Origin of the sequence: Halobacteriovorax sp. RZ-2 (assembly GCF_043196685.1) — a bacterium.
Lineage (GTDB): Bacteria > Bdellovibrionota > Bacteriovoracia > Bacteriovoracales > Bacteriovoracaceae > Halobacteriovorax_A.
On the sequence record NZ_JBEBMR010000004.1, the window covers coordinates 114883 to 172553 of the forward strand.

The 57671-nt window shown below is 35.5% G+C and carries 61 protein-coding genes, 1 tRNA gene and 1 other RNA gene (2 of these 63 only partly in view); 19 read left to right on the forward strand and 44 right to left on the reverse strand.

The window, feature by feature from the left end; translation table 11 throughout:
- Positions 1-147, forward strand: the 3' end of a protein-coding gene (locus ABMA78_RS14865; RefSeq protein ID WP_392861186.1) for a Smr/MutS family protein. The gene continues 2184 nt to the left of window position 1, outside the view; only the last 147 of its 2331 coding nucleotides appear in the window; its start codon lies off the left edge, out of view; it ends in the stop codon at positions 145-147.
- Here ABMA78_RS14865 and lepB read toward each other — a convergent pair.
- From lepB to ABMA78_RS14890, 5 genes are all read right to left on the reverse strand, one after another.
- Positions 131-856, reverse strand: coding sequence for a signal peptidase I (gene lepB / locus ABMA78_RS14870; RefSeq protein WP_392861188.1), 726 nt, complete (start codon positions 854-856; stop codon positions 131-133). The genes ABMA78_RS14865 and lepB overlap by 17 nt on opposite strands.
- Positions 853-2064, reverse strand: a complete 1212-nt coding sequence (locus ABMA78_RS14875; RefSeq protein WP_392861190.1) for a penicillin-binding transpeptidase domain-containing protein — start codon at positions 2062-2064, stop codon at positions 853-855. Before ABMA78_RS14875 ends, lepB begins: the two co-directional genes overlap by 4 nt.
- Before the next feature lie 4 nt (positions 2065-2068).
- The gene (locus ABMA78_RS14880; RefSeq protein WP_392861191.1) at positions 2069-2671 is read right to left on the reverse strand and encodes an SAM-dependent methyltransferase; all 603 of its coding nucleotides are present in this window, start codon (positions 2669-2671) and stop codon (positions 2069-2071) included.
- A 454-nt stretch (positions 2672-3125) separates the two neighbouring features.
- The gene (locus tag ABMA78_RS14885) at positions 3126-3287 is read right to left on the reverse strand and encodes a hypothetical protein (protein ID WP_392861192.1); all 162 of its coding nucleotides are present in this window, start codon (positions 3285-3287) and stop codon (positions 3126-3128) included.
- Between the two features lie 138 nt (positions 3288-3425).
- On the reverse strand, positions 3426-4937 hold the full coding sequence (locus tag ABMA78_RS14890) for a hypothetical protein (protein WP_392861194.1): 1512 nt from the start codon (positions 4935-4937) through the stop codon (positions 3426-3428).
- A gap of 255 nt (positions 4938-5192) precedes the next feature.
- Between ABMA78_RS14890 and fliD the strand changes: the two genes are divergently transcribed.
- The 11 genes from fliD (at position 5193) to ABMA78_RS14945 (ending at position 14952) form a co-directional block, all read left to right on the forward strand.
- Positions 5193-6560 carry a flagellar filament capping protein FliD gene (gene fliD, locus ABMA78_RS14895; protein ID WP_392861196.1) on the forward strand — a complete coding sequence of 456 codons (1368 nt, stop codon included), beginning with the start codon at positions 5193-5195 and terminating at the stop codon, positions 6558-6560.
- 14 nt (positions 6561-6574) lie between these two features.
- Positions 6575-6964 carry a flagellar export chaperone FliS gene (gene fliS / locus ABMA78_RS14900; RefSeq protein ID WP_392861197.1) on the forward strand — a complete coding sequence of 130 codons (390 nt, stop codon included), beginning with the start codon at positions 6575-6577 and terminating at the stop codon, positions 6962-6964.
- Positions 6964-7374: a hypothetical protein gene (locus ABMA78_RS14905; protein WP_392861199.1), complete on the forward strand. Its 411-nt coding sequence runs from the start codon at positions 6964-6966 to the stop codon at positions 7372-7374. Before fliS ends, ABMA78_RS14905 begins: the two co-directional genes overlap by 1 nt.
- 108 nt (positions 7375-7482) lie before the next feature.
- Positions 7483-8181 (forward strand): hypothetical protein, encoded by a 699-nt coding sequence (locus ABMA78_RS14910; RefSeq protein ID WP_392861201.1) that lies wholly within the window; start codon positions 7483-7485, stop codon positions 8179-8181.
- A gap of 9 nt (positions 8182-8190) precedes the next feature.
- Positions 8191-9834, forward strand: coding sequence for a glycosyltransferase family 9 protein (locus ABMA78_RS14915; RefSeq protein WP_392861203.1), 1644 nt, complete (start codon positions 8191-8193; stop codon positions 9832-9834).
- Positions 9818-9958 carry a hypothetical protein gene (locus ABMA78_RS14920; protein WP_392861205.1) on the forward strand — a complete coding sequence of 47 codons (141 nt, stop codon included), beginning with the start codon at positions 9818-9820 and terminating at the stop codon, positions 9956-9958. Before ABMA78_RS14915 ends, ABMA78_RS14920 begins: the two co-directional genes overlap by 17 nt.
- A 9-nt stretch (positions 9959-9967) precedes the next feature.
- On the forward strand, positions 9968-11641 hold the full coding sequence (locus tag ABMA78_RS14925) for a glycosyltransferase family 9 protein (protein ID WP_392861207.1): 1674 nt from the start codon (positions 9968-9970) through the stop codon (positions 11639-11641).
- Positions 11638-12258: a hypothetical protein gene (locus ABMA78_RS14930; protein WP_392861209.1), complete on the forward strand. Its 621-nt coding sequence runs from the start codon at positions 11638-11640 to the stop codon at positions 12256-12258. The genes ABMA78_RS14925 and ABMA78_RS14930 overlap by 4 nt, the downstream gene beginning before the upstream one ends.
- Positions 12207-13712: a sensor histidine kinase gene (locus ABMA78_RS14935; protein ID WP_392861211.1), complete on the forward strand. Its 1506-nt coding sequence runs from the start codon at positions 12207-12209 to the stop codon at positions 13710-13712. Before ABMA78_RS14930 ends, ABMA78_RS14935 begins: the two co-directional genes overlap by 52 nt.
- Positions 13693-14055 (forward strand): response regulator, encoded by a 363-nt coding sequence (locus ABMA78_RS14940; protein WP_392861212.1) that lies wholly within the window; start codon positions 13693-13695, stop codon positions 14053-14055. Before ABMA78_RS14935 ends, ABMA78_RS14940 begins: the two co-directional genes overlap by 20 nt.
- A complete protein-coding gene (locus ABMA78_RS14945; RefSeq protein ID WP_392861213.1) occupies positions 14056-14952 on the forward strand; it encodes an NAD(+)/NADH kinase in 897 nt (298 codons plus the stop codon). It abuts the gene before it with no gap.
- Between the two features lie 2 nt (positions 14953-14954).
- Here the strand turns inward: ABMA78_RS14945 and ABMA78_RS14950 are convergent, their stop codons facing one another.
- The 10 genes from ABMA78_RS14950 to ABMA78_RS14995 all read right to left on the reverse strand — a co-directional run bounded on the left by ABMA78_RS14950 (position 14955) and on the right by ABMA78_RS14995 (position 23585).
- On the reverse strand, positions 14955-15677 hold the full coding sequence (locus ABMA78_RS14950) for a UDP-2,3-diacylglucosamine diphosphatase (protein ID WP_392861215.1): 723 nt from the start codon (positions 15675-15677) through the stop codon (positions 14955-14957).
- A gap of 30 nt (positions 15678-15707) precedes the next feature.
- Positions 15708-16379 carry a PilZ domain-containing protein gene (locus ABMA78_RS14955; protein WP_392861217.1) on the reverse strand — a complete coding sequence of 224 codons (672 nt, stop codon included), beginning with the start codon at positions 16377-16379 and terminating at the stop codon, positions 15708-15710.
- Positions 16380-16495: 116 nt separating this feature from the next.
- A complete protein-coding gene (locus ABMA78_RS14960) occupies positions 16496-17326 on the reverse strand; it encodes a flagellin (RefSeq protein ID WP_392861218.1) in 831 nt (276 codons plus the stop codon).
- A 433-nt stretch (positions 17327-17759) separates the two neighbouring features.
- Positions 17760-18593, reverse strand: a complete 834-nt coding sequence (locus tag ABMA78_RS14965; RefSeq protein ID WP_392861220.1) for a flagellin — start codon at positions 18591-18593, stop codon at positions 17760-17762.
- 275 nt (positions 18594-18868) lie between these two features.
- Entirely contained in the window at positions 18869-19171 is a 303-nt protein-coding gene (locus ABMA78_RS14970; RefSeq protein ID WP_392861221.1) for a hypothetical protein, read from the reverse strand.
- Positions 19172-19630: a D-glycero-beta-D-manno-heptose 1-phosphate adenylyltransferase gene (rfaE2, locus tag ABMA78_RS14975; protein ID WP_392861223.1), complete on the reverse strand. Its 459-nt coding sequence runs from the start codon at positions 19628-19630 to the stop codon at positions 19172-19174.
- Positions 19630-20352, reverse strand: a complete 723-nt coding sequence (locus ABMA78_RS14980; protein WP_392861224.1) for a hypothetical protein — start codon at positions 20350-20352, stop codon at positions 19630-19632. The genes rfaE2 and ABMA78_RS14980 overlap by 1 nt, the downstream gene beginning before the upstream one ends.
- A 34-nt stretch (positions 20353-20386) precedes the next feature.
- Entirely contained in the window at positions 20387-21109 is a 723-nt protein-coding gene (locus tag ABMA78_RS14985; protein WP_392861225.1) for an RsmE family RNA methyltransferase, read from the reverse strand.
- A gap of 3 nt (positions 21110-21112) precedes the next feature.
- Positions 21113-22081, reverse strand: a complete 969-nt coding sequence (locus tag ABMA78_RS14990; protein ID WP_392861226.1) for a 50S ribosomal protein L11 methyltransferase — start codon at positions 22079-22081, stop codon at positions 21113-21115.
- Positions 22065-23585, reverse strand: a complete 1521-nt coding sequence (locus ABMA78_RS14995; protein WP_392861228.1) for an ABC transporter substrate-binding protein — start codon at positions 23583-23585, stop codon at positions 22065-22067. Before ABMA78_RS14995 ends, ABMA78_RS14990 begins: the two co-directional genes overlap by 17 nt.
- Before the next feature lie 114 nt (positions 23586-23699).
- Between ABMA78_RS14995 and udk the strand changes: the two genes are divergently transcribed.
- Genes udk through ABMA78_RS15015 form a run of 4 tightly spaced genes read left to right on the forward strand, consistent with a single transcriptional unit; the run spans position 23700 to position 26889 of the window.
- Positions 23700-24350 (forward strand): uridine kinase, encoded by a 651-nt coding sequence (udk, locus tag ABMA78_RS15000; protein WP_392861230.1) that lies wholly within the window; start codon positions 23700-23702, stop codon positions 24348-24350.
- Positions 24350-25957, forward strand: a complete 1608-nt coding sequence (locus ABMA78_RS15005) for a ribonuclease J (RefSeq protein WP_392861232.1) — start codon at positions 24350-24352, stop codon at positions 25955-25957. Before udk ends, ABMA78_RS15005 begins: the two co-directional genes overlap by 1 nt.
- An 18-nt stretch (positions 25958-25975) precedes the next feature.
- Positions 25976-26491 (forward strand): hypothetical protein, encoded by a 516-nt coding sequence (locus tag ABMA78_RS15010; protein ID WP_392861233.1) that lies wholly within the window; start codon positions 25976-25978, stop codon positions 26489-26491.
- 11 nt (positions 26492-26502) lie between these two features.
- On the forward strand, positions 26503-26889 hold the full coding sequence (locus tag ABMA78_RS15015; protein ID WP_392861234.1) for a hypothetical protein: 387 nt from the start codon (positions 26503-26505) through the stop codon (positions 26887-26889).
- A gap of 80 nt (positions 26890-26969) precedes the next feature.
- On the opposite strand, the gene ftsZ is transcribed toward ABMA78_RS15015, so the two are convergent.
- The 14 genes from ftsZ to rsmH all read right to left on the reverse strand — a co-directional run bounded on the left by ftsZ (position 26970) and on the right by rsmH (position 43079).
- On the reverse strand, positions 26970-28511 hold the full coding sequence (gene ftsZ, locus ABMA78_RS15020) for a cell division protein FtsZ (protein ID WP_392861236.1): 1542 nt from the start codon (positions 28509-28511) through the stop codon (positions 26970-26972).
- Positions 28512-28525: 14 nt separating this feature from the next.
- On the reverse strand, positions 28526-29779 hold the full coding sequence (gene ftsA, locus ABMA78_RS15025; RefSeq protein WP_021267553.1) for a cell division protein FtsA: 1254 nt from the start codon (positions 29777-29779) through the stop codon (positions 28526-28528).
- 93 nt (positions 29780-29872) lie between these two features.
- Positions 29873-30610 carry a hypothetical protein gene (locus ABMA78_RS15030; protein WP_392861238.1) on the reverse strand — a complete coding sequence of 246 codons (738 nt, stop codon included), beginning with the start codon at positions 30608-30610 and terminating at the stop codon, positions 29873-29875.
- Entirely contained in the window at positions 30610-31518 is a 909-nt protein-coding gene (gene murB / locus ABMA78_RS15035; RefSeq protein WP_392861240.1) for a UDP-N-acetylmuramate dehydrogenase, read from the reverse strand. Before murB ends, ABMA78_RS15030 begins: the two co-directional genes overlap by 1 nt.
- The gene (gene murC, locus ABMA78_RS15040) at positions 31511-32887 is read right to left on the reverse strand and encodes a UDP-N-acetylmuramate--L-alanine ligase (RefSeq protein ID WP_392861242.1); all 1377 of its coding nucleotides are present in this window, start codon (positions 32885-32887) and stop codon (positions 31511-31513) included. The genes murB and murC overlap by 8 nt, the downstream gene beginning before the upstream one ends.
- A 51-nt stretch (positions 32888-32938) precedes the next feature.
- Positions 32939-34069, reverse strand: a complete 1131-nt coding sequence (ftsW, locus tag ABMA78_RS15045) for a putative lipid II flippase FtsW (RefSeq protein ID WP_392861243.1) — start codon at positions 34067-34069, stop codon at positions 32939-32941.
- A gap of 62 nt (positions 34070-34131) precedes the next feature.
- A complete protein-coding gene (locus ABMA78_RS15050; RefSeq protein ID WP_392861244.1) occupies positions 34132-34599 on the reverse strand; it encodes a hypothetical protein in 468 nt (155 codons plus the stop codon).
- Between the two features lie 93 nt (positions 34600-34692).
- Positions 34693-36075, reverse strand: a complete 1383-nt coding sequence (gene murD / locus ABMA78_RS15055; protein ID WP_021267585.1) for a UDP-N-acetylmuramoyl-L-alanine--D-glutamate ligase — start codon at positions 36073-36075, stop codon at positions 34693-34695.
- A 3-nt stretch (positions 36076-36078) separates the two neighbouring features.
- Complete coding sequence (gene mraY / locus ABMA78_RS15060; RefSeq protein ID WP_392861246.1) at positions 36079-37155, reverse strand: phospho-N-acetylmuramoyl-pentapeptide-transferase; 1077 nt, start codon at positions 37153-37155, stop codon at positions 36079-36081.
- Positions 37156-37180: 25 nt separating this feature from the next.
- Complete coding sequence (gene murF / locus ABMA78_RS15065; RefSeq protein WP_392861247.1) at positions 37181-38491, reverse strand: UDP-N-acetylmuramoyl-tripeptide--D-alanyl-D-alanine ligase; 1311 nt, start codon at positions 38489-38491, stop codon at positions 37181-37183.
- The gene (locus ABMA78_RS15070; protein ID WP_392861249.1) at positions 38485-39768 is read right to left on the reverse strand and encodes a Mur ligase family protein; all 1284 of its coding nucleotides are present in this window, start codon (positions 39766-39768) and stop codon (positions 38485-38487) included. Before ABMA78_RS15070 ends, murF begins: the two co-directional genes overlap by 7 nt.
- A 25-nt stretch (positions 39769-39793) precedes the next feature.
- Positions 39794-41716, reverse strand: coding sequence for a penicillin-binding transpeptidase domain-containing protein (locus tag ABMA78_RS15075; protein WP_392861251.1), 1923 nt, complete (start codon positions 41714-41716; stop codon positions 39794-39796).
- Between the two features lie 5 nt (positions 41717-41721).
- Positions 41722-42054, reverse strand: coding sequence for a hypothetical protein (locus ABMA78_RS15080; RefSeq protein WP_392861253.1), 333 nt, complete (start codon positions 42052-42054; stop codon positions 41722-41724).
- 20 nt (positions 42055-42074) lie between these two features.
- Entirely contained in the window at positions 42075-43079 is a 1005-nt protein-coding gene (gene rsmH / locus ABMA78_RS15085; RefSeq protein WP_392861254.1) for a 16S rRNA (cytosine(1402)-N(4))-methyltransferase RsmH, read from the reverse strand.
- 145 nt (positions 43080-43224) lie between these two features.
- On the opposite strand from rsmH, the gene ABMA78_RS15090 reads away from it, so the two are divergent.
- Positions 43225-44451 carry an esterase/lipase family protein gene (locus ABMA78_RS15090; RefSeq protein ID WP_392861256.1) on the forward strand — a complete coding sequence of 409 codons (1227 nt, stop codon included), beginning with the start codon at positions 43225-43227 and terminating at the stop codon, positions 44449-44451.
- On the opposite strand, the gene ABMA78_RS15095 is transcribed toward ABMA78_RS15090, so the two are convergent.
- From ABMA78_RS15095 to ABMA78_RS15165, 15 genes are all read right to left on the reverse strand, one after another.
- Positions 44440-45033 carry an ATP/GTP-binding protein gene (locus tag ABMA78_RS15095; RefSeq protein WP_392861258.1) on the reverse strand — a complete coding sequence of 198 codons (594 nt, stop codon included), beginning with the start codon at positions 45031-45033 and terminating at the stop codon, positions 44440-44442. The genes ABMA78_RS15090 and ABMA78_RS15095 overlap by 12 nt on opposite strands.
- Positions 45034-45043: 10 nt before the next feature.
- The gene (locus ABMA78_RS15100) at positions 45044-45535 is read right to left on the reverse strand and encodes a hypothetical protein (RefSeq protein WP_392861259.1); all 492 of its coding nucleotides are present in this window, start codon (positions 45533-45535) and stop codon (positions 45044-45046) included.
- 9 nt (positions 45536-45544) lie between these two features.
- Positions 45545-46138 carry a recombination mediator RecR gene (gene recR / locus ABMA78_RS15105; protein ID WP_392861261.1) on the reverse strand — a complete coding sequence of 198 codons (594 nt, stop codon included), beginning with the start codon at positions 46136-46138 and terminating at the stop codon, positions 45545-45547.
- Positions 46139-46150: 12 nt separating this feature from the next.
- Complete coding sequence (locus ABMA78_RS15110) at positions 46151-46465, reverse strand: YbaB/EbfC family nucleoid-associated protein (RefSeq protein ID WP_392861262.1); 315 nt, start codon at positions 46463-46465, stop codon at positions 46151-46153.
- Between the two features lie 14 nt (positions 46466-46479).
- On the reverse strand, positions 46480-48297 hold the full coding sequence (gene dnaX / locus ABMA78_RS15115) for a DNA polymerase III subunit gamma/tau (RefSeq protein ID WP_392861263.1): 1818 nt from the start codon (positions 48295-48297) through the stop codon (positions 46480-46482).
- Positions 48298-48367: 70 nt separating this feature from the next.
- Positions 48368-48464, reverse strand: an RNA gene (ffs, locus tag ABMA78_RS15120) — signal recognition particle sRNA small type.
- Positions 48465-48507: 43 nt separating this feature from the next.
- Positions 48508-49776, reverse strand: coding sequence for a hypothetical protein (locus ABMA78_RS15125; protein ID WP_392861265.1), 1269 nt, complete (start codon positions 49774-49776; stop codon positions 48508-48510).
- A 45-nt stretch (positions 49777-49821) separates the two neighbouring features.
- Positions 49822-50304, reverse strand: coding sequence for a nucleoside deaminase (locus ABMA78_RS15130; protein ID WP_392861266.1), 483 nt, complete (start codon positions 50302-50304; stop codon positions 49822-49824).
- Positions 50301-51029 (reverse strand): PilZ domain-containing protein, encoded by a 729-nt coding sequence (locus tag ABMA78_RS15135; protein ID WP_392861267.1) that lies wholly within the window; start codon positions 51027-51029, stop codon positions 50301-50303. The genes ABMA78_RS15130 and ABMA78_RS15135 overlap by 4 nt, the downstream gene beginning before the upstream one ends.
- Positions 51030-51052: 23 nt before the next feature.
- Complete coding sequence (locus ABMA78_RS15140; RefSeq protein ID WP_392861269.1) at positions 51053-52516, reverse strand: hypothetical protein; 1464 nt, start codon at positions 52514-52516, stop codon at positions 51053-51055.
- 4 nt (positions 52517-52520) lie between these two features.
- Positions 52521-53126, reverse strand: a complete 606-nt coding sequence (locus ABMA78_RS15145; RefSeq protein WP_392861271.1) for a CsgG/HfaB family protein — start codon at positions 53124-53126, stop codon at positions 52521-52523.
- A gap of 10 nt (positions 53127-53136) precedes the next feature.
- Positions 53137-53982 carry a hypothetical protein gene (locus ABMA78_RS15150; RefSeq protein WP_392861273.1) on the reverse strand — a complete coding sequence of 282 codons (846 nt, stop codon included), beginning with the start codon at positions 53980-53982 and terminating at the stop codon, positions 53137-53139.
- Positions 53972-54550: a hypothetical protein gene (locus ABMA78_RS15155; RefSeq protein WP_392861274.1), complete on the reverse strand. Its 579-nt coding sequence runs from the start codon at positions 54548-54550 to the stop codon at positions 53972-53974. Before ABMA78_RS15155 ends, ABMA78_RS15150 begins: the two co-directional genes overlap by 11 nt.
- A gap of 82 nt (positions 54551-54632) precedes the next feature.
- Complete coding sequence (locus tag ABMA78_RS15160) at positions 54633-55388, reverse strand: ThiF family adenylyltransferase (protein ID WP_392861275.1); 756 nt, start codon at positions 55386-55388, stop codon at positions 54633-54635.
- A gap of 30 nt (positions 55389-55418) precedes the next feature.
- Positions 55419-55495, reverse strand: a tRNA-Arg gene (locus ABMA78_RS15165).
- Between the two features lie 134 nt (positions 55496-55629).
- Here ABMA78_RS15165 and ABMA78_RS15170 point away from each other — a divergent pair.
- Both ABMA78_RS15170 and ABMA78_RS15175 read left to right on the forward strand, forming a co-directional pair.
- Entirely contained in the window at positions 55630-56505 is an 876-nt protein-coding gene (locus tag ABMA78_RS15170; protein ID WP_392861277.1) for a phospholipase A, read from the forward strand.
- A protein-coding gene (locus ABMA78_RS15175) for a MipA/OmpV family protein (protein ID WP_392861279.1) crosses the window boundary here: on the forward strand, positions 56505-57671 show its 5' portion. Its footprint extends 117 nt past the window's final position; only the first 1167 of its 1284 coding nucleotides appear in the window; the start codon lies at positions 56505-56507; its stop codon lies off the right edge, out of view. Before ABMA78_RS15170 ends, ABMA78_RS15175 begins: the two co-directional genes overlap by 1 nt.

Genomic DNA, 57671 nt, shown 5'->3' on the forward strand with positions numbered 1-57671 from the left:
CCATATTTAATTATTGTTCACGGACATGGTGATGGAACCTTAAAGAAATGGCTTAGGAATGAGCTCAGAAGACAGCGAGATTTAAGTTGGTCACCGGATGAAGGAAATGATGGGGCGACACGTATTGATCTTACTCAATCGACTTAAAGATACGTTCTGACTTTATATTCATCTGCCCAGTATAGCTATCTTGCATCATTGAAAACCAGACGAAAAATGCACGGCCTCTGATATTCTCGAATGGGACAAAACCCCATGCTCGCGAATCAGAAGAGTTATCGCGGTTATCACCCATAACAAAGTAGTGACCTTCAGGAATTTTTGTCAGTGGATAATTAAGCTTATAGATATTATCCATATCTTTTTTCACAACAAATTTTTTGTCCTTCATTGTTGTTTCAAGATAGTCGTAATTATCATTATATTTAGTTGCTATAAGCTTTTCAGCTATTTCCTTACCATTAATATAGATCTTCTTATTCTTAATCTCTATGCTTTCACCAGGTAGGCCAATAACTCGCTTAATATAATTAATTTTTGGATCATTCGGATACTTGAAAACGATAATATCCCCACGCTCAACATCATTTGTTCTTAGCAAATAGAAAGGATTTGAATTAACACCACCTAAGGCAATATTCGAGAAAGGAAGCTTGAGGCCATAGCTAAATTTTTCGACAAGAATAAAATCCCCTATCTCCAAAGTTGGAATCATTGACCCAGACGGAATTCGGTAAGGCTCATAGAAAGAAGATCTGAAAGTGAGAAGAAATAAGATAATTAAAAATGAATCACGGCACATCCTAAGAAAGCTTTTCTTACGACTTGCTATTTTCTCTTCTAATATATCACTCACTTAATTCCTCGGTAGTATTTTGAAATAATCTCTTGTGCCAACTTAGTTGATTTAACATACCACTTTTCGTAGTTGATAATCATAATACACACAGAGATACCCTTATCGTCTAAATTCTTTTTAGGTTTAGCATAAGAAGTAAACCAATCCCTTTTACCGAATGGAAAGCCACCAGTAATTGAACCTGTTTTACCACCAATCTCAAGCTTATTAGAGATACGTCGGCTCATATATCTTCTAAATGTTCTTCTGGCCGTACCACGCTTAATCGTCCCCTGCATTAACTCAGAGAGCTCCTTTGCTGTCTCTAGACCGATGACTTGTTCTTTGCGAACTTCATTTTCCCAAACCGTCTGGTTCTGTTCATCAACAAGATCAGTTGCGAGGCGAGGGTATTGAAGAACTCCCCCATTGGCCACAACACTAGATAAAACGGCACAGTGAACAGGCGAAATTTGCGTACGTTTATTAAAGCCTGAAGCGATCTCGGCCATGGCATAGTCTGTTTGTGGTATTTCAAAAGTAGACTTAGCTAAATCAATCTCTTCCATTAAGCTATCATTAAAACCAAGTCTTTTGGCCATATCCTCAAGCTCTTCTGGAGTTGTATTATTAATTGCGGCCTTCCCAAAGATAACATTATTAGAATAAGCAAAAGCCTTATCAAATGATGTCGTTCTCTGCCAGCGAGATTTCTTATTTTTTAGCTGGTACTTGTAAAGTGTCGTTCCACGCCCGCGATACTTAAATTTGTCGTGAATATCAAAATCTTCATTATTAATTAAATCTGCACTCGTTACAATTTTAAATACACTTGCAGCAGGATGTGTTCCAGTAAACGGTAGAAGGTAGTCAAAAACCTTTCCTTGACGTGTGAATCCAATACTAACAAGGAGATTACCGTTATTGTTATCCATAACAACGACTGCTGCCTTGTCTGGACGATAGTAGCGAAGACGCTTTCTTACAAAGCTTTCTAACTTAGGATCTGTTGAATAATTTACCTTATAAAATTTTGAATTATGCGAAATCGTTTGCTTGAATGGAGTTTTAGGATCTAAAAGTTGGCTCGAAAGGTAGTGCCTCAATTGTTGATTATCGATGACACTTGCCTTTGGCTGAACTTCTATTTTCTTTTGCTCGTCTTTTCCAACTAAAAAATATCCTATTAAGGCGAGCGGAGCTAAAACTAATAAATACTTATACAAAAACCTATACTTGAACACCTTTATAGCCCTTACCAATCACAAAGAACTCCTTACTAACCGAACGAGTTGATTTCGGCTTAAGGAAATGGAATTCTTTAAAAATACTTCTTTGTGATTTTAGAAAGACTTGTGCCTCATGGCCATCAAATACTTTAATAACGAAGTTACCATCTTTTCTTAAGAAGACATCTAAATGTGCAAAAACTTGTTCAATTAAATTTAAACTTCTAAGTTGATCAACAGAGCGAACACCAGTTGTATTAGGGGCCATATCAGAAATAACGACATCAAATTTACGATCGAAATCAAGCTCTTCAACTGTCGTTACATCGAAAATAGACTTCTCAAATAACCTGACGTTCTTAACTCCTAAAAGCTTCTTATTGACCGGCTTAATATCAATACCTACCGCAAAACCCTCAGGCCCTATCTTCTTGCTTGTATACTGCATCCAAGAACCAGGAAAGTAGCCAAGATCGAGTACATTATTACCCTTTTCGATAACCTTATACTTCTTATCAATCTCTTCTAACTTGTAAATAGAGCGGGCCAGGAAGTTTTCTTTCTTGGCCTTATTGTAATAATAATCTTTAACTTTAAACGTCATTAACTAAACCTTATATGTAATATTAGACTAACATTATTCAAAAAACTGAAAAAGTCGATTTTTGTAAGTACACGACATTTTTCTTACATCTGAGCTCGAAAAAAAAATTTCTTTTGTGAAAAAACTTATTGACTCAGGTTTTTTACTAACATTATTAACAGAGTTATCCACACTTGACCATAATGCTTGGTTATTTTTCATTAAATTAACTTTTACTAATGAAATGCCTTATTTTCAACACTTTACCCTTCATGTTGCGATGTGATGACAGGTTTTGACAGGTTGCAAGTAAACTTACCAACAAAAAATACCAACTTATCCACATATGCACATTTCAAAGTGCTTTTAAAGCTTGTCAATAATATTTTTCGAATAAATGAAGTAAGATTTTGGGGGATGAATTTCCCTTATGCTCAAAGCACAATAATAGTTATTTCAATAAGGTAGAAGAGGATTACTCGGAAGTAACCATAAATTCTAGTTCATCACTACTTGCCAAAATTGCACCATACTCTTCCCCGTCATCATATGTAAATGAACTAGCAATCAGCTTGATACTACTATCAGCTGGATCGACAAATACAAATGGATGGGAAGTGGCTGCGTCTTTGCGCATTTTGTACGAATCAGAAAACTCTTCAAACAATTGTCTTGTTATATGAGACTTAAACAGATGAAACTCCCTTTCATCGTTAACGTTAATTTAATTATAGTTTAAATCTCATATAAATAAATAAATTTAAGTCCTAGGGTTTTAGTCAATTGCTCCAATCGTTCTAAGTAGGATCTTAACTCGACCTTCAAAGTGTGAGTCTAGCAGACAAATAATAATATAGACTGCATAGATCATATTCCTAGAGCTTCTAAGGCCTCTAATCTTTTGAAAGATCACTTCAATAAGCAGGACACTAAAGAAAGCTAAGAGCCATAGTATCGAGAAGTCCTGAAAGGTTCTCGAGCTAAATAGCAGATCAATTAAAAGTAAGCAGAGAATTGAGATTGCGACCTTAATTGAAGAGTCATGTGAGATATTTAGAATCTTATGCTTTTCACTGCGAGTTTGGGCAAGAATCTTATACATAAAAATAACAAGGCCAAAGAGCGAAAGCACAAAGAACGACTTACGTGAAACGAGTCTAGATATTTCTGAAGAAATAATATTTACACTCTCAATCATACCGACCGAGATCGTGCTAGTAGACAAGAAGAAAAGAGATATCGATAAGAAAACTCCAAGTAACGTGTACTTAAAAAACTGTCTCTTATACCAAGCAGTTTCTTCTTTAAAAAAGACGAAATGGATCAATAGTAGCTGAACTACTAACAGGATAATATTGGATTTATCAATAACTGTCCCCCACGCACCTAAAAGGCCAATAAAAAGCCCTGAGCGGTACGTAGAGCTCTTTGTCGACCAAAGAGTAGACCATACCCATACCACTGAGAAAGTCGTTAAAAGGGTAAAACCGTAATTATTAGCTAGTATCTTTGAAAATGACCACGAGGAAACTAAAGCAAAGACACCTAGTAGTGACAATCTTCTTGAAACAAAATTTCGAAGAAGCGCATAGAATGTCATTAGGAATAACGACATCGTCACATAGTAGAAGTGAATCGACCAAGAGAGGTTTAAGAGCTTTGGATACTTACTAAATGGAATATAGTTAATTGATATAAAATTCCAGAATGCTCCAGACACTCTTTCACTTGGATCAAAGAATAGTCTTAAAGAACTAGTTGAAAACAAGTTCGGTAGTTGTGGTAATGAAGTAAAGAACATGACGACTGTTAAGAAGAGTACCGTTTTTTCAAACTTATCAAGATAGCGATACTCGTGAAAGTTCGTTGATACAGACTCTTTAATAATCTTTCCTCTTGTTGGCCAAGAGTAAAACAGCCCCATTACAATCCACGTCACCCAGAAAATATTGTAACTCCACTTATGTGGCAGCAGGCTTAGAAGATTGAAGTATATCGCCATGAAGAACATCCCCATGAAAAGTCGATACACGACTCTATCGATTGATGAGTTTACTTTAAAATAGATCTTTAATCGGTGATCAATTTCTTTTCCAAGTAAGAACCACTGGGAAACAATAAACATTGAAAAGAAGATCATTGCGATGATTTGCCAAATCGGTGCGAGATTAACTTCTTTTTGTAGGTAGATTGGTAATAATAAGAATGTAAAATATGTAACTAGTCGAAATAACAAGAATTTTGTCTTTTCAATGTAAATATCCGACTTTTTTTCTAAAGTTTTCACAATAATACCCGATAAATTTAGTACAAAATCCCAATCCCAAAAAAATTACTTTCTCGAAAAGTACCCGCCCACAAGGCGGGTTTTTTATTTTCAGGGATTTACCCATTATAGCCCCTAAAACATCAAATGACGAAGGGGCCCTGCCTAGAAAATTATTCCACTAATGATGCGACGGAAAAAAAACCTCAAGTGTGATAAAATCTGAGTTGGAGACAAGTGTGAAAAGGATTTTCACATTTAAAATCAGGAGGATTTTTGTCGATAGCAATGGGCTCCATTAACACAGGACTTCCTAAGGATATTGTTCAGCAAATTATGAAGGCGGAACGTATTCCAATCCAAAATATGGAAGTACGTAAGGGTAAAGTCGCTGACAAGAAAGCTCTTGTTCAGGAACTTACATCCCTTGTTGAAGGAATGCGCGGAACCCTCCTCCAAAACGGTAGTGCTAGATCACTTAGAGAACTGAGTGTCATTGGTAATGATGATATCGTTGGAATCACAGCAGACAAAAACGTTGCGGAACCTGCAACATACCAATTTGAAGTAAAACAACTTGCGCAAAAATCATCGGCCATGACAAGTGGCTTTGCCGATCCTGAAGAAAGTTATATCGGCGTAGGCTTTATTCAATACTCACTACCAAGCGGTGATACAAAAGAAATATATATCGATGCAGATAATGCATCTCTAAAATCAGTCGCCAAGCTAATTAATAGGGATGAGGAATCAGGACTTAGGGCCAGTGTTATTAATGATGGCTCAGAGTCAGATACACCTTGGCGTCTTATCCTCTCACTTAAAGACACAGGCGATATTAATAAAGCAGACTTCCCACACTTCTACTTCGTAGATGGTGAACAAGATTTTTATATAGAGTTTGAAAGAGAGGCCCAAGATGCAGTTGTTGCACTTGATGGCTTTGAAATTGAACTACCAGAGAATAAAGCTGCTGAGCTAATTCCAGGTGTAACGCTAGATCTTAAGAAAGCGAAGCCAGGTGATGAATTCACAATCAACATTAGTGAAGATGCTGGGAAAATTGGAGAAAAAGTAAAGTCACTAATTGATCAAATAAATGGTGTCTTCACTTTTATTAAGCAACAAAACACAATGGATGAAACAACAGATACATCAAGAACACTTGGTGGGGATATCCTCCTACAGTCCATTGAATCAAGATTAAGAAATGCCATATTTAAAGATATTCCACTAAAAGATGGTAGCACTTCTCGTATTGGAGAACTAGGTATTCAGTTTACAAGAGAAGGTTTACTTGAGTTTGATCAAAAGAAATTTCAAACCGTGATGGAAAAAGATTATGACCATATCGCTGAAGTACTAACTGGTCGATATGAAGACGGAACAAAAACTAATGGGTTCATCGACAACCTTAAGGAGACTGTTGGGCAACTTCTTCAGTTTCCAAACGGACTACTCTCTTCAAGAAAGAGATCACTAGAAAATAATATTGAAACAATTGATAGAAGGATTGCTCAAAGAGAGAACATGCTTCAACAAAAAGAGAAGAACTTAAAAGATAAATTTTCACGCTTAGAAGGAACCATGTCTAGGATTCGCTCTCAAGGTGCTGGCCTTGGCGGACCTCAGCCAATGGGGTAATTAAGGAGAAGTAAATGAGTTACGGTTTAGGAGCCTACAAACAAACATCTGTTAAAACAGCGAGTAAAGAACAAATCTTACTTATGCTTTATCAAGCTGCAATTAAGAACTGTAAAAGGTCAATTGAAGCTATCGAAAAGAAAGATATTGCAGGTAAAGGACAATATATAGGAAAGCTTCAAGATATTATTATTGAACTTAATAGCAGTCTAGATTTTGAAGTTGGTGGAGATGTAGCAAAAGAGCTTTCTTCATTATATGACTTTATGCTGTTTTCAAGTACACAAGCAAATATCAAGATTGATAAAGAGCCATTAAAAGGGGTACTAGAAGTCCTAACGACTCTTTATGAAGGATGGCAAGAAGCTGTTAAACAATTAAGAGTTGAGCAGAAGGCCAAATAATGGCGAGCATGGAGATCTTTGACAAGATCACTAGACATCTTGACCTCATGGGACTTCTTGTTAACTCAACGAAGTCCATGATTACTTCATGTCATAATGGCCGTTATGACCTAGTCGAACATATTTCAGAGAATAGAGAAAGATTGATTAATATCATTCGCCTACTCCAAGATGAGATAGAAAGTGAGCTACAAAATAATAAGGCCGTTTATCCACAGGAAGATATGGATATCTTCAAGGCATGGATTGGTGATGTTACAGAACTAGTTCAACAAAACCAAAGACTCGATGAGGAGTGCTTAAACCTCTTAGCTGAAGCAAAAGAGTCAACTACTAAAGAGATCTCAACAGTATTCAAAAAGCGTCAACAATTCCAGGGATACAACCTGAACAATGTAAAGAACAGGTAATACTAGACCAGTTTGCCCCCTTAATCGAAATTATAGTATAATGTGGTGGAGCTCTAGGATAGAGCTTCACTTATATAAAAGACCATTGGGCCTTAGGACGAGGAAATTATGGAATTAGTAAAAGAATCAGCACAAGCAATTCCTGCGAAATCACTTTCTTTTTTAGATATTCATTCTTATGAGATTAAGCAATCTCGTAGTAATTTGAAAGTACCCGTTATTAACGGAGTACATCTTCATTCGAATTATCATCCAGCAAAAGAAGCTAAGAAGTTAATCGCCAACATTGAACATCAGCTTAAAGAAAATAAGAATTTATTAATATTAGGTTTAGGATTTGCCTACCATGTTTATGAAGCCTGTAAACTTTTGGAAACTTACCATGGTCAAGATTACAAAGTTATTGTGATTGAACCCAATGAACAAACGTATACAGAGTGTATCAAAAATAACCTTTTCCCTAATAAGAATATTGAAGTCTATGCGACAGATTATGTTGCTAGCATTTACAAAGAAAAGAATGTTGCTTCATTTCTATCACAGAGGCCAACAATTCTTACGCATGCACCATCTTTTTCACTCTACAATACTTTCTATAAAGCATTCTTAGACTTTGAAGCGAGTATCAAGATTAGTGACTGCATTGAGCATATCAAGTCGAGTGAACTAAAATCTCTTTTATACAATGCTGATCAAGATAAGAGTATTGATCAACATATTGAGAGTGCAATTTATCAAACAAACCAATTTAAAAATAAAAATGATTTTTTACTCCTAGCATTTGATGCAGTTATCAAGCAAGGATAAGAGGAATAGATGAAAGATATACTTATTATCAATTTCAAAAGACATGGTGACATTTTTCAAATGGGAAGACTTATTTCTTCTATCAAGAATAATAACCCTGATGCCAATATCACTGTTTTAATTAATAAAGAATTTGAAAAATCAGCGGAACTTCTTAACGGTGTAAAGAATATTATCACCTTAGATAGAAAGAAGATTGTAAGTTACAAGAAGAATAAAATCTATTCAAATGGCTTTGCTCTTGATGAGTTTGGAAAAACAATTAAAGAGATCAATAAAAGTTGGAACTTAGTAATTAACTACTCTAACGACCGTATCTCAACAAGCCTTGCATCATACCTAAACAAAGAATTCAAAGGTATTCAGTTCGATTTAAATTGCAATGTTAAGTACTCAAATGAATGGGCCGTCGTTTTCAACGATGTTTTAACGCAACAAAAATATGCACCACTCAACTTTAATGACTGTTATCACAAGATGGTGGGAATTGAAGAAAATAATTCATTCAACGCTCTACATGTATCAAATGAATACAATAAGGTTTGTCACCAAAACTTTTTAAAGATGAGAAAGGCAGAAGGAAAAGTTGATCCTAAACTAGTTGCAGTTCAACTTACTGCCTCAAACATTAATAAAATGATTGAGAGACAAGAGCTAATCAACTTAATAAATAAACTAAATAATAAAGAAGATACTATTCCACTACTCGTTATTGCACCAACGTCTGATGAGAGATCATATGCGAATAAGATCAACTCTGAATTGGAGCAAAAGGCCGTTACAATTGAAGCTCAATTCAGTGCTCTACCTTCAGTGTTAATTAATTGTGACCTTTTAATTACGCCAGATACGGCCATCAAGCATATGGCCGACATCTTAGATGTTCCAACAATTGAGCTTTCAATGGGACCATCTCCATTTTTAAAGCAAGGATCAACTAATCAAGAGAGTATCATTATCACGCCAAGAGTGAAGGATCGTGACTTTCCTTATGGCCCAAGTGCACATACAGAGAAGCAAGTTAGAAATAATGAAATTATCAAATCAGATGATATCGTTTACGCACTAGATAAATTCTTTCTAAACAAAGATGTTCAGAAGCTAGAAAACTCTGATATTTCAATCTATCAAGTTAGACAAGATGAACTAGGTGCATTCTATAAGAATATAGAAGGCCGTATGGATACTGAAATTGAACTAGAAAGGTATCTTTCAAGAGACTTCTTGTATCGAAAAATCGAAAGAAAATCATTATCAGGACATGGAATTGTCGAAAGTGACTTAAATTTTACTTCAAGCTGGCTAGAACAAGCACAGGGGGAGCTAATCAACTCTTCAAGACATGTATTAGCAGCAATCAAAGCAACACTGGCACAAGATACAGTGAAGCTACAACAAAAACTAACAGAAATAACTTCATACATGGGACACACATCAGATTACTGTGCACTACCATTCTTATTTTATAGAGCAAAAATTAATAATATCGAGAACCCGACTCTACCTGAAGTTGAGCATATTTTAATCGCATTAAAAAATGACTTACAAATACAATTTGAACAAATCAAAGAGGTTTCAAATCTAATCAGAGAAAGTCGCAGTAGATTACGTCAAGAATCTACAAAGGAATTATTAAATGAATCAAGATCGTAACACTTTAAAGACAGAATTCTTTAAAGAACTTGAAAGAATACAAGAGAAACAAGTTAAAAGAGAAAACTTGAGTGAAGATGATATGTCATTTTTATATCTATGCTCTGTTTTAGAAGAGGAATAGGAGAAATCTATGAACGCCTTAAAAAATGAAGCAGATACAAAGAAGACTATTGCTCTAATTCAAACGACAAGAATTGGTGACCTTCTTCAAACATCTCATGCGGTTAAGCTACTTAGAGAGAATCATCCCGACTATAGGATTATCTTAGTTGCTCGCAAAAAATTCGCCTCACCGATTATGTTCTTACTAGAGAAAGTTTTTGATGAAGTTATTTCTATTGAGCACAAATCAGCAATGGTAGGCGCTGAAAATGTTAGAGAGGCCCTATCAAACCTTAAAAAACAACTCAAACAAATCAATGACCAGAACATTGAAGTTTCGATAAACCTCGCATTCTCAAAGTCTGCGACCTATCTTCATTCATTAATAGATTCAAAGAATAAAGTCGGCCCTCACTTTAATGAGCTACACGAAAGAGTCATTACAGATAGATGGTCACAGTATCTTTACTCAACTGTTATGAGAGGAGATTTAAATCCTTATAATTTAGTGGATCTATTCTCATCGATTATTGGCACAACAAAGAAGCTTACCCACTTAAGCAACAAAGAGTTTTCAAATGAAAAAAAAACCAATTTATTAATTCATCCATTTGCCTCTAATGAAAAGAAAATGTGGAAGGCAAATCGCTGGGTTGAGGTAATTTACCAAACACTTAAAAAGAACGATCAAGTTAAGGTTTATATTTGTGGCGCCAACCAAGATCAGAAATCAACGGATGAAATTTTAAATTCAGAACTCATTAGGCCATATAAGAACAGAATTGAAGCTTGGATTGGGCTAGACCTAAAAGAGCTATATTCTAAAGTTGATAATTCTTTTCTATTTGTTGGCCATGACTCAATGATTGGAAACTTACTAAGCTTCAAAAACATAAAGACATTAACAATTTCTCTAGGAACAGTTAGGCCTCATGAAACAACGCCATACGCCCTAGATAATTATAATCTTGCTCCAAAGACAGAATGTGCACCTTGTTTCCCTAAAGATGAATGTAGGGAATACAAATGTCACAATGATGTTCCGTACAACATCACTCATCAATGTATTGGGCAATTATTAAACAATAACAGAATCAATATCGAGGAACTAAACAACTCATGTTCCTCTTTATCTCTTAGCAGAGTAAAGCTTTACCAATCAGACATGCTTGATAACGGCGATTTAGTCATCAATGAATTACTACATAAGGAACAAGATGCAAAAGAAGTTATGCGAAATTTCTATCACATTGCGTGGACTAGCATTTTTACTGAAGTTAACACTAGCATGGATATCCCTTCTTTTAATCTTCAAGCTAAAGCACAACTAAGTTCACACATCAAAGGAATCGAGACTCTTTACGAGTTATCAGAATTTGGAAAGAAGTACTCAAGATATATTATCGAAGAGATTAGCAAGAACACTCCTAGCTTAGAAGAAATTAAAAAATTCTCGGCAAAGCTAGATGAAATTGACCGTTTAAGCGATCTTGTCGCAACTTCATATCCCCTACTATCTCCAGTAATTGATTTTGCAAAAGTTGCTAAGAACAACCTACAAGGAAGTAATCTCGTTAGTTTATCAGAGGCAGCATTCTACACATATAATGAAATATCACTTATGTGCAGTGTCCTCTACGAGTTCTTCGAAAAATGCTCACTCATTAACAAGGCCAAGCAAGAGGCAAGGGAAAATATATGATCACTTTAGAACTAGGAAACGATAGCTTTTCTTTGGATGGAAATTCAATTTCCCTGAGACAGGCCATCACAGCAATCGAAACAGATGGTATTTCGACAAATGAATCAATCACAGGTGTCGTCATTGAAGGTAAGACGTTTCCAATTAATGAAGTTGGTGAATTGTTAGACTACACACTAGAAGAGTTAGGATACCCAAGCCTACAAATTAAGAACTCATATGAATTAGCTTTTGAAGCACTCGAAGATTGTAATCGATATATTAGCGAGTTAATTGATAAGATCTTAATTACTACAGATGAATTCAATAAAGGTAATATCGATCAGGCCAATCTCTTCTTTGCCGATCTAATTGAGCTACTCGATCTTTACGTTCACTTAATCACAAGAATTCATGCGACTGCAAGAAAGGCCAACAAAGAATATTTTGCGGATAAAGAAGTTATTAAGAATCTTGAAATCCACCTATTTTCAGTGATTAAAGCGCTAATACCAGCTCGTGAAAACAATGATATTGTGATGCTTTCTGACTTGCTAGAGTATGAACTAATAGATAATCTTAAACAGTGGAAAATCAAAGCAATACCACTCATTCAAGAGTCGAAAATAAATTTCTAAATATCTATACTGATAAGGCTGTCTTGGAGTCTACCTTTCAAGACAGTCATTTTAAGACGACTTCAAAAAAAAACTCGCAGCTACAAATCACAAAAATCAATAACTCAGAAATTGAATTAAAACTAAATAGTAAGAAATTCGTTCTATTGAATTCGCAAGATTTCATACTTGATAAACTTCGTGATTCCAAAGAACTTATTTCACAAATTGATAAAGAGTATCAATTTAAAAAGAAAGATAATATTCGTTCATTTCTTAAATATTTAACGACCGCAGAAGGTTTAAACGGCTTTAGTTCAACTCAGATGTTGATCCATCAAAAAGGTACAACCAATATTTATTCAATCACCTACAAGAACGATGAATATTATGAAACCTATCAAGAGCCTACCTTTTTCAATACCCTCTTTGCCAAAGTGAGAAAGAGTAAAAATAAATCCTTTGATCAAAAGGAATTACTAAATAAAGACATTCAACTTGATGGACACTTCTTGGCCAAAGAGCTTTCTTTTCGTGACTACAACTTAATTATACTTTTATCACGTAACGATCTATTCCCCATTGCTGAAACGGATCGATCTATCTTTAATGACCTAATTATCAAATCTATTCCCAAGTTATTTAATATTATTACAATTGAGAGTAGCAGACAGTCTAAATTAGAAAGTGATCGTATCTTATCAAATTTTCCTATCGATTCATTCATAATCGAAGAGGACGATGTTAAGATTAATCAAATTGGAATTGAAGACCACCAACAAGATACAAGTTCCCTGCACCATGAAAGGATCTTGCTTATGGGTGAACTATTAAACACCTTGAGACACGAGCTTAGTAATCCCCTGTTTGGGATCGATCTGTCTCATAATTTACTTATTGATCAAACGAGTGATTTTGACGTCAAAGATACACTCTCTCATATTTCAAATAGTGTGAAACGATCACAAGCAATTATTCAAGAGTTTTCAAACCTCTATAAAGACGACGAAGAATTCACTTCAATTTCTTTAAAGAATTTAATTTCGGAAACTATAATTTTAACTAAATCTGAATCGCGTTCTCACAAAGTAAATTTCAACATGGAGAATGATATTGAAATCATGTCGAATGGAACACTACTTAGCCAAGTAATATTTAATCTACTTATCAACAGCTCCCAGGCCCTAAGTGAGAACAAAGTAGAAAATTCAAAAATAGACATTCTCGTTAACGAGTCACCAAAACATATTCTTATCGATATAATAGATAATGGACCTGGAGTACCTGATTCTTTAAAGAATAATATCTTTAATCCATTCTTTACAACAAAAGAGACGGGAACAGGACTCGGCCTAGCAATTTGTAAAAATTTAACAAAGAAAATTAATAGTGATATTTCACTAATTAATAGCAGTGAAGGTGCGCACTTTCAAATTAGCGTCCCTAAGGTACACAATGAAAATCCTAGTCGTTGAAGATGAGCTACTAATTCAAAAAACTATTGTCACATTACTAAAGCGAAAAGGCGTAGATGTCATGTCTACAGCAAGTGGGAAAGAGGCAATTGAACTTATCAAAGCAAATAATTATGATCGAATTATTTGCGATTTAATGCTTCAAGATATTACTGGTTTTGATATAATAGAAGAATCCAAAACAAAGTATAATGAAGCTGAAATATCAAACATCTTCTACATAATTACAGCTTACAGCTCAGAACAAATTGTAGAACGTGCTTCACTATATGGATGTAAGGTAATTCAAAAACCTTTTGATGATATCAATAACTTTATCAATGAAGTTACAGTAGAGGAATAAATGGCATTAGCAAACAAAGTAGCAATTATCTTAAAGCCTAAAGTAGTTTCAGAGTTTACGACAGTATTACCAAATCTAACTAATTGGCTTAAGAGAAGAAAAGTTGATGTATTCTTCGAAAAATCACAAGAAGCAAGAATCTTAAAAATCTTTAAAAACTGTAAGTCTGAAGATTTCAACTTCATTAATAGAGACGAGATTTCTAACAAATGCAAAATCCTTATCACTCTTGGTGGCGATGGTACTCTTATAGGAGCAGCAAGAACTAAAGATATAAAAAAGTTAAATATCTTTGGTATTAACATGGGAAATCTAGGTTTTATTGCTGAGTTTGCTAAACATGACTTCTACGACGGGCTTGAGATGGCCCTTAAAGGAAAGCTCAAAACTCGAAAAGTCCAAATGTATCAAGCTGAGATTACAAGACCAGGACAAAAGAAAATAAAACTTAACTTTTTAAATGATGCCGTGATTACAAAATCAGGTATTTCGCGAATGTTTAATCTCGAACTAGAAGCCAATGGTGAAAGTATTTACAACTTGGCCGGTGATGGCCTCATCGTCAGTACACCAATTGGATCAACAGCGTACTCCTTAGCAGCAAATGGACCAATTCTACATCCTAGCGTAAAGGGTGTTGTCCTCACACCAATTTGCCCACATGCCCTCACACATAGGCCAATGGTACTGCCTGATAATGAAACCTTAAGTATTATAATTCCACGTGGACAAGAAGATATCTACTTAACGATTGATGGCCAAAAAGAATTTAAGCTAGAACCAAAAGATGAAATTCAAATAAAGAAGTCTAGAAGCAGTCATGTAAACTTCTATATTAATGAAGAAAGAAATTACTTTAGAACGTTAAAAGAGAAATTTAAATACGGCCGCCGCTAATTTTAATCGAGATTCTTAAATTGGTAACTTTCATTAATCATCAGATACTTATTTGAAGCAGGAACAAAGCCACAATTATAATATGAAAAGCTATCAGATTTAAACTCATCTTGATAATGACTATGTCCGCATATAATGACATCGACATTATATTCATTTGAGGCAATTTGAGCACTCTTTCTAAATTTATCTCGAATACTTCCATTAAGTTGAGTCTGGCCATATCTTTTTTCATTTCGCTGTCTACTTTTATGAGATAGATAATCCCCAATTGCTTTCACAATTTTATAATTAAAAACATACTTAGAAATAAGGGCCAAAGGATAACTTCTTATAAAACCACGCCAAACCTGATAACTAAAATTCTCGATTTCTATCTCGTCACCATGACAAAAAAGAACTTTTTGATCATTAATTATTTCAACAAATGGTTTCGTCTTTACGATAATTCCATTATCCGTAAGTAAATCTTCAATATGAAAATCATGATTACCTTGGATATAGTAGATTGGTATACCAAGAGCAGTAATTTCTCTTATACGATTAAAGAACCAATCATATTGTTCTTCGTATTCCTGATAACTTCCAACCATTAAATCAAATATATCTCCAAGAAGATAAATACGATCATTTTCATTAAAGTTAATAGCGAGAAAATTTTTAAGATATTCAGAATTTTTTTGATCCCATTTCACATGGACATCAGATATCACATAACTGCTCATAGAATTATCATATCGGAATAGCAAAGATAATCAAAGAAGATCTTTCATTAGTTTATCGCATCCACTTTGTAACTTCTTAACATGCTTACGATATTCTGGGTTATTTTCAATGGCCACTGCTATACGAAAAGCACCATATGGAAATCTCGATATCTGGTATGGTTTTATCTTCTTCTTATTAACAACACTTCCTTTTACATGAATTTTTTCATTTGCAAATACAACTTCAAAATTTAGAACTTCATTCTTATTACTAAAGAGCTGTTCATATTGAGAAGCTCCTAAGACAAATGAGACCCCTCCTTCACTGATATCAAAAATCTCATATTTCAAATTTTGAAAACAGCTATAAAGTGGAATGAGTGGTTCAAAACGCTCATGTTCTCTTCTTTCTAATCTCTTCTCTTTTATTGGATATGAGATTTCGAGACTATTGCCATGAGAGGCATTTAGCTCGCTGATAAAGATTAACTGTAAATCGGGAATATAGAATTTAAGAAGTCCTGGTCCTCGTACGAAGTGGGCCAAGCTATCTCTTAGGCCATCTTCGATAGTTAAAAAGATCTGTTTAGAAAAGGCATTGAGACTTTTAATTTTGGCCGGAAGCCTAACAATATTTTGATCAATAACATCCCAGATAATGACTTCACTGCCTTCTTTGATGGACTCAATAATATCTTGTTCAAACTTCTTCGTGCTCATCTAATTCTCAATTCCTATCTTTCGACTCCCAACTTAAAAATGCGGTCTCGATTCTCTCCTGCACGAGACCGCTTTAATTATTTAAGAAAGGAGTGGGGGTGTGTCCCCCATTTTTATTAACCTACTAATCTAAGAGCAGCTGAATTGATATTATTAGCTTGCGCTAATGATGCAATCCCTGCTTGCTTAGCAATATTAGAAGAAGCAAGTTGCGATGACTCATATGCCACGTCTGCATCTTCAATAACTGATCTAGAAGCATCTAGATTCGTCGCCTGAATCTCAAGGTTGTTTACAGAAGACTGTAGTCTTGACTGAACAGCACCAAGATTCGCTCTTTGTTCAGATAAGCTAGTGATGGCCTCATCGACATTTTCCATCGATCCTCTTGCATCATCTTTAGAAGCAACACTTAGGCCCGAAATATTAAGTGCTGATGCCGTTGCATTCGTTTGAGAAGGGTCGTATTGAATCTGACCACTCTCACCGGCAAAAGTACCAACCTGAATATCCATCTCTGAACCTGATCCATTAAGTAATGAGATCGATCCGAATTTTGTCGATTCTGCAATTCGGTCAACCTCTTTAACGAGTTGCTGATATTCTTTATCAAGGAAGCCACGCTCAGTATCACCGATCGTATCCGATGCGGCCTGAACTGATAGCTCTCTCAATCTTACTAAGATATTACTTGTTTCATTCATGGCCCCCTCTGCGGTTTGCACCATCGAGATACCATCATTTGCGTTTCGAGAAGCCTGACGTAAACCCTTGACCTGTGCTTCCATATTCTTAGCAATCGCTAAACCGGCAGCATCGTCAGCGGACTTATTAATCCTCTTACCACTCGATAATTTCTCCAAGGCCTCCCCTGAAGCTTTCCCTGTCTGTTTAATGTTTTTCTGCACCATTTGCGCAGCTGTATTAGTTGCAATACGTAAACCCATTTTTTTCTCCTTTCCTCACGTCCTACTAAAAATAGCTTTCAGACAAAATTAGTGTTCACAAATACCTGTTCGTTACACTCGGTTAAATACTTTAGTGAATCCCTCAGATAATTGGAAAAAAGTGGGCAAATTAATATAAATTCATATAGTTAGAGCTTGAGGTATCAATAATAAGTACTTAAAAAGTGGATGAAAATCGACATTATTTTTTGCCACTAATAAATGATTAGGATCATGTTTTGAAATAGATTTTATGAATATAATTAGGACAGAGCGATTCTCTCTCCTGAGTTTCTGCTCTTTCAAGATTCTAGTGGGCCACGTGAAAGCGTGGTCTATTAATTTAAGCTTTAATTTTTTACTATAGAAAAGAATAAGGGCCTTCCGAAGAAGGCCCTTACTTTTAGATGTTGCTTTCGATTTAGATTTTTACTTAACCGATCAGTCTTAGTGCAGATTGGCTCGAAGCATTTGCTTGCGAGAGAACAGAAGTTGCAGAACTAGTAAGGATATTTGCCTTAGCTAAGTTTGCAGACTCTGCTGCTACATCTGTATCTCTGATTCGTGAATTAGCGGCACTCATATTTTCATTAGAGATTTCTAGGTTATTAATTGTAGACTGTAGTCTATTTTGTAATGCCCCTAGTTCCGCACGTCCACCAGATACTGATGTCATGGCCTTATCAATAGCTTCAAGGTTTGATTGAGCGTCACCTTTTGTCGCAACAGAAAGTCCACTAATACCTAGGTCTTCTGTTTTAACTGATACTGCTGAAGGATCGTACTTAATTCTGTCATTTGTCTCATCATTATTAAGACCAATTTGGAATTCTTTCTCTGACCCTTCACCATTAATTAGTGATGTTCCGTTAAACTCTACTGACTGTGCAATTCTATCAACTTCTTTTGTTAGTTGTTGGAATTCTTTATCAGTAAATTCACGTTCAGTATCACCAATTGTATCCGATGCAGACTGTACTGAAAGTTCTCTTAGACGAACTAAAATATTTGATACTTCGTTCATCCCACCTTCAGCGATCTGAATCATCGAGATACCGTCACCAGCGTTTCTTGCTGCTTGTTGAGTACCTCTAATATTCGCTCTTAACTTCTCAGATATCGCAAGTCCTGCAGCATCGTCACTGGCCTTGTTAATTCTAGAACCTGATGAAAGTTTGTTTAAAGATTCATCTTGTGTTCTTTTAACTTGTCCTAAACTTCTTTGTGCTGCAATTGACTGTGTGTTCGTGTTAATTCTTAATCCCATTACTATTCTCCTCGAATAAGCAACCTCCTTGTGTAATTAGCGTTGAAACTCCTTGTCTCAACAAATTAAATCCCAAAACAACCAGACCCATCTGGCTGCAATACCCATAACGGTTACTCGGAAATATTCTTGAGAGAAAAGTGGAAGGTTTTTTATTTTTTTGGAGGCGGTATTTACCACGATGGTAAAATGATGCCGAACAACTCCGACCGACCACGAAGGGAGGTCAGGAGAATCAATTACTTAAGAAACAAATCAAAATTTTTACTTAGAAATTAAGATAACCAATCATTCAAATCAAGCATATACTCGACCATTTCAGTCAGTGATTGAAATTCTTTTTCAACAGGAAAGCGATTTTTTAAAGAGATATTAATAAATGCAAATTCAGAGTTAGCAATATAGTGCTTACTACGAAGTTTCGAAATATCGATATCTCCATCTTTGAATTTTAGTAGAACAGGTAGGCCGAATTTCAAAGTGGCCTTTATGGTTTTTAAGATGTGAGCTATGGCAACTTCTGTATCAGAAAGATCGTTTGAAATAATCGCCAGTTCATTTTTAAAATGAATATACACTTAAGAGCGGCCTTGGATCTTTTCAATTAGATTAGTCGTTGAATAGCCATCTTCAAAATTTAAGCTTAACACTTGTCCACCGTTAGCGGTAACAATATCATGGCCAACAATTTGATCGATGGCCCAGTCCCCACCTTTAACAAGGATACTTGGAAGAACAGCATTTATAAGATCATAAGGAGTATCTTCCTCGAAAATAAAAACCTTATCAACTGACTTTAAATTCTCAAGCATAAACTGACGATCGCCTTCAGAGTTCACAGGACGATCCTCACCTTTTAAACGCTTAACACTACTGTCTGAGTTAAGTCCTATAATAAGAATATCACCTAGTTTCTTCGCTTCATTTAAGTACATTAAATGACCACGGTGAAGGATATCAAAGCATCCATTAGTGAATACAATTTTCTTCCCACTAAAGTGATTCTCTACATATTCCTGTGCTTCTTGATATTTCATTACTTACTCTTTTTAAGGCTATTCCCAAAGAATTTCTTATCTAGTCCTAAAATATATGGAAGTCCTAGAAGTGGGATCGAAATGAACTCAAAAAGAGTTCTTTCAATAATCGTATTAAAAGCTGCCTCATTTGAAAGCTTTGGCCTTAGGCCACAAATATACTGACCAAACGTTGGCCTGTAGACAGATGTAATACGATAAATAATATGAATAAGCACAAATAGTGCTAATAGAAATCTATAATTTGAGTTTTGAAGTGTGATTTCAATAAATGATTCGAGAGGAAGTCCACTTACTAAAAACATTGCAGCTAAAGTAACAGCAAAAATAACTAGTGATACACTCATATCAATCACGTAAGAAGCAAATCTTCTTGCGATAGAAACATCTTGTGACTTATTCTTTATTTCAATTTCACGATTTACTTTAGGGATTTCTGACTCTGTACCTTTACGATAAAAAGCTTCAAGTTCAGAAGGAACACTCATCTCTTTTTCACGGCCAAGAACTTTATTGAAATTATTTACATGTGATTGAGTTGGAGTAACTTCAACACGTGCACTTTTTAAAACTTCTTTACTGGCCTTTCCATGATGAAAACCAAGTCCTTCATTAATAGGTTTAAAAGGAATATCCTCTATTCCAAAGTCATCGAAATTATCGAAGTCTTCTAAGTCATTTAAGCGAATTGGTTTCTTGCTATTTTGTGATTCTAAATTCATCCCTGGGCCCTCTTATAATAGGATGACACATTTTTTATTTAACATCAAATTTTCCAAGTACATAGCCTACGATTGTTAGGACTGCACTTTCTGTTTTAAGAATAGGTGTTGCAAGCTTAAGCCCCATAACATTATTCTCTTTTAACATTAACTCTTCTTCACGAGTAGAAAGTCCACCTTCTGGTCCAATGATAATTAAAATACGTTTATCTTTTATGCTGTCAATACTTTCAATATCCATACCATTTGAATGAGATAATGTCGTTAAGAATATATAATCGTATTGATGGAAGATTTCGAATAGAGCATCAAGACTTGCTGTCTCGTGATGTACTACTGGAAAGTAAGGATTATTTGATTGAATTAGCGAGCTTTCAATAACTGAATTTACTCTATCAAAATTCTTTATTGACCAATTTGAGTAGTCTGCTTGAAAAGGAAATATTTCTGAGATACCGACTTGAGTTGCATTCTTTAGAGAGCTCTCAAAAGCTTCTCTTTTAGGAAGCCCTATTGCTAAATCGATATGTGTATACTTTTCAATCTTCTCAAATGCTAATACCTTTAGTGAAACTTCACGTTTCGTGCAGTTAATCACTTCACTTGTATAGCGACCACCTTCTCCATCTAATAGCAGAACCTCATCACCCTTTTTGACTCTTACGGCCTTAATTAAGTGATGGCTACGATCATCAGAAAAGCTAAGTATTCCATCAATTGATGGAGAGAGATCATCTCGAGTATAAATAGCGCGCATGAATTACTCCTTTTTTAGAAGAATTGCTGACCAATCACCTTTAGATAATACATCGATTTTCTTTAAAGACTTATATTCTTCAATAACTGCATCAACTTGTTCATTTAGAATACCAGAAAGAATGATATAACCATCATCAGCTAGTGAGTCTAAGAGAACTTCTTTTTCAGATACAAGAACATGCATAAGAATATTAGCAAAAACAAGTTTATACTTATCATCTAGATTGAATCGTTTTCTTGCAATAAGACGATGACCATTAAGACGGTCTTCATTTAAATTCAACTTAAGATTTTCGTGACAATTATCAAGAGCAGCAGGGTCGATATCAACGAAGTCGACGAGCATATCGCTTTTCTTGATAGCGCCGATTCCTAAGATACCTGAACCACATCCAAAGTCTAAACAAAGGTCTTTCTCTTTGAAAGAGTCCTTTACTGCCATAAAGTGCTTTAGACACAGGTATGTTGTTTCGTGTTCACCTGTACCAAATCCCATTCCTGGAATGATATAAATATTATTATTATTTTCTTTATAATCTTCTTCCTTAAACCACTCTGGAATAACACTTAGTTCAGGAGTTACCTCAATCGGTGCATAGTGCTTTTTCCATACTTCATTCCAGTCTGAGTACTCTTCATCTTTAACTTCAATTGTTAGATCCATCCCTTCGATTGCCTTTGCAAATTCATGGGCCCTATTAATATCTCCCTGAAAGAAGAAATAATTAAACTTCTTAACATCTTGATCATCTGAGATATCAACGACTTCATCAATTACTGACTCAGGAACGTCTCCACCAGAATATGCTCTCTCTCCAAGAATCTCATCAACACGCTCTTCTTCCATTGAGAACTCTTCAATTCCATCAACTTCAAATTCATTAAGAGCGATCTTATTCACCTCTTCACATTGTGAGCTACTTTGAAATTCAATCGTTACAATTTTAAAGATTTCAGTTTTTACAGACATTCTCAATTTCCTTTAAAACTAGAAAATTTCCATTAGGATAAATTTCTTTAAGTTTTATACACTTACTCATCACCCAAATGACATTTGGATGCCATAAGCTAATATATGGGTATTGTTCGTTTACTACTTGATTGGCCTTCTTATATAGAGCGACTTCTTTTTTCTTATTGATAGTCTGCTCGGCCTGCTTAATTAAATTATCAAAATCCTTATTATCAAAAAAGACACGATTTGCACCTTTTGGGGCCATATTTTCAGAGTAAAATGCGAATTTAAGCATATCCTGACCTGTAAATCCTACCCAACGCCCTAAATAAAGATCGTATTCTCCTCTTTTAATACCTCTAAGGAAAGTTCCCCACTCTTGAGGTACCACATTTACAACTAGGCCAAATTTCTCAAACTCATTCTTAATGATTGTCACTAGTTCTTGTTGAAATTTATTACTGCTTGTCTTCCAAGTAAGAGAAAAAGTCTTTCCATTATTGTCATACCAAATTCCATTTTTTCTCTCAAAACCTGCTTTATTAAAAAGCTCATAGGCCTTTTTCGGATTGAAGTCATCAACTGGTGTATCGATATAAAAATTCTTAAAGGATTTTGCAAAGAGGCCATTTGAAGCAACAGCATTATTTTTAAACTTATACTTAATAATCTTAGCTCTAGGGACAAGATGGCTTAATGCCTTACGCACATTTTCATTTTGGAGAATATCTTTTTTCTGATTTAGTCCAATGTAATTATAATCTGTCCCTAAAACCTTTTGTACATTTACATCACTATTCTTTTCTAAGTAATTAACTTTTCTAGGTGAAATATTGGCAACAGATAAGTCGATCTCTCCCTTGATCAGTTTTAACGAAAGTGTTGTCTCATCTTTTACGACAACAAAGTTCAAATCGTAGTGATCAGCTTTTAAAGACTTTAAGTCAATTTGCAAAGGTGCAATCTTTGCAATTTTATAGTCACCCGCACCGACGAGATCTGACATTTCGACTTTCTCAAGTTTTTCATACTTAGGGATTTGGATAATTTTAAATAATACTAAATTTGGTAAGTGATCAAGGCCAAAGCTCTTATAGATTAATTCAAAAGTGAGTTCATCGATAATTTTAACCTCTTTAATATTTCCAAAAGCAAAGCGGAAGATCGATTTTATCTTCTCAGTTTCCGTAAAATAAAAATGAGACTTTTCCACATCTTTCGACGTCAAAGGTGCGCCATTTGAAAACTTTAGATTTGGTTTTAGTTTGAATCGAATCTTATATGAATCTACTGTACGATACTCTTTAAAGGATTCACATAATTGGCAAATCGGCTGCATATTACTGTTGAAATCAATAAGAGAGGCGTTAACAAGGCGATTAATATTTTGAGAGTTAGCATCAGTTGAAAAGAACGGACTCAAGCTATTTGGAGACGACGAAATTGCGATATTAAGACTCGCTCCATAACCCATTGAAGTTAGGAAAATAAATACTAAAAAAGATAGAAATCTAAACATCGAATATCCCTGACGAATGACACAAATGTAATTATTATAAGATTATCACCTCTTTTATTTGATGTGAACTCAATCTATGTTAAGTTACTGAAAACATTAAAACAAAGGTCATCTATGAAGCTAATTGGAATCACTGGTGGTTCAGGTTCAGGAAAAACTACTTTTGCCTCAAAAGTAATTTCAAAACTACCAAAAGAGAAAGTGTCTGTTTTATCAATGGATTCTTACTATCTACCAGAGCAACCAAAAGAGCATTATACAAAATCAGGACGACCAAATTACGACCACCCACAAGCATTTGACTGGGCACTCCTACAGGAACATATCACGGCCCTAAAAAATGATGAGCCTATAGAAGTTCCAAATTACGACTTTAAAACGAGTAGTCGTACAACATCAACAACAACTTTAAATCCAACACCAGTTGTCCTTTTTGAAGGAATCTTTACTCTCTTCGATCAGGAGATTAGAGAGAAGTTAGATATTCGCTGCTTTCTCCATGTTGAGGCAGATATTCGCTTTACTCGAAGACTTAATCGAGATGTTGCTGAACGTGGAAGAAGTTTAGAAAGTGTTATCAATCAATACTACGACAGTGTTCGACCAATGTATGAGAAATTCTTAGCGCCACAAAGACAGTATGCTGACTTTATTGTTGGTGAAGAAACCGATGTTTCTTCTGAAATCTTAGCGGCCAGACTAGTCCAATTCATTGAGCAAAACAAAGAGTTCGAACTACTACTAAACACAACGAAAGGATCTTAATGTCTAATTTAAATATTTCACCTCTTGGTGGTGTTGGACAAATCGGATCTAATGCGACTTTAGTTTCTTATAAGAATACAAATATAATAATCGACAGTGGAATTCTATTTCCCTACGAAGACTGCTTTGATATCAATTATCTTATTCCTGATTTAAAGAATGTAGATGTTGAAATCAATGCTCTCATCATAACTCACGGACACGAAGACCATATTGGTGCAATCTCACATTATATTGAGAGATTTCCAGAAGCTGATGTCTATGCCCCAACATTTGCAAAAGAGCTTATTGAAGATAAGTTGTCATATCTAGATCTTTCAAAAAAAATTAACAAACTTGAAAGTAAACTTGTGATAAATGAAATCGAAATTGACACGATTCATGTTAATCACTCGATTCCAAATACAAAGGGAATTCATCTAGGTATCAAAGAAATTGATACTGGAATTCTCTTCATCTCTGATTTCAAATGTGATTTTAACACTGAATATGAAGAGCCTATTGAACTCGAGAAAATCAACCTCTTATCAAAGAAGTATAACAACCGCCTTGCGATGCTAGACTCGACAAATATCACAAGTAGCAATGAAAGAACGACTTCTGAGTCCGAGCTTAAAAAAGACCTGCTTTCTTTTATCTCAGATGCAAAAGGACGTGTCTTTATCACATGCTTTGCTTCTAATATTCATCGTCTACAAACAATATTTAATATTGCAAAAGAGCTTAAGCTTAACGTCGTTCCTTATGGCCGCTCTCTACTTAAGTATACACAAATTGCCAGAGAGTGTGAAATCTTTAACGACCATGGACTTGTTCGTGAAGTTGAAAGTGTTACAGATTTAAAGAAGAAACATATTATTCTATGTTCAGGAAGTCAGGGTGAATTCAGAGGTACAGTTAAGAGAATTACAAGCAGCAGTGATAAGTACTACAAGCTAAATGAATCAGATACTTTTATCTTTAGCTCTAAAGCAATTCCTGGAAATGAAAAAAAGTTAGCTCTTTTATACAACGAAATCACAGAGAAAGGTTGTGAGGTCATTACACACTTCAATGGATTAATCCATGCTTCAGGACACCCTGGTAAAGCTGATCTTAAAGATGTTTATGATAGTTACCAACCTACTATTGCGATCCCTATTCACGGCGAAACATATTTTTTAAGAAAACACTGTGAATTTATCAAATCAATTCTGCCTACCAGTGAAGCGATCGAGATTAAAAATCACGACAGCATCTCACTATCTTTAAATGGCAAAATAAAAATTTCTCGCTCACAAGAAATTCCACCGATACTCATTCATGGAAATCGTATTGTCATCGAAAAAGAAAAAATCTCAGAAAGACGAAAAATGGCCACGCTTGGTACAGTCTTTGTTTCAATTTCAAAGAACAGTATTGCTCGTTCTCAGCAAAGAGTTCACATTACGACAATGGGAATCCCATATGAAGAAGAGCAAATTAGTCAACTACAAGAAATTTGCTTTGATTACTTCAATGAAAAAGGAACGATTGATCAACGAAGTGAACGTATTCGAGTAGCGGTTAGAAGATATTTTCAAAATATCCTTGGATATAGGCCTCTGGCCATTGTTCATATTTGCTAAGTCCATTAAACTAATTACATGGACAACACGGTTATCATCATTGCATTACTTGTAATCATTGCGATTGCGCTTTTTCTACTTATTGGCGTCTTTGCATTTATCGCATTTCGAAAAGAGATTCAAAAAGAAGAAACTCAAGACGGAAAACTCACAGATAAGATAAACAATTTATTAGAAAAGAATAAGTCACAAGAAAAGATTCTTGGGTTATGTAGTATTTGTGAAAAAGAACTCGTCGAAAATGATTACTTTAATGTCGACTCACTTCATCTTTGTCGTGATCATTTCAATCTTTATTCAAGACACGAATGGGTCGCTATTACAAATGAGAGAACGACAAGCGATACACCGGAAAAAGGTGTCTATATTTATAATTTCAAAAAAAATACGTGGGATAATGATAAAATTCCAACCTTCATTCTATGTGAGTACAAAATTGATGTGGAAAGTGACTTGATCGAAACCTATGTTCAATTACATGTGCAAAAAGAAATAGAAGATGAAATGAGACAAAGATTGAAAATACAAAAATAAGGGAGAGCGTAGTGAACGATCTTGAAATCCTAAAAGGCCAAATTAATCAAATCATGGAAACTAATAAACCAAATGTAGTTTTCGATTCTAAACACGATCGATTAATAAGAGATTGTGAAAAAGACTTAACTTCAGCAGGATTGAAGCAAAAGGTATCTTATACTATTGATGCCCTTATGCCTGAAAAAAGAGATTCAAAATTTGGTGGTGGTCAATTCAGTCGCTGGCAATATGAGTTAAGTTGGCAGGAATGGGAAGGAAATTTCAGACTAGTCCTAAGAAATATCCCACATAATAATTCAAAACTTCTTATTAAGCTGCCAGAAGATTTCAAGATTGATACGGCAGAACTTTTAGAATCATTTAAATCAAATATTCTTAAAACAATTTCTTTATAATTTACTATATTTTAAAAAAAGAAAGGGCCCAAAGAGGGCCCTTTTTTTGATGTTTCCATCAATATACTTTGGGGGGAATCCTATCGCTCTACTTGGCGAAAAGTTTCATTTCCAGAAGTTTGTGGAGTCTCCTCTTTTCTTAGATAAGAAGGAGTATCTAGTTCATCTTCATCAAAGTTGATAAAACCAAGTTTTTCAGCAATTGATTTAGGACGATCTGATTTATCAGCGGCAGCATTATTACCTGTTAATACTTTTTCATTTGCCCAAGGATCTACTTCAGATTTAGATGCTTCGTATTGAGACGCTGCTTCTCTGATTGAATCAGTTAAGCTAGGTCTTTGAGAAGTTTCTGAATTATCTCCATCAAATGAGTGAGTTCTTACTGGCTCTTGAACTAGTTCTTGAGCTTGTTGCTCACGTTGTGCTTCCATTTGAATTTCTCTCATCGCATCGACTTGTGGGTTCGATTGAACAGGAGCTTCATGGTAAGCAGCTTGTTGTACAGCAGGTTGTGCTACTGGTTGTTCAAAAACTGGCTTTTCTTCAACTACAGGAGTAGCTGGTGCCGCAGGAGCTGCATAAACTGGTTTAGCTTCTTGAACAACAGGTCTTCTAACCTCTTGTTGAGGAGCTACATTAACAGCAGCTTCACGTCCACCAAGTCCAGTTGCAATAACAGTAACCTTGATATTATCTTCAAGTTCATCATCAACAACAGATCCAAAGATTACTTCAGCATCTTCATCTGCTGCTTCCATAATTAAAGTAGCTGCTTCATTAACTTCATGCATAGTCATTGAAGAACCACCAGTGATATTAATGATGATACCAGTTGCACCATCAATTGAGATATCCTCAAGTAGTGGTGAAGAGATTGCTTCATTAGCAGCTTTAATAGCTCTATCTGGCCCAGAACAAAGACCTGTACCCATAAGAGCTAGACCTTTATTAGACATAACAGTTGAAACGTCAGCAAAGTCAGCATTGATATGACCTGTCGTATTGATTAGATCAGAAATACCTCTTACAGCGTTTAATAGTACTTCATCTGCTTTCATGAAAGTTTCAACAAGTGAAAGGCTTTCACCAGCAAGTTGAAGAAGTCTTTGGTTTGGAATAGTGATTAGAGAATCAACATTCTCCTCAAGAGTTTGAATACCAGTTGATGCCTGTCTCATTCTCTTCTTACCTTCGAAGATAAATGGCTTTGTAACAACACCAACAGTAAGAGCACCTAGTTCACGTGCAAGTTTTGCAAGTACAGGAGCTGCTCCAGTACCTGTTCCACCACCCATACCGGCAGTGATAAATACCATGTCAGATCCTTCAAGAACCTGGCTAAGCATTTCATACTCATCTAGAGCTGCTTTACGACCAACTTCTGGGTTTGCCCCAGCTCCAAGACCTTTTGTTAACTCAACACCAAGTTGTACTTTAGTTGGTGCAAGGTTAACTGCAAGTGCTTGTGAGTCAGTGTTAGCAACAATATATTCAACGCCAGTTAAACCGGCCTTAATCATTGTGTTTACGGCATTACACCCACCGCCACCAACACCAACAACGCGAATCTTCGCGCCTTCAGTTAATTTTAATTCGTTGTTGTCAGAAATTTCGAACATAAGTTCCCCCTTATTTAAAAAATTTCTCTAAATACTGATTTAATAGATCCTGATAATTTACTTACAATATCTATTTGATTAATATCTTCTTCCTCTTCTACGTCTACTTCCTTACCTTTTGAAGCTTCAAGTAGAAGACCTAAAACTGTAGAAAATTTTGGATTTTGCATAATATTTGTCATGCCACCAAAAGCAATTGGAAAACCAATCTTAAGTGGACGCTCTAAAAGGTACTCACCAATATCTGGCATTCCTTTAATCATTGCACCACCACCTGTAAGAACAACACCACCACTGATGTCATCTCCTAGATTCTTTTCTCTAATAATATTTTTAATAAGATCAAATAACTCTTCAGCTCTTGCTCCAAGTACATTTGCAACTGTATTTAGTTGTACTTCTCTTGGCTTAGTTCCAGAGATTCCTTGTACTGTAATATGAGCTGATTGGTTTACCTGTTCAGGTAAAACTGAACCGTGATTAATTTTAATTCTTTCTGCTTCTGCGTGTGGAATTTTGAGTGCAACAGCAAGATCATTTGTGAAATGATTTCCACCCACTGGAATAACTTGTGTATGAACGAGGGCCCCATCTTTCCAAAGAGCAAGGTCTGTAGTCCCACCACCAATATCAACAAGTAGTGTTCCCATTTCTTTTTCTTCAGGAGAAAGAACAGATTCAGAAGAAGCAATCGGTTGAAGAGTTACGTTCTCTACTTTAATCCCAGTATGCTCAACACACTTAACAAGGTTTTGAATTAGTGAGATTGAACCTGTAACAATATGTACATGGGCCTCAAGACGTGTCCCACACATTCCAATTGGATTCTTAATCCCAGTTGTATTATCAACTTTATACTCTTGAGCAATAACGTGAATGATTTCACGATCACTTGGCATAACAACTGCTTTAGCAGCTTCAAGTACACGATCAACATCATCTTGTGAAATTTCGTTACCTTTAACAGCAACAACACCTGAGCTATTAAAACTATAAATATGGCTACCAGCAATTCCAATAGTTGCACTATGGATATCAACTCCGGCCATTAGTCTTGCCTCTTCTAAAGAGTTATGAATTGAGCGAACTGTTTTATCGATATTTACAACACTACCTTTCTTTAAACCATGACTTGGATGTGTACCAATACCAATGATTTCAAGCTCAGCTTTACCAGTGTTTTGATTAGAAATGTTTTGGATACCTACGATTGTGCAGACTTTAGTTGTACCAACGTCTAAACCGACAACGATGTTTTTTTCTTTCATTGAGAATCCTTTCTCTAGTTTTTTCTTACAGAATCATTCTGTTAATAAAGAAATCTAACGGCAATTTTTACCGCATACAATGAAATTTTAGAATTAGTCGTTGAACTTGACAACAACTTTTTTGGAATTTGTAATATTTATCACTGATGGAATTTTCTTTTTCTTGTTCATATAACCAATGATTTGAGTCAACTTTTCAACTTTAAGAGGCCATTCATCTTTGCCCATAAAGACACTTGAAGGCTTTCCTTTAATCGAAAGAATCATTGTTAACTCTTTATCATCGCTAATAATAACTTCAGAAATTAATTTTCTAAAAACAAGATCAAGGTCTGCGATAATACGTGTGATATTTTTTTGAACTGTCTTATCCATTTCCCCAACAGGGATTGCAAGATAAGGAAGAGAGTAATTTAACTTCTTTTCCGTTCTTAGTAGAATTTCATATGTTGGGTCAAATAGTTGACCATTATCAACAAGAATTGCTTCATAAGACTCCATTCCATTTTCTTTGTAAATTTGTACTTTCATTAATGGAGATGGACATTCATAGATAAAGTTAAGCATTCCTTCCATCGGATTATACTTAATCGTATAGTCTGACAGAAAGTGTTTTTCTTTTAATTTATCTGCTGCAACTAGATTCTTCATACTTCTTAAAGAACGGTTTCTTTCGAAGTCTTTTACTAGCTTAAGAGTTAGTGTTCCAGCAGCACGTGAAGGACATTTACCAAAAGCCGTCTTATATTTGATCTTCTCATTTGGCTGTGAAACTGCTGATGCAGAAGCACTCAAAAGAAGAAGTGAAATAATTGAAATAGCTTTTTTCATTAAATGTCTATCCTGACTTCAGGCTCAAACTTTAAACCATAGTTTAGATAAAGTTCTTCCTGTACAATTTTTATAAGTTCTTTTACATCGCTGGCCGTCGCTTTATCGAAATTCTCCATGAAGTTTCCATGAAGATTACTCACGCGCACATCACCAACTTGTAACCCTTTCAAATTAAGTATATCAATAAATTGTCCTGCAGTGCAAGTTCGCTTATCTCCAACAATGTTTTTAAAGACACTTCCACAAGTTTTTTCCTTTAATGGTTGTGACTTATTTCTCATTAGGAGGTAGTTACGAATTTTCTCACCAAGGTTTTCATCTTGACCTTTTGAGACAAGCTCAACTTGATAAACAATATCCCCAGGTTTTAAAAAATTGTTTTGGCGATATGAAAAGCTAGACTCTGTTGCCTCATGAAGATACTCGTTACCTTCCTTATCAATATACCAAACTCTATTTATAATTTCGCTAATCCAACCAAGACCCGTTCCCGCATTCATGAAAACTGCTCCACCTAAAGTAGCTGGAATTCCAGTTATCACCTCCCAGCGCATATTACCAAATTTGGAAGCATGAGAAGTTAAGCTTGAAAGCTTCACAGAAGCTGGAAGAATATAGCTTTCATGATACTGATTTAAAATACGACGATCGTAATCAAAGTCTAGATTAATTATTGGATGCTCAATTCTTTCATTTAAAAGTTGATTGGCACCTAAGCCTAACACCATGTAGTTAAGGTTATTTTCAGTAAGGGTTCTTGCAACGTCCTTAAGTCCATCAAGATCCTTTACAGAAATAAAATCACCCTTAGATTGAAGTCTCATTGTTGAATACTTTGATAGATCCTTATCAATTTCGATTTCAATATTTGGAATATTAGCTAATAACTCTTTAATCTTATTCATTGCGATCGTTATCTAAAACCCATTCTCTAATGACTCGGCCAATTGACCCGGCCCCTAATGTCATAATTGTTGAATTCTTATTAGACTTAATAATTGTATCTAAGTCTTTAAGTTCAATTGTTTTAGCTAGCCCCGGATGAAGTCGATTAATATCTTCGACAAGTCTATCTGAAGTGATCCCAGGAATAGGGCTTTCACTAGCTGGATAAATTGGACACATATATAACTCATCAACGTCGTTGAAACAGTGTAGGAACTCATTCCAACAGTCTTTTGTTCGAGAGAAACGATGTGGTTCAAAGATAGCAATTTTCTTATGATCTCTAATTTCTTTTAATGTGTTTAAAGTCTTAGCTATTTCAGTCGGATGATGGCCATAATCATCAAGAATCTCTACATCTTCATTCTTATAAAGTAATTGAAAACGCCGTCCAACATTTTCAAAGCTTCTAATTGAGCTTCTAATCATATCCACTGGTACTCCCATTTTATGAGCAATGGAGATTGCCCCAAGAGCATTTTGCACATTGTGCTTACCTGGAAGATTAATGATAAAGCGTCCTAAGTTCTCAGGACCAACGATAAGGTCAAACTCTGAACACAGATCAGACATTTTAATATCGACAGCTTGATAATCTGCTGTTTTTTCAATTCCAAAAGTAACAATTGGTTTTTTAATATGTGGAACAAGACTCATTAGTCTTTCATCATCTGCATTAAGTGAAGAGAGTCCATAGAAAGGAACTTTGTTAATAAATTCTTCAAAGCTATCCATAAGAACATCTTCACTTCCGTAATGGTCCATATGATCAAGGTCGATATTAGTTACAACCGACATGATTGGATTTAACATTAGAAAAGATCCATCAGACTCATCGGCTTCGGCCACTAAGTACTCACCAGTACCAACCTTTGCATGTCCTGCAAGATTAGAAACGATACCGCCGATAATATAAGTTGGTTCGTAGTTGCTCGCTTGTAAGATTGTCGCTAGAAAGCTTGTTGTTGTCGTCTTACCGTGAGTTCCCGCAATTGCGATTCCTCTTTTAAGTCTCATAAGTTCGGCCAACATTTCAGCTCTTCTCATAATAGGAATTTGCTTTTCACGGGCCATCTGCATTTCAGGATTAGACTCATTTACTGCAGATGAATAAACAACCACTGTCGTCCTTTCAGTTATATTTTCACGCTTATGTCCAATAAAGACCTCAGCTCCTAAATCTCTTAAACGAGCAACATTGGCAGACTCACTAATATCTGAACCTGTTACCTTATACCCAAGACTCAGTAGAATTTCAGCGATACCGCTCATCCCAATTCCACCGATTCCAATAAAATGCACGCTAATATTTTGAATATTAATATTCATACTAGTTCCTTTTCACAAGATTACTTCTTCTAAATTTAGCGCATATATTGGCTATTGTTGAGAAAAAAACGGTTTCTGGCCTGACATCGTTCGTTGACGTGACACACAAGAGAAGATTACACCGATAGCAATTAAATTACTCATAAGTGATGATCCACCATAGCTAACGAATGGTAGGTTAAGTCCCTTTGTTGGAAGAAGCCCAAGAACAACCCCCATATTTAAACAAGCTTGAACACCGATAATGAAGATAATGGACATGACCATTTTCTTTGCAATATCGTCATTTAAAGACAGTGCTAATTTAAAACCAATATGAGTAAAGGCCATAAAGAGAACAACAAATGCAATGACTCCTAGAAAACCAAACTCTTCACCTATAACTGAAAAGATGAAATCATTATGGGCCTCTGGTAGAAAGAATAATTTTTCTAAACTATTACCAATACCTTTTCCAAAGAAGCCACCATTTGCAAAACCAATCCAAGACTGAATTACCTGGAAACCACTTCCTCTTGGGTTTGCCCATGGATCTAAAAAGGCCATCAGTCTTTTTACACGATAAGGTTGAGCAACGAGTATTAGAGACGAAAGAATTGTTCCGACTACTCCCATGATATAGAAATACTTACGATTAAAATTAGAAATGAAACAAGTGAATCCCATTCCTAGGGCACAAATAAAGAATGTTCCAAAGTCTGGTTGTAAAAGTAAGAGCAAGAGTACTAATCCAATATTGGCCGCATACTTTAAACGATTTTTAAGATTTAGCTTTTCATAATTCTCAAAAAAGAAAAGTGACATCATAAGTATCGTATACTTTGCAAGCTCTCCCGGTTGTAATGAACCGAACCCTAGATTAATCCATCGATTGGCACCTTTAGCAACAACACCTAAACCTGGAATAAATGTTAAAACCAAAAGAAAGGCCACGACGAGATTTAAGTGGAATGAGAACTTTATCCAAAACTGATACTTAGTCTTTGCCACAACATAGGCCATACCCACGCCGATTAAAGCAAAGAGAATTTGTCTTGAGAAGAAGTGAAGGCTTGTTCCGTAAACTTCTTTTGAAAACATATAGGATGAAGAGTAAACCATGACGATACCAACACCAACAATAATTGATGTGATAATTAAAAAGAGTTTTCCAAAACGATCCGTGTTTTCAATAGAGTTCATATATTAATCATATATGAAGATTGTATTCGATGCATTAGAAATATAGGAAACTGCGCGTCAGGCTACTTGATATACATTTGCGCAAAATGCCTAATTGGATCAATTCCTCTTTCATCAAAACACGTGTAGGCATTGAAAGGATCTAAGCCTTCTTTTTGAATTATATTTAAAACACAGTTCTTCTCTTTTTCATTTTGCACCAAGGCCGCAACTGTCACATGAAAGCTATTCACACTACTGTGATAGTACTTGGCCACTTCATGAATGCTCGCCAAAGTTTCAGCACTCTTTACATAAGTGCATGCGTTAAACTCCACGAGGGAGATCGCTCTGCGATTGTCTAAGACTTCAGTTAAACATTGAAACTGATACTTAGTCGTAATTTGTGAGCATTGTTTTTTAAAACGAAATTGATTGTATTTTGAAAGTCGCTTGTCCACGAGGTTTTGACAGACTTTCACATAATCTTGATCAGCTTTAATTTGAGTAGAAAAAATAGAAACAAAAATAAAAAATAACAGAACCTTCATGACGAGATCATATGACTTAAAACTTGTTCTGTATTAGGCATAAAAAAAATGCCTGCATAAAGCAGGCATTTCTATAATTATTATTTCAAAAAATTATAATTGGTAGACAAGTTTTTTAAAGTAATTCCCACGCTCTTCGTAATCTCTAAAGAAGTCCGTAGCAGGATTACCTGGTGAAAGAATAATCGTGTCACCAGTTCTCGACTTTTGATAAGCAAAGAGAACAGACTCTTCAAACGATCCAACAATGAAAGTTTGTGGATGCTCCCCAAGTGCGCGGTTCATTCTTTCTTTTGCTTCACCAACAAGAACGATGATTCGTGTTGTTTGAATTAGCTCATCAGTAAATGCTTCATACTCAAGATCTTCGATATCTTTCCCACCAGCAATTAAGATAACCGGAGTTTTAAACGCCTTAGTTGTCTCAACAAGTGTTCTCATATCTGTTGCTTTTGAGTCGTTATAGAAAGAAACACCATTTTTTTCCATTAAGAATTCAATTCTGTGTGGAATTCCAGGGAATTTCGTTACACATGTTTGAATTGCTTCGTCAGAAAGATCTAGTGCCTTACATGCAGTGATTGCAGCAAGAAGATTTTCACGGTTATTTTGACCAATGATTCTCATTTTCTTAACAACAAACTCTGAGTGGTAGTTGATATTTGAATGGATACGACGATCGTGGAAGTGTGTTCCTTGGATCTCTTCCATTACACCAAGCTTAACGAATGATCTTCTTGAGTACCAGTAAGTCTGGCAATTTGCATTTCTAAAGAAGCTATTATTTGCAAGCTTGTCGAAGTTAACAATTAAAGTGTCATCAGGAGATAGAGTCTTGATGATACTTAATTTTGTTTCCATGTACTCACCCATCGACGTGAATTGTCCTTGTGGGTAAGTGTCTGCGATATCTGTAAAGACAACCATCTTAGGGTGGAAGTCAGTTAGACGTCTCATTTGAACTGCTGAAACCTCGACTACAACGTAGTCAATTTCATCTTTATTAGGAAGCATTGAGTATTCGATAAATGGGCTTTCGCTTGTTCCACCAACAAATACATTCTTTCCATCTTGTCTTAAAGTAAATCCAATCATGTGTGCTACAGTTGTACGACCGTGAGATCCACAAACAGCAATGATTGGCTTACGACATAGCTTATTTCCAAGAGCGAATTCAGAGTAAACTTCTTTCCCTTCTCTTCTTGCTAGTTCTAGTTGAGGCATATTTGGATCAACAGAACCTGAGTAAACAACAACATCAGCATTGATGAAGTCGTCATCTAAGTGTTCACCAAAAGTCATTTCAACTGCAGGTTTAATCTTACGTAGTTTCTTTACAGCTTTATTAAGATCAAAAATCGGTTTGATATCTGTTACACGAATATTACAGTCAAGACGATTAAAGAAATTTATGAGTCTGAAACCAGTTTTTCCAATACCAACGATTAGGATATTCTTGTTTCTAAATCTCTCCATTCTCTACCTCATTTTTAATGTTGCGATCGCTAGAATCGCTAAAAATATACTTATAATCCAAAATCTAACAATTACTTTAGGCTCGGCCCATCCCAATAGCTCGAAGTGGTGATGTATCGGGGCCATCTTAAATATTCTCTTCTTACGAGTTTTGTAAGAAGCAACTTGTAAGATCACCGAAACAGCCTCGGCAACAAAAACACCACCAATAATAACAAAGAGTAATTCACTTCTTGTTAGTACGGCCATTGTTCCTAGTGTACCACCTAAGGCAAGGGACCCCACGTCACCCATAAAAATCTGAGCTGGGTATGTGTTATACCACAAAAATCCAACGCCTGCACCGACGATTGCAGCACCAATGACAGCTAATTCTCCAACATTTTCAACGTATGGCACAAAAAGGTATGATGCAATCTCTCTGTGACCAGTTGCATAAGCAATAAATCCAAGAGTTGCAGCTGATGTAATGATTGGACCAATAGCTAGTCCATCTAATCCATCTGTTAAGTTAACAGCATTACTAGAACCAACAATAACGATAGCCCCGAAAATTATAAAGAAGCTCATCAGGTTAAAGACTGGCCCTTTCACAAAAGGTACAAATAATTGAGTGTCGATAACATTGAAATGAACCATGGCAAAGACAGCAATTAGAGCTGTTGCAAATTGCCACACAAGCTTACCTCTGGCCGAAACACCTTTTGTATTTCCTTTAGAGATCTTAGCATAGTCGTCGATAAAGCCGAGCACAAAGTACGATGCAGTTACACCACAGGTAATGAGAACTGGAATCGAATTAAAATTTCCAGTTATTAACAGCGTTAATAGGATTGTCCCCAAAATAAAAACACCACCCATTGTTGGTGTTCCTGCTTTTTTTAAGTGAGACTCTGGACCATCATCACGTATTACTTGGCCAAACTGCTTACGCTGCATGAATCCAATAAAGTACTTACCCCAAATAATTGAGATAACTGTTGCAAGCAAGAAGGCCACAACTGTTCTAAATGTGATGTATTTAAAAATATTAAAAGCAAAGAATTCATCCCTTAGGGGATAGAGGAAATGATACAGCATGTAATCACCTGGTTTTTAAATTATATTACATAGTTATATCTATTAGCCTCTCTAGTTGTAAAGAACGAGAAGCTTTTAAAAAAATATAATCGTACGAATTTAATACTGTTGGCCAATTTGAGATGAAATCATCAAGATTTACATAAGTTTCGGACGCACCGCTAAATTTATTTTGATAAAAATTAGCAAATCGCCCAATGAAAATTGAGTTTTTGATACCTAGCTCATTTAACAACTCCGCAACACCCTCGTGATGTTCCTGGGTCTTATCGCCTAACTCATTCATGTCACCAATAATGAAGATAACTTTCTTTGTATCTGGGACTTGTTTAGCAAACTCTCTAATTGCAAGTCTCATTGAAGTTGGATTTGCATTGTAGGCATCTAAATATATTTTTGACTCATTAACACTAATCCACTGGGCCCTTTTATTTTCAGGAAGCCTTAGTTTTTTTAACTCGTGAAATAAGCTTAATGAGAAAATATTTTCTAAGACAAAACATGAAGCTTGAACATTCCAGCGATTATATGACTCTTTAATAAAGTCACTTTCAAATTCGTAAACATTATTCTTGCTTACAGGAACAATCTTTTCTGTAACTTCTAAAGTTGCTAGCTTCTCGTCTTCCATATTTAAAAAGAACTTCTTTCCATGGTCTTTGATCCAACGGTAAAGTGCAGACTTTTCTTTTAGAACACCATTAAGATCAATTAGAAATTCAGTATGGGCATGGCCAATATTTGTAATATAGCCGTAGTCAGGTTGTGCAATTTCACAAAGTACTTCAATCTCGCCAAAATGATTAGTTCCCATCTCAATAATAGCGAACTTATGCTCATCCTTAATAGAGAAGATTGTTAGTGGAACACCAATATGATTATTTAAATTACCATGTGTACAAATAACTGCATCATGAAGAAAGGATTTTGCCAACGAGTAAAGTAGTTCTTTTGTTGTTGTCTTCCCATTTGAACCAGTAAGTCCAAAAACAAAACCGCCGCGATTCTTCCACTCAACAATTCGAAACTTAGCTGCTTCTTGTAAGAAAGTAAGGCTATCTTCAACTAAAAAGAAACAAAGCTCTGCATCCTTCTCAGCTAGAGTTCGGATCTCCTCTTCTCTTTCTTTTGTATGAGTTAAGACAATTGCTTTTGCACCATTTTTAATCGCATCTTCAATAAAGTTATAAGCATCAAATCGTTCACCCTTCAGAGCAAGAAATGTATTCTTATCTTCAGGCATACGAGAATCTGTTGATAGTAAAATATCAACATCAAGATCCTTACCAACCTTTTTAACTAGACCTGAAACTTTATTTAAATCAGAAATTAACATAATTCCCCTAATGCACTCTTTACTTCTTCAATATCACTAAAGTGGTATTTAACACCTTTGATATCTTGATATTCTTCGTGTCCTTTACCTGCAATAATGACAGCAGTAGGACGTTCATATTCTTTCACATAAGTATGAATAGCTTCCTTGCGATCAACGATAATATCAACGGCCTCTTTATTACCTTCAAGAATATCTTTAATAATCTCATTCGGATCTTCCGTTCTTGGATTATCACTTGTTACAACAACCTTATCGCTAAATTCCAGGGCAGCTGAAAGCATCTTTGGACGCTTTGTACGATCGCGATCACCACCACAACCAAAGATTGTAATAATGTCATATGAATCAAAATGTTTTTTAGTTTCACGACAAATATTTACAATAGCATCTGGAGTATGAGCATAATCCACAATGAATACACTATCGCCCTTTCTAAAAAGATTAAATCTTCCTTTAGGTAAAGATAGCTTTATTTTTCTACTTAATTTTAAACTAGAGGCCCTATCACAAAGAGCGAATGCTAATTCTAAATTATCGACATTGTAGCTTAGGTTAAACTCCTCACCATAAATGTTTTCTACATTAGAGGCCAAGTCACAACTTAACTTAGACTTGAATTCATCTTCTTGAGAACGTGGAATAATAAAATTTGAATCACTATAATTTGCAAGCTTTGCTTTTGCATTAAAGTAAGAATCCATCGTTCCATGATAGTCCAGATGATCTTGAGTAAAATTTGTCCACCCTATAGAGTCAAATTTCATTTTCTTTACTCTCTCCTGCTCAAGGGCATGAGAGCTTACTTCCAAACAGAAGTAATTAATATCTTTCAACTTAAATATGATTCTTCTTAAATCAATGAACGATGGAGTTGTGGCAGATAGACTTTCCATCACTTCACTCTCACCTTTAATGACACCAACCGTACCAATGCTACATGCACTTAGATTGTTAGCATTAAGAATAAGCTGACAAAGATGAGCAACAGACGACTTTCCGTTTGTACCTGTTATTCCAATTAACTTTACTTCACGATTAATTGGATACAGCTCCTCAACCAACTCTTCTTGTAATTTATAAAAATCACTCTCGTCAACAACGAGTGTATCAAGGTCTGCAACCTCACGATTCGTAATGACTAGCCCGGCACGACCTTTTTGATAACGTTGGCGAAATAGCTCAATAGCTTTCTCGTTATCATGTATACGATAAAAAGCGATATCACACGGTTTAGCTTGATCTAGATTTGCCGTAAGGTCAGTAAGACCCTCCAAAAGGATTTTATATTTTTTGATTAAGTTATTCATATGTAGGTGGGGCGTATTTTAGTTTTACAACGACATCGCCATCGCGAGTACTACCGGCTTCAGGAGTTTGTTCCAGAACGACACCCACGCCAATATGGCTTAGATCAATATCTAGCTTTTGAGCAAGGGCCATTGCTGACTTCTTATCAAGGCCAACAAAATTTGGAACAGAACCTCTACCAGTGTAGCGTTTTGCAGACTGAACTCTTTTTACAGAGTCAAAGGCCATATCATTCTTATAAGTCTCGTTTTCAGCAAGACCTTCAAACTCTTTGTTCTTATAGAGAAGGTATTCAGTCACTTTTCTAAAAACAGGCCCTGCAACTGAATTTCCATAGTATGACTTACCTCTTGCAGGCTTATCAACATAAGAGTAAACGACAAATTTCTTCTTAACCCCAACAGGGAAACCTAGGAATCCTGGAATATAACCCGTATAACGTCCATTACTATCAGCTCTTTGAGCAGTTGAAGTTTTAGCAGCAATCTTAAAGTAAGGAATTCTTGCTTTCCTTGCTGTACCTCTCTCAACTGTATTGACCATCATCTCAGTAATTGATTTAGCAACATCAGTAGGAATAACTCTTTTTGCTTTTACTTTCTTTGGATCATCTACTTTTAAGATAGTAGGTTGCACATAAACACCATCATTCGAGATTGCTGCAAAGGCCGCTAGCATCTGAATTCCAGTTGTTGCAACACCTTGGCCAAAGCTAATATTACTTAAAGAAAGTGGTGATACATTCTTATCATCAGTAAAGATTCCACGAGATTCGGCAGGTAACTCAATTCCTGTTTTATCACCGATCTTAAAATCATTTAGTGTCTTTTTAAGTTTTGGAAAAGTTAAATCGAAAGCAATCTTTGTTGTCCCAATATTTGAAGAGTACATAAGGATCTCTTCAACAGAAAGCCACTCAAATTTCTTTCTCGATTCAGCTTCTTTAATAATATGGTCTTCAACTTTTAGACGGCCTTGCTCACAGTAGTAATTAGTGTCAGGTCGTACAACTTTATTCTCTAGCGCCGAAGCAAGAGTTAGGACTTTAAGAGTTGAACCTGGCTCGAATGGGTCACTAATAAAGGCAAGCTTACGATCACTCCCTTTTGAATCCCCCACATCATTAGGATCGAATGTAGGATAATTTGCCATTGCAATAATTTCACCGGTCTCAGCATCCATAACACCAACACCGCCTCGTTTTGCATCAACTCTTTCAACGGCTTCTTTAATGGCCTTTTCAGCAACAGCTTGTACTTCCTTATCAATTGAAAGATAAACATCGTTTGCTCTTTCTGTAGGAATATTTTGGCTAACGTATCTTACAGGACGACCTTTATTATCTTTAAAGTACTTAATAATTTGAGGCTCACCTCTAAGTTCCTTATCGAAACGATGCTCGATACCGGCCAGTCCGTTATTATCCAATCCAACAAAACCTAAAGTTTGCGCAGCAAGCTCGTGATTTGGATAAATACGTTTCGGAATTTCTTCAATATAAATACCCTTAAGCTTTTTAATCTGTGCAACTTGCTCTTCTGTCAGTTTCGACTTTCTAGTAATCCAAGTAAAACGATTTCTATCAAGCGCCTTCTTTGCGATTCCATCAAGTTCCATCTCAGGAAGGATTGCCTTAAGTTTTTCATAAACTTTCTTATCTGAGATATTCTTTGGAATAGTAAAGATTGAGTAGGTTCTAATATTAATAGCAAGAGGGTTTCCATTGCGATCATAAATATGGCCACGTCTAGGAAAGACCTTTCTTTCTCTAAAGAATTGTTTTTTTGATTGTGATAATAAATGTCCACGATCAACAACTTGAATACGAAATGCTTTTACAAGAATTGCAACAAAAGCAATTGTAAAAATTGCGTATATAACTTTTAATCTGTTTTTTAAATTATTATCACTCACAACACTTACTTCTTAGCTGGAACAACAATGATTTGATGTTGCTTCGGCTGTGCTAAGTTATAATTGCGGGCCATCTTTCTCAAATTAGATACAGATAGAAGTCTAGCTTTTTTAGCTTTTAACTCTTTTCCCTCAACTTTAATTCTCTCTACTTCTTTTTTAACTGTTGCGATCTCATAATTCAGCTCAATCCCTTTCATTCTAAAAAGTACGAATAAAACTGTAATCACAACTAAACTAAGAACAATTGGTAAACCTTGTGAACTAAGAACTACTCCCCTGATCTTATTCCCAATACTTTCCTTCTTAGATTTTGTTCGACTCATCCTTGAGGCCATTTAACAATCTCCTATTGTTATTAATTTTCAATCTTTGAAAATTTCTCGTATTTATTTTTCGACTTCTTACTTACAACACGCTTAAGTACTCTAAGTTTTGCACTTCTTGAGCGAGAGTTTTCAGCAATCTCTTCATCACTTGGAATAATTGGCTTTTTAACTTCATTTTCAAAAAGCATCTCACCAAGTCCATTTTTTTCATAATCTTTAAAAAGCTTCTTCACAATTCTGTCTTCTAAAGAATGAAAACTTATAATTAATATTCTACCACCAATCTTTAATAATGGTAGCACCTGATTAATTACGTCAGTTATTACATCCAACTCGCGATTAACTTCTATACGCAGTGCTTGGAAGCATTTTGTCGCCGGATGAATACGGCCAAATTGTAATTTTTTTGGATAACAATCTTTAATTAAGTCGGCCAATTGGAAAGTAGTATTAATTGGCCCATTCTTATCGCGCTCATGAACAATTCGCTCAGCAATTCTCCACGCATATTTTTCTTCGCCGTAATCTCTAAAGAGATCTGCTAAGCCCTGTGCAGAGTAACGATTGATAATATCCTTTGCCGTTTGAATATTGTCATTATCGTAGTCCATACGCATATCAAGCGGTGCATCAACACGAAATGAAAATCCACGAGAACCCTCATCGAAGTGATGAGAAGAAACACCTAGATCAAGAAGAACTCCATTTAGCCCTCCGTTTGGTTCCACAAGATCAGCATGATTCCCCATGACAATATCTTTGAAGTGACAAAAGTTAGAGTCGTGTAAGAAGAGTCTATCTTCAACACCATTTTTCTTAATTAGTTCACGACCGTTCTTTAAAGCATCAGGATCTTGGTCAAATGAAATTAGCTTGGCCTTTTCATCTCTTTTAACAATTGCCAAAGAATGGCCGCCGGCCCCAAATGTACAGTCAGCAAAAAGCAACTGATCATGTTCTTCGCTATCTAAATAAAGATAGTCGAGACATTCTTTCTTTAAGACGGAATAGTGCTCTTTATATTCTTCAACCATTAAATAACCTTATTTTATAAGTAGTTAGCAGTTACAAATTTAACGAAAAAAAAGTGAACAAACTTTTAAAATCTTTCATTCATTTGACTTGTATACACTACCAATGCCAAAATTTTACATCTAGCGCAAGGAATTTAAAAGTACTATGAGAGATACTGATTTAATTTTAAATAAATATATTGAATCAAAAGTTTTAGATTTTAAGAATCGTGTTAATGCTTATAGCGCGAGAAAGAATTATTCTAAATCTTTTTTAAACTCTGCTAAAGAATTAACCAAGTCTGACTTAGTTGAAAGATTCAATTTAGTTAAGAATAACCTCTCACCAAATGATGCCATTAAACTGATGCGAAACCTTGTCACATCGAGTGCTTGGATCAGCTTTTCTTCAGCTCGCTATATACACTCTCTTACAAATTTTAAAAGCTTCGACAACAAATTCGACTTTGATAAGGTCAACTATCGATTCTTTAATGACCTCAAGGCCCGCAGACCTATTGACCTCCCAGATGATGAAATCTTTAAGATCATCTATAACGAAGTAGAGTACGCAAAGTACCATCCAAATTATATTTCTAATTTAGAAGAGCCTAAAACAGATATTACAATTGTTTTAATTCCAGGTGTTTTCAATGAGTTATTTTCAACACCTTCGTTTGAGCGCGCCTGCCAACATCTTAAATCAAACTATAATATTAAGTATTACACACCAGAAGTTAATGGCTTTGATAATTGCTTAAAGAATGCAAAGTCACTACGTGAACAAATTTCAAAATATGTAAGTGATCACCCTAATGAAAAGCTGTGGCTGATTGCCTTTTCTAAAGGCGGTCTGGACTCACTCCACTACCTAGCTGATTATAGTGAAGAACAAGATGCCATTGTTGGCCTTTCAACAATTGCTTCCCCAATTCTAGGCTCTAATTCATTCAATAAGAAATTTATTAAAACCCTAAATCTTATTCATAATTTTTCGGACTCTAAGCTTTATCAATTAATTGATGGCAAGAAAGACATCTTGGCAAAAGAAATGCAGAAGTCACTTTCTTCGACTTTTCGCAGGCCTTGGATGAGAAATAACCACGACAAGCTTAATCAAAACCTTTTCTATACTTCGATAGGATTTTCATCAAAGTGGTATGAGAGTCATCTCTGGATGATTCTTATGAAGATGTTTATAAGAAGCAAGAAGGATAATGATGGAGTTGTTGATACTGAAAGCTCATTATTCCCATACTATTTTGAAAGGGGCATCAAGCTTGGTATTTTAGATGGCCATCACCTTATTGGTAGAAGATCTTCTTTCTACTGCCAAGAAGCTTTGATTGAGGCCCATATTCACTATCTAAAGTATAAAGGGCTACTCTTTTAAGCCGCCCTTTAAATTCATCAGTACTAATTTTGACATTGTTTTAAGAGTTTCAAATACACCAATACCCTTAACAGCTACTGCATCAAAGGCAGGCCTTTCATCGGCATTAAGTGTTTGATTCATATCCTCAACAGGTGTGACATTTGGAAGATCTCTCTTATTCCATTGGAATACAATTGGAATCTGATCAATATCGTAACCTTGTTCAGTAAGATTTGCTTCAAGGCTTTTAAGTGATTCAATATTGGCCTCCATTCTCTCAAGTTGAGAATCGGCAACAAAGATCACGCCATCAACTCCGCGTAAGATTAACTTGCGAGAAGATTCGTAAAAGACTTGTCCAGGAACTGTATATAAGTGAAAGCGAGTTTTAAAACCTCTAATCTCACCTAGATCAAGTGGTAAGAAATCAAAGAAGATTGTTCTTTCATTTTCTGAGTCGAGAGAAACCATCTCTCCCTTATTTCCACCAGCAGTTTTCTGATAAATATATTGGATATTCGTTGTCTTACCACCAAGACCTGGCCCGTAATAAACGATCTTACAATTAATTTCCTTCGTATTGTAATTTACAAAAGACATGTGGCCCCCGTTATCCTAAAACGCCTGCAAAGAGGTCATCGACTTCGTTATCACTTATATCATCGAATAGAAAGACCTCGTTTGGATCACTATCCCCTGATAAATGTGCTTCAATAAATTCTGGAAGCTTTGATTCAATACTTCTAATTCTTGCCTTTAGTTTTGCCGGATTATCCACATCAAAATAGATAAGACTTAGATAGATATCATCAAAGAATCCTGAGAGCTTTGTAATATAAATCCCTTTTGAAGAAGTTGCATAATTGAATCTAAACTCATCTTGCGTTTCTTCTGGGATAAATTGAGAAAGAACTGAACTTGCCTGCCATACACCTGCAATAAGGGCACCAGCAGTATCACTATCGAAATCAGTTTCAACACTTTTAAATGAATACAGTGGAATTCCGTCCTGACGACAAACAATTAAACCACTATTAACTAGAGAATCTAATCCACTATACTCTCTAAAAAACTCTTGAATAACGACTTCGATGTTATCCATAAACCTTCCTTACATTTTGGTTTTATTTTCTAATGCCTTAGATATTGTCATTGTATCTAAGTAGTCGAGATTCCCACCCATAGGAATCCCAAAGCCAATTCGATCGACGTTAACTTCATCTGAAAGAACTGATTTAATATAACTACAAGTCGCATCACCCTCAACAGATGGACCAATAGCTAAGATTACAGATTTAATACCGAGTTCATCAACACGCTTTTTAAGCTTATCAATATTCAACTCCGCTGGACCAACACCCAGAAGTGGATTTAGTACTCCACCTAGTACATGGTACAGTCCTCTGTATTGGCCACTTCTTTCAATGGCCATGTAATCAGTAATTGATTCAACAATACAAATCTCAGTTGATTCTTTACGATGAATATCACTACAAACAGCACAGATATCTTCATCAGCAAAGACACCGCATTGATTACATTTTTTTAATTCTGCTAATTCATTTAGAGCAACAGCAAAGTCTCCTAATTCTTCCTTAGTCCACTTTGCTAAGCTAAGAACATGTCTTAGCGCACTCTTTTCTCCAATGCCAGGCACTTTAGAAAATGAATCAACAAGATTATTAATTCTTTCAGGTAGTTTCATTAAGTTTTAGCCTTAGAAAAGTCCTGGAATATTTAGTCCACCAGTAACTTTGCTCATCGCATTTGAAACCATATCTTGAGATTCTTTAATTGCCTGATTTACTGCAGTTAAAACAAGATCTTCAAGAGTTTCAACATCAGTTGGATCTACTGCTTCAGGATCAATCTTGATAGCTTGAATTTCTTGCTTACCAGTAATTGTGATTTTAATAGCACCACCACCTGAAGAAACCTCTAGCTCACGCTTTTCAAGTTCTTTTTGAAGTGTGCTAATTTTTTGCTGCATTTGTTGTGCCTGTTTCATTAGGCCTTGCATTCCCTTTGCCATTTTATTCTCCAATTTTATTCATCTTCATTTAAGATAATTTTATCAACCTTAGAGTTAAATATTGAACTGGCCAATTGAAGCATTTCATCACCTTCAATTTCCTTTCTTTGATTTTGTTTTTCAATATTTTCATTCTCTATATTAATTTCAAATTTCGATTTAAAATCTGTTTCTTCTGCTTTCTTTTTTTCGACTAGCTCGATTGATAGATCAATCTCTTGCACTTGAAAATATTTTCTAAGATGCTCTCTTACCTTCTCAAGTGTTTCCTGATTATTCATATGATCAAAGAAAACTTTTGCACCAGTAGGATAACCGATAAGAAGGGATACCTTGTCTAGTTGAACAACTAGATCACCAATTAAATTCCCTTGCTCCATATTTGCACCCATAACAGGTGAAGTCTTTGCTAAGAACTGAAGAAAACCATCCCAAGACTTAGGGCCCTCAATAACAACTTCTTCCTCAGTGGATTCCGCTTTAATTGACTCAACATCTTGTGTTTCTCCATCAGAATCTTCACTAGATTCTTTTGGTGGTTCTATAGGATCATCAAAAATAATTTTATGAGGCTTTACGGCCTCTTCTTGTATTGGCTCTTCAGCAACAGGACTAGGAGTAACTTCTAATTCTGGTTGTGCTTGTATTTGAGGTTGCGGTTGAACTTCTTCAGTCGTTACTTCTTCAGTCTTGGCCACAACTTGGGCCTCAGGCTTTCCCGCACTATCCTCCACCTGAGTGTCTGCAATTATCTGATGTCTTAATGCTACCTTTCTCATTGCTAAGAGTGTTGCATCCGTCGGAATAATTGACTCAAGCGTCCACGTAAAATCCTTAGCGAGTGTTTCATATACCCAGTAAAGTTCTGCACGTGTTGTACGATCAAATATATCACCGTCCACTTTTGAAAGAACTCTCGACTTATCGTTGAAATCTTTTGCAATAACAATTGAAAATAGATTTTCAAGTAAAGACTTTACAATATTTTGTAGAGAGATATTTTGTGAAATGAGAGCACTAAAAGTATTAGTCAGCTCTTCAATATTTTCAGAAAGAGTTGAATCAATTAATGTTTTAATTGAGCTAAGCTTTGCGATCCCAAGGGCCTGAGCAAAGATATCCTCTGTAATTTCTTGTCCAAAAGAAAAACTTAAAACCTGATCAAATAAAGAAAGCGTATCTCTAAAAGATCCATTACCAAGCTTAGCTAGAGTTTCAATTAACTCTGAGTTAGCAAAAGTAATATCTTCAAGCTGTGCAATGTGAATAATATGAGACTTAAGCTCTTCAACTGTTGCATTAACAAAGTCGAAACGCTGACATCTCGAAAGAACTGTTCCAAGTAGTTTTTCCGGCTCAGTTGTCGCCATTAAAAATACGGCATGCTCTGGAGGTTCTTCTAATGTTTTTAAAAGGGCATTGAAAGCACTATTAGAAAGCATGTGAACTTCATCAATAATATAAACTTTATACTTACCACTAGATGGTAGATAAGAAATATTACTAATTAGCTCTCTTACATCATCAACACTATTATTAGATGCACCATCGATTTCAACGACATTCATTGAAGCCGCAGAATCAAAGTCCTGACATGCACTACATTCACCACATGGGTTTTGATTCTCATCACGAGTTTCACATCTTAGTGCTTTTGCAAAAATTCTAGCTATCGTTGTCTTACCAATCCCACGTGTGCCAGAAAAGATATAGGCATGACCTAGTCGGTCTTCTCTCAGTGAGTTAACTAAAGTTTTAACGATATGTTCTTGCCCAACAAAATCTTGAAATTTTGCAGGACGATATTTTCTGGCCAAGACCTGATATGACATTAAGCACCATCACTTTATATGATTTTAAAATTTTACTTGTTAACTATAGGAAAAATTATAGGTATTGGAAAGGGGCAGCCGATACAAACACAATGCAACAAAAGTTACCGTTGCTTCGTTCCCGACCTGGCGGAGTTAGCTCCGCTACATTTGTCTGACCGGCTACCGAACATGAATATAATATTTATCTTAGTATGATGTCAATGAAAGCTAGTATTTAATGATAATCGTCTCACCTTTGAGACTCACCGAGTCGGAATTGATGAACTTCATCACAAATTTCAAAACGAATTTTGTTGCCGTCATACCTGCAACTCGTGCTCGGTTAACTTTAATTCTCACTTCACGCTGCTCTGGATGAACATCGAGTTTTCCAGCGGCCTTAAATTTGAAAGTGAATAGAGACTTTAGCTTGGCCGTCATATTAAAGTGGCCATCAGCAACAGTAATTTTTAGATCACGAATACGATTCTTATCTGACTCTTTCTTATCTTCACTAATCTTTTGAATACTAAAATCAGATCTTCTAAGGCATCCTTCATAAATTGAAACAGCATCCACTTCCTTATCAGACGGATCTATTTTTACACAACGTGCCTCAATCTTAGTGAAAGTAAATTCACCTTTTTTAGTTTGGGCCTCTAGTTGATTAGCAATCAGACCAAGGTGCTGTTTTTCAAAATAAACTTGTCCGTCAAAAACATTAAATGGCATCCCTTCTCTAAGTAACTTAATCTCTTTTCCTGCAATTCGAGACTCTTCTAAACAACCAGCGAAGATTAGATCAAGATTAAAAGCACTTAAATTTGGGTCTTTATAACAATCAATATTAATATTCTTAAAGTTAATCGAACTATTGAGAAGGTTACCAGAAGCGCTTTGAGCATCGATGATTATTGAATCTTCTTTAAAGGCAACTTCCTTTCCACGAATATTTACATTAGATTGGCTAGCACCACTTTGTTTAATTTCTACGATTGCGAATTCTTTGCCCTCAAGTGGCTTAATGTGCATATCCTTCAAACAAATTTCATCTAAGTTAAATGTAAACTCATCACTTTGACATTTAATATCTACATCTTTGATATCAAAAAGAAATTGTTCTGCGCCAATACTAAGTTGTGGCCCATTTGCAAAAAAGCCAGTCTCTGCAAATTCGATTTTAGCTTCTTTTGCATAAATCATATTAAGTAGATCAATTTCAGTGAACTGTGGAAGATGAGTTGTAAGATTTAAATTATCTTTTTGAAAATTAATACGATTATTAAATAAGAAAGTATTAACAAGAAATAATTCACCATTCTCTGTTAAATCAAACTCAACGGCATCGTATTTTATATACACATCTCTGGCATGGGCAACGCCACCAAGAAAGTCACTTCCTAATTCTCTATTTAAGCTGATGGAATCAACTTCAAAAAACATAGAATTGGCCATACAAGATAATGCGAATGTTGCCGATAAGATAAATTTAAACATGTATTTATGTTCGATAAATATCGTCAGAATGTAAACACTAGAGATTTAACTTTGACGCTTTCGATAAGTTTTTCGACGCAATTTGAAGAAATCTGATAATACTTTCGAGCATTTAAAGTGCTCAACGCCACCAATGATAGAAAATTTATGATTGAAGCGCTTATCTTTTTGAAAACTATAACCAAGTGAAACTGATCCCGCCTTCTGATCATAGGCACCAAAGACAACATTTTTAAAACGTGCCTGCAAAATTGCATATAAGCACATTGGACAAGGCTCAAGCGTAATATAGATTGTGCAATTAAGAAGTCGCCAATCCCCAAGTTTTTCACTCGCTTCTCTGATAGCGAGAATTTCGGCATGGGCCGTCGTATCTTTTTGATGTTCTTTTAAATTATGAGTATGAGCTATCACGTTATCATTTTCGTCAACAATGATTGCTCCAACAGGAACCTCTCCCGCCTTAAAAGCAAGCTCCGCTTCTTTAAGGGCCAGGTTCATATTCCAAATGTGTGATTTAATACTCATGATTTAAATTTTTTATCTTTTTTGGCCTTACGCTCAAAATTCCAATACTTTTCTAATTCACCATAACGACGACGAGAAGTTTCATCAGTGTTGTGAAATCTTACACCGTATGTAAAAGGTCGTCCTATCGAATGCTGTCTTTTAGATACCACTTCAACACTCAGGCGTCCATCAATGCTTGCAGTTAGAGGCTCAATTTCTAGCTTTTGACCAATCTTCAAATCATCGAACAAAGTAAGGCCACCAGCCTTACGACGTAGATCAACTAATCTTCCCTCCACTCCATCAAGACCTTCCGAGTAAACACACGTCTTTAAGTCGTTGCGGTACCTAAAGTCATATTCCCACCAACTTATGACAGGATAGAAAACAGGTGTATACAAAGAGAAACAAAGGACACCAAGTAACATGAGAGACATTGTGTAGAGAAAAAATAATGAGAAGTCATTGTAGTAATACAAGGACCTCAAGATATAAAAAATAACAAAGAGTGCAACGACGACACTTAAAGTCCAAAAAGAATAGTGAACATTTTTTTGCATTCGATAATAGAGTCGATAAAGGATTACGGAAAAGATAATTCCAAAAAGTGCGATAAAGTTAAATTGAAACTTAAAGAACTCATAACCCTTGGCCAAGAAGAACAAGAACATATGTAGCGAAAACAATGCTTGAACTTTATTGAAGTCACTCTTAATTGATAGTTTACTGATACTGATTAACATTATTCTATTTTATCAAAATAGGATTATTTGATAATTAGTGGAACTATTTGCTTAGCGCCCTCTTCACGAGTAAATTTATATTTTTTATCATCTATTGTTAACTCATACTCACCAGGCTTAAGGTTAACCGGATAAAGATGGATATGGTCATAAATACCATACCAAGATCGTAGGTCAGCTAATTCTGATTCTTGAATTGCTCGGTTTCCAGCAGCGTAAGCAGCACTTGCAGAGAGATAAGCAATCAGGCTGCCATTATTGTAGAGACTACGATAAGTCTGATAGGCAGAAGTTAAAAGAGCAATATGCTTAGCCGCAAGCCTTGCCCCTACTTTTGCTTCTAAAAGTGAGACATCATTTTTTAAAGAACTACTTAAGACTTCAGAAGTATTGGTCATAAGTACAGAGGAACCGCTTTCTTGCTCCTCTCCTTTAGCATTTTTAATTATGATCTTTTTAGGAGTCGATACTGTCGTTGAATCAATTTTTGGTAACTCAAAGTATATCTTTGGTTCAGCACCTCTGGTAAGAGCGAGCATTTTCAAAGAGAATGTTACAAAGTCATCCATCCCCTCGTCATTTGAAATATAAACTCCCACAGGAAGGCCCAGTGGAAAGTCGTAGACTTTGGCCGTTTTCTTAATGACGTGGCCATTTAAAATAATGATATATGTATTGAATGATTTTCTATTATTAAAGAAGTCGTATGTGCTCTTATAAGTCTCAGTTTCTGTTATATACTTTGAAAGCTCACCCTGACTCATTAAGTGGAGTTTTTTATAATCTTCTTGATATTTTTTATGTGATGAATTGTAGCTAGGATATAGTCCCATTTGCTGAATAAGATCTCTTTTTCCTATTTTTTTAAAATTATTAACAATCGAACGATCCTTGGCCCTACCATAAGTATCATGAACGACAATTCCCATCAGATCAATAAAGGTTGATCCCTTATAGATTGCACGTCCTCTATTTTGGGCCTTAAAGTTTTCGATATAAGCACTCCAATCTCTTAGAGTTGATACCATTGCCTGTTGATGAAATCTCTTTTGCTTATCCGAAGTAACTTCTTTGCTCTTCATATAGTGAGCAAGAATTTCATAAAATCGTATATTGGCCTGTTCAAATTGATTTGGATAATAGATGTCAGTTGCCTCTCCAATAAAAAGGGACTCTACTTTATTGGAGATACTAATCTTATACAATTCATTTGCGATCTCTTTAGCATTGTTAAGATACAAAAGAGCATTGTCATAGTCTTTTAAATTAAAATAAGCAATACCGAGTTCAGCTTGCTTTAGGAAGCGATCTTCCTCTCGCTTATAGACTTCACCTTTATTAATTTTTTCAACAACACTTTTGTAGTCGTTACTTTTATATAAAGATGAAATGAGGTCACCTTCATCCCTTACTTTCCTGGCTGCACATGAGACAAGAATGATAAGGAATGAATGTGTTAAAATCTTTTTTAAATTAGTAATATTCAACTAATTACCAACCTACTTTCGATTTTTCAGAATACTTATTTACACGTGTTCTTGTTCTCATAACTTCGACACCTCTAGAAATGTCCGTCATGCGAATATTCATTGTGTATTCTTTTAATGTTTTTCCACTTCTTGAACGTGGCTGCATTCTTACATTACCAAAGATCATTATATCTGCACCTGCAGCATTTCCAATTTTCTTTGCTTCAGCAGGACTAACCATCCCATCGTTTTGATATTGAATTTCTTTTAACAGGGCCTCACGAGCAGAAGCATCGATTAAAATATATTCTCCAGACTCACTTAATTGAGTTAAGAATTCATCAGAAATATCATCTGACGGAAAATATGGCTCGGCCGTTTGATTACTAAATTCAGCAACAAATACTTTTGGGCGTCTACCTAACTTAAGTAGATAATTTTTAAATCCTTTATGTTGTTTCATTTTTTGAATCACTGTTTCAACTGAATTTTCAGTATCACGCGTAACCCATGCATCAGTAATTTCTAATGACTTCTCATCTGATGTGTCACCCGAAACACGCTCAGCTTGAAATCCCCCACATGAAACTAATGTAAAAAGCACAGTAAGAGCTAAAATCTTTTTCATATATCCTCCATTAAATTTTTAAATCAACAAAAATATCAGGTAAATCATCCATCAACTCATCAACAACTTCTTCAATGATGGCCTTTTCTGAACGACCTGTTTGTGTATACCTTTTTGTAATATTCAATTTCTTCTTATTAAAATTAATCTCCAACGTCTTTTTTACAAAACCATCAACGTTTAAAAACTCGTCGATTAATGCAATTGCAATATTTAAGCGTTCCTCACTCTTTCCTGAAAATACATTATTCTTATTAAGCTCACTTATTAACAGCTTATCAACGATTTCAAACTTAGGTTGTGAATAAACGTGTAATGTAATTTCCTTTTTAGAACGTGCTTCATACTTTTTAACTTTAGACTTATAATTATCGGCCAAAGTCATCATATATAGCTCTAACTTTTTAATAACACTATTATTGGCCCTAATTTTAGAAAGAACTAAATTATAACCAGTCTTATATAAGTCTTCATTTTCTTTCTTTAATCCAGAAATATCACTTTTCAATTTAGTCATGAACTTTTTGGTATTAAGCCCCATTAAGACACAGTAGTATGATTCCTCATCAACAAATGACTCAATCATTTCAACGCCAAATAAGTTTTCAGAAACTTCTTCGCTGACAAAATCAGAATACTCGCCTTCATCTAATTTACCATTAGAGCTTTCAATCGAAATAAATTTTGCTTTTACTTTAACCTGAAAGTTCTTGGCTATTTCTACTCGTGCATCCTCAGTCGCCTCTTTCTCACTTAGGCTACAAGTCTTTGCACATAGAAAATCCTTAGGACATGATTTTATTTGTCCAAACGAATAAAGACTCAAAAGTGAAATAAGTAGGATCTTAATCTTCAAATTTTTGTCTCAGCTCTTCTTTGTGTGAATCTTTAGCAACAGCAATTGCTTTTTCTTGTGCATATCGAATTGCTCTTTGTAGAGTGTCTTCTTTAATACCTACTAACGAATAGCAAGTGTAGTATGGATCACCAATAAACTTTTCATCTTTCATTTTTTGTCTTTTTTCCCAGTACTGTTCTTTTACACGAACCCCAGAAACTTTTGTTCTAATTGATTGAGTTAGAGTTTCTGAAAATGTTTTAATTTCTTGTGAGTCCTCATCAAGATTCGTTACTTCAGTGTAATCATTTGCAATCTCCTGAGAGATTTCAGAAGCAATAACTGCAGTTGATCTGGCCGTAGCAGACTTAACACAAAGTCTTCTATTTCTGTTTTCAGATTGTGATAGGAAGTAGTGATAGTCTTTATCACCCTTGTAGTTATCAACGCTTTCTAACCAATCAGGCTCAATTTTATTTGAAGCATTTAAGATTTTATAATCAATTTCAAACTCTCTTGCCTTCTTTCCAGAAGCACAAGAAATCAACGCAATTGATATTAGAAAAAATGAGAAAAACTTTGTCATGATATCTCCTAAAAAAATAATCTTAGCGGACTTTTCCAAGTCAACTAATTTTACTTTACGTTGAGATATAATCAATGAAAAATTATTTTAATAATTCCTTAACAGCAACATGACTTAGCAAGAAGCCTACTGTTCCTGTCATGTATGTAGCAGTACCTAGCCCACCATCACAATCCAGCTTAAGTGCTTTCGAAGTATTATCAATTTCGCACTTTTTAATCTTCTTTGATGGCTCAGGGGAATAGACACATTGAACCTTGGCCTTTGAACGGCCAAGAGGGTAAAGGTGCTTCTTTTTAAGCTCTTGTCTCACCTTACGATAAAGCATATCTTGTTTCGTCTTAGATAATTCTGCAACAGTGATCATTGTAGGATCAACTTTTCCACCAATTGCTCCAGAACTTACAATTTTAACTTCACGCTTATAACACTCATTAATTAATATCGCCTTCTCACGGGGCGCATCAATAGTATCGATGATAATCGAAGGCTGCTCAGCAAATATCTTATCCATATTCTTTTCATTAAAAAAACAATAATGACAGACAACTTCACAGTCAGGATTAATTGTCGCGATCCTCTCTTTAAGAGCATCGGCCTTCATCTTTCCATAATTTCCATCGTGAGCATGTAGTTGGCGATTAGTATTTGAAACACAAATATCATCGAGATCAACTAAAGTGATTTTATTAACTCCGAGACGAGCAATCGATTCAACACACCAAGTCCCAACACCACCAAGGCCAATAATCATAAAATGTGAATCTTTAATTACAGTGAAAGCCTCAGCTCCAAGAAGGGCCGCTATTCCATTAAATCTTTGTTCGTGATTTGACATAGGCTTGTAAAAACAGGTGCTTAAGAAACATGGCGCACTCGGCAGGAGTCGAACCTGCGACCTTCTGATCCGTAGTCAGACACTCTATCCAGCTGAGCTACGAGTGCGCATGTAGGAGTTATTTATAGCCCCTAACTGCTCATATTGTCAATGCGTTCTTGCATTCAAGGAAATATTTGTCAGAGGGCCCTAAAAAATTGGACAATAGGCTCAATTTATTAATTATTTACCAGTTTAATACATGAACAAATTTTTACTTATATTACTGACTCTTCCCCTGCTAACTCTTGCCAGTGAAAGTAGTGAGCTACAAAAATCCCTCGATCAAAGAATCAAAGAGGATAATCATTCAAACAGTACCTCTTCCCTGGTTACTGCACATAGGCCTAATTATATTTTGCCAATTACCTATATGCACGATCCTAATGAAGCACCCTACCCTTCAGACGATGAGCTTAAGAATATCGAAACTAAATTTCAGCTTAGTTTCAAGTTCACAGTTTTGTCTCATATCTTTGGGTCTAAGACTGACTTGAATTTTGCCTATACTCAAAAGTCATTATGGCAACTTTACAATAAGAAAAACTCGGCGGCATTTAGAGATACCAATTACGAGCCGGAGTTATTTATCTCTTTTGAGCCGTTTAATGAAGACTGGCGTATTTTTAAAAACTATTACCATTTTGGATTTGTTCACCAGTCAAATGGTCGTGACTTACCCTTGTCACGTAGCTGGAATAGAGTCTTTGCAACGACATTCTTCGAGTGGCAAAAAACATTATTCATGCTCAAGGTTTGGTATCGTATAAGTGAAGAAGCTAAGGATGGCCCGACTGATTATACGGGAGATGACAATCCCGACATTACTGACTATCTTGGCTATTTTGAACTAACAGGTATCCATAAAATCAACGGGCATACACTTTCTTGGATGCTAAGAAATAATTTAAAGAAAGATAACAAGGGTGCTCTTGAAGTTAATTGGTCTTTTCCTTTGCCGGAAACACGTTTAAAAGGTTATCTTCAAGTTTTCACTGGCTATGGTGAAACGATGATTGATTACGATTATAATATGACTCGAGTAGGACTCGGTGTCGCATTTACAGATTGGTTATAATGAAAAAAATATTAGCGACAATTTTACTCTCTACACTTACTTTTGCCAGTAACTATAAACCAGAATACTGGGGTATTGGATTTGGTTATCGTAATGCAGATATTCCATTCAAAGTAAAAGATAAGAAAGTTTCTGATATTATTCCTCTCTTCTTTTATAAGCGTGGAGACTTCCAGCTCGATGGCCTATCGGCACACTTCACTTTTTATAGACCAATCAAAAAATTAAATATCAACCTTATGTCAAAGTATCGCTTCTTTGATATTCCTAAAGATACGCAAAACACAGTTCGTGGAGCTGGCTTCGACTATGGTTTTGAAGCACAATACATCCACTCGAAAATGTGGAGAACGAGTGCGCAAATTCTTGCTGATCATTCAACAAGAAGCTATTTCACACTAAGGACTGAAGCTGACCTTGTGTGGAAAAAGGTTTTCTTTCGCCCTTATGCCTATGCAACTTTTAGAAGTGCAGAGTTTAATAACAAGTATTATGGCCTAGATGTATCAACACCTGGCCCAGGCTATGAAGTTGGTGCCGGAGTCAAGGCTGCCATAAGAGTACATAAAGATTTTAATATCCTGACTCATGTAAAAGTAAGTGCCTTGGATAATGAAACGGCAGACGCTCCTACAATTCGCAACCAGGTAAATACAGAGACGTTCTTAGGTATTGGCTTCATGGATCCACACCTAATCCATATGAATGGACACGAGATTACAAAGCGTACAAAACTTAAGTCGAAAACTTTTATTAGGGCAGCCTATGCGATGGCCACACCATCAAACTTGAGTGATATCCTCTCTTTTCACACAGCAACTGATAAGTATAAGAATGACATGGTTTCTTTTGCTTATGGTATTCCAATGGCCGATCAATTCCTAGGAGCTGATATTCCAGTCTATCTACTGCCTCAATATGTTGGACATCTTAAAAGTGACGTCCAAGAAAGAAGTAATGAGTTTGCACTGGCCGTTAAGATCTTTATTCCATTTCACTGGCCTATTCAGTGGAGACTTGGTCTTGCTGAAGGCATTTCTTATGCCGACCAAATCACTTATATCGAAGAATTTGATATTTCTGGAAAAGGATATCGCAGTAGTAAGTTCATGAATTACTTAGACTTTTCTATCGATTTTAGCTTAGAAAAGGCAGGACTTAAGCAC

Excerpts from the sequence above, each read along its gene's own strand:
- mraY (WP_392861246.1), bottom strand. The coding sequence starts at position 37,155 with ATGCTGTATCATTTCCTCTATCCCCTAAGGGATGAATTCTTTGCTTTT.
- ABMA78_RS14985 (WP_392861225.1), bottom strand. The coding sequence starts at position 21,109 with ATGCGCGCTATTTATACTCGAGATGATCTCTCTCCATCAATTGATGGA.
- recR (WP_392861261.1), bottom strand. The coding sequence starts at position 46,138 with ATGAAACTACCTGAAAGAATTAATAATCTTGTTGATTCATTTTCTAAA.
- ABMA78_RS14960 (WP_392861218.1), bottom strand. The coding sequence starts at position 17,326 with ATGGGTTTACGTATTGCAACTAATACAGCTGCGCAAATGGTGCAGAAA.
- murB (WP_392861240.1), bottom strand. The coding sequence starts at position 31,518 with ATGAATAAGATTAAAGAGTTATTAGCTAATATTCCAAATATTGAAATC.
- ABMA78_RS15135 (WP_392861267.1), bottom strand. The coding sequence starts at position 51,029 with ATGTTAATCAGTATCAGTAAACTATCAATTAAGAGTGACTTCAATAAA.
- ftsZ (WP_392861236.1), bottom strand. The coding sequence starts at position 28,511 with ATGTTCGAAATTTCTGACAACAACGAATTAAAATTAACTGAAGGCGCG.
- ABMA78_RS15090 (WP_392861256.1), top strand. The coding sequence starts at position 43,225 with ATGAGAGATACTGATTTAATTTTAAATAAATATATTGAATCAAAAGTT.
- ABMA78_RS14920 (WP_392861205.1), top strand. The coding sequence starts at position 9,818 with ATGAATCAAGATCGTAACACTTTAAAGACAGAATTCTTTAAAGAACTT.
- dnaX (WP_392861263.1), bottom strand. The coding sequence starts at position 48,297 with ATGTCATATCAGGTCTTGGCCAGAAAATATCGTCCTGCAAAATTTCAA.
- ABMA78_RS15130 (WP_392861266.1), bottom strand. The coding sequence starts at position 50,304 with ATGAGTATTAAATCACACATTTGGAATATGAACCTGGCCCTTAAAGAA.
- ABMA78_RS14945 (WP_392861213.1), top strand. The coding sequence starts at position 14,056 with ATGGCATTAGCAAACAAAGTAGCAATTATCTTAAAGCCTAAAGTAGTT.
- ABMA78_RS15050 (WP_392861244.1), bottom strand. The coding sequence starts at position 34,599 with ATGAAGGTTCTGTTATTTTTTATTTTTGTTTCTATTTTTTCTACTCAA.
- ABMA78_RS14980 (WP_392861224.1), bottom strand. The coding sequence starts at position 20,352 with ATGAATTTAGAATCACAAAATAGCAAGAAACCAATTCGCTTAAATGAC.
- ABMA78_RS15030 (WP_392861238.1), bottom strand. The coding sequence starts at position 30,610 with ATGAAAAAAGCTATTTCAATTATTTCACTTCTTCTTTTGAGTGCTTCT.
- ABMA78_RS15145 (WP_392861271.1), bottom strand. The coding sequence starts at position 53,126 with ATGAAAAAGATTTTAGCTCTTACTGTGCTTTTTACATTAGTTTCATGT.
- ABMA78_RS14955 (WP_392861217.1), bottom strand. The coding sequence starts at position 16,379 with ATGAGCACGAAGAAGTTTGAACAAGATATTATTGAGTCCATCAAAGAA.
- ABMA78_RS15010 (WP_392861233.1), top strand. The coding sequence starts at position 25,976 with ATGGACAACACGGTTATCATCATTGCATTACTTGTAATCATTGCGATT.
- ABMA78_RS15125 (WP_392861265.1), bottom strand. The coding sequence starts at position 49,776 with ATGTTTAAATTTATCTTATCGGCAACATTCGCATTATCTTGTATGGCC.
- ABMA78_RS14905 (WP_392861199.1), top strand. The coding sequence starts at position 6,964 with ATGGCGAGCATGGAGATCTTTGACAAGATCACTAGACATCTTGACCTC.
- ftsA (WP_021267553.1), bottom strand. The coding sequence starts at position 29,779 with ATGAAAGAAAAAAACATCGTTGTCGGTTTAGACGTTGGTACAACTAAA.
- ABMA78_RS14885 (WP_392861192.1), bottom strand. The coding sequence starts at position 3,287 with ATGCGCAAAGACGCAGCCACTTCCCATCCATTTGTATTTGTCGATCCA.
- murD (WP_021267585.1), bottom strand. The coding sequence starts at position 36,075 with ATGGAGAGATTTAGAAACAAGAATATCCTAATCGTTGGTATTGGAAAA.
- ABMA78_RS14950 (WP_392861215.1), bottom strand. The coding sequence starts at position 15,677 with ATGAGCAGTTATGTGATATCTGATGTCCATGTGAAATGGGATCAAAAA.
- ABMA78_RS15095 (WP_392861258.1), bottom strand. The coding sequence starts at position 45,033 with ATGTCTTTTGTAAATTACAATACGAAGGAAATTAATTGTAAGATCGTT.
- ABMA78_RS14930 (WP_392861209.1), top strand. The coding sequence starts at position 11,638 with ATGATCACTTTAGAACTAGGAAACGATAGCTTTTCTTTGGATGGAAAT.
- ABMA78_RS15155 (WP_392861274.1), bottom strand. The coding sequence starts at position 54,550 with ATGACAAAGTTTTTCTCATTTTTTCTAATATCAATTGCGTTGATTTCT.
- rsmH (WP_392861254.1), bottom strand. The coding sequence starts at position 43,079 with ATGGTTGAAGAATATAAAGAGCACTATTCCGTCTTAAAGAAAGAATGT.
- ABMA78_RS15160 (WP_392861275.1), bottom strand. The coding sequence starts at position 55,388 with ATGTCAAATCACGAACAAAGATTTAATGGAATAGCGGCCCTTCTTGGA.
- ABMA78_RS14990 (WP_392861226.1), bottom strand. The coding sequence starts at position 22,081 with ATGTCTGTAAAAACTGAAATCTTTAAAATTGTAACGATTGAATTTCAA.
- ftsW (WP_392861243.1), bottom strand. The coding sequence starts at position 34,069 with ATGAACTCTATTGAAAACACGGATCGTTTTGGAAAACTCTTTTTAATT.
- ABMA78_RS14880 (WP_392861191.1), bottom strand. The coding sequence starts at position 2,671 with ATGACGTTTAAAGTTAAAGATTATTATTACAATAAGGCCAAGAAAGAA.
- ABMA78_RS14925 (WP_392861207.1), top strand. The coding sequence starts at position 9,968 with ATGAACGCCTTAAAAAATGAAGCAGATACAAAGAAGACTATTGCTCTA.
- ABMA78_RS14965 (WP_392861220.1), bottom strand. The coding sequence starts at position 18,593 with ATGGGATTAAGAATTAACACGAACACACAGTCAATTGCAGCACAAAGA.
- ABMA78_RS14910 (WP_392861201.1), top strand. The coding sequence starts at position 7,483 with ATGGAATTAGTAAAAGAATCAGCACAAGCAATTCCTGCGAAATCACTT.
- rfaE2 (WP_392861223.1), bottom strand. The coding sequence starts at position 19,630 with ATGAAATATCAAGAAGCACAGGAATATGTAGAGAATCACTTTAGTGGG.
- ABMA78_RS15005 (WP_392861232.1), top strand. The coding sequence starts at position 24,350 with ATGTCTAATTTAAATATTTCACCTCTTGGTGGTGTTGGACAAATCGGA.
- ABMA78_RS14995 (WP_392861228.1), bottom strand. The coding sequence starts at position 23,585 with ATGTTTAGATTTCTATCTTTTTTAGTATTTATTTTCCTAACTTCAATG.
- murF (WP_392861247.1), bottom strand. The coding sequence starts at position 38,491 with ATGTTAATTTCTGATTTAAATAAAGTTTCAGGTCTAGTTAAAAAGGTT.
- ABMA78_RS15100 (WP_392861259.1), bottom strand. The coding sequence starts at position 45,535 with ATGGATAACATCGAAGTCGTTATTCAAGAGTTTTTTAGAGAGTATAGT.
- murC (WP_392861242.1), bottom strand. The coding sequence starts at position 32,887 with ATGAATATTAATATTCAAAATATTAGCGTGCATTTTATTGGAATCGGT.
- ABMA78_RS14940 (WP_392861212.1), top strand. The coding sequence starts at position 13,693 with ATGAAAATCCTAGTCGTTGAAGATGAGCTACTAATTCAAAAAACTATT.
- fliS (WP_392861197.1), top strand. The coding sequence starts at position 6,575 with ATGAGTTACGGTTTAGGAGCCTACAAACAAACATCTGTTAAAACAGCG.
- ABMA78_RS15110 (WP_392861262.1), bottom strand. The coding sequence starts at position 46,465 with ATGGCAAAGGGAATGCAAGGCCTAATGAAACAGGCACAACAAATGCAG.
- udk (WP_392861230.1), top strand. The coding sequence starts at position 23,700 with ATGAAGCTAATTGGAATCACTGGTGGTTCAGGTTCAGGAAAAACTACT.
- ABMA78_RS15080 (WP_392861253.1), bottom strand. The coding sequence starts at position 42,054 with ATGGCCTCAAGGATGAGTCGAACAAAATCTAAGAAGGAAAGTATTGGG.
- ABMA78_RS15170 (WP_392861277.1), top strand. The coding sequence starts at position 55,630 with ATGAACAAATTTTTACTTATATTACTGACTCTTCCCCTGCTAACTCTT.
- ABMA78_RS14915 (WP_392861203.1), top strand. The coding sequence starts at position 8,191 with ATGAAAGATATACTTATTATCAATTTCAAAAGACATGGTGACATTTTT.